The organism is Tersicoccus phoenicis (genome assembly GCF_001968835.1).
GTDB classification, from domain to species: Bacteria; Actinomycetota; Actinomycetes; order Actinomycetales; family Micrococcaceae; genus Tersicoccus; species Tersicoccus phoenicis.
Genome location: NZ_MRDE01000057.1, coordinates 1 through 49077 on the forward strand (window position 1 = coordinate 1; position 49077 = coordinate 49077).

A 49077-nucleotide genomic window follows, 5' to 3' on the forward strand; every position below is an offset into this window, starting at 1 on the left:
CCTATGAGGTCACAGACGCCCGTCCGGTCGCGTGCGTAGCGATCCCCCCGCAGTGGACCGACAAATCGCAAACAAGACAGCCGGAGCGTCGGTCAGTCGGTGAGTCAGACCCACCCGGGGGAACCACTACCTCCATCATCACTGTCAGTCGTCGAAGGGCAGATGCCGCTCGACGCCGACGACCCGGCCCGGCTCGGCGGTGCTCAGGTGCACCACGAGCACCTCCCCGGGGCTCAGATACGGGTCCGTGTCCGGCAGCTGGCACACCAGCGCACGCGGTGCGTGCGCGGCCATGGTGGCGAGGATGATCGGCAGCACCGGCCGGTGCGTGCACACCGCCATCGGCCGGGACTTCTCCAGCACCTTCTCGATCGCGGCCGCGGCACGCCGGGGCTTGAGCCGGGCGCTGGCCTCGGTCAGCGCCGGTTCGGTGCTGACCTTCACGCCGTGGGCCTTCGCGTACGGGGAGATGGTCTGGATGCATCGCAGCCAGGGGCTGGTGACGATCTTCTGCGGCCGCCAGGCGACCAGCAGGTCGGCGAGCGCGTGGGCCTGTCGACGCCCGGTGGCCGCGAGCGGACGTTGGCCCTCCGCGTGCGTCCACTTGGAGCGCGGCTTGGCCTTGGCGTGCCGGATGACGAGCACTTCCCGGGTCTGCAGGGTCCCGGCCTCGTGGGCCGCGACCAGCGCACGTAACGGTTCCCGGTCCGTGGGGTTGCTGAGTAGCCGGGCCGCCGCCGTCGGGCCGGCCCAGCGGACCCGGTCCACCTCCTTGCCGTCCCCTTCGGCGACGGTGGCGTGGTGCAGCTGGGCCGCCCAGTAGGAGACGTCCTTTCGTCCGGCCGCGACCCGGTAGGAGGCGGTGGGCAGGGCGATGCCGAGGGTGATCCGCACCCCGGCCTCCTCCCGCACCTCCCGGACGGCGGTCTGCGGAAGGGTCTCACCGGCATCCTGCTTGCCCTTGGGCCAGGACCAGTCGTCGTAACGCGGCCGGTGCACGAGCAGGACCTCCAGCTCCCCGCCCCGCAGCCGCCAGCAGAGCGCACCCGCGGCCAGGACGGTGGCGTGGGCAGCGTCAGCCACGACGCAGCCACCGCCGGCCCCGGTGCCGGTACGCGCGGGATCGCATCACGGCCGCGGTCATCGGATCGAGAGCACCCGCGGCCGAGCGCGCGACTCGAGCAGCACCGACTGGATGTCCGTCAGCGCCGTGCCGTCCTCGGCCCGGGAGTGGCGCTCCCACCCTCCGTCACTGTCCAGATGCCAGCTCGACGTGCCGTCGGCGATGTACCGGTCGAGCAGGCCGATCACGTCCCGGAGCTGCGCGGGGGACTTCAGCTGCACGAGCGTCTCGACTCGCCGGTCCAGGTTGCGGTGCATCATGTCGGCCGACCCGATGAAGACGACGGGATCGCCCCCGTTGGCGAACGCGAACACCCGCGAGTGCTCGAGGAACCGGCCGAGGATGGACCGGACGGTGATGTTCTCGCTCAGACCGGGCACCCCGGGGCGCAGGGAGCAGATGCCGCGGACGACGACGTCGACGGGAACACCCGCCTGCGAAGCCCGGTAGAGGGCGTCGATGATCGCCTCGTCCACCATGGAGTTGACCTTGATCTGGATCCGGGACGTCAGCCCGGCGTTCCGATTCGCGATCTCCTTCTCGATCCGGTCGATCAGGCCGGACCGCAAGGACCGCGGAGCGACCAGCAACCGCTTGAACGTGGAGCGGGGGGCGTACCCGGAGAGCTGGTTGAACAGCCGGGACAGATCCTCCCCGACCTGCGGGTCGGCGGTCAGCAGACCCATGTCCTCGTAGTACCGGGCCGTGGACGGGTGGTAGTTGCCGGTGCCGATGTGGCAGTAGCGGCGCAGACCGTCGCTCTCCTGCCGGACCACGAGCGAGAGCTTGCAGTGGGTCTTCAGCCCGACGATGCCGTAGACGACGTGCACCCCGGCCTGCTCGAGCTTGCGGGCCCACGAGATGTTGGCCTGCTCGTCGAACCGGGCCTTGATCTCGACCAGGGCCAGCACCTGCTTGCCCGCCTCCGCGGCGTCCACCAGGGCGTCGACGATGGGGGAGTCACCGGACGTGCGGTACAGGGTCTGCTTGATCGCCTGCACCCGCGTGTCCGCGGCCGCCTGCTCCAGGAAGGCCTGCACGCTGGTCGAGAACGAGTCGTAGGGGTGGTGCAGCAGGATGTCCCGGCGTCGCATCGAGGCGAACACGTTGGCCGCCTTCGCCGTCTCGCTCTCGTTCAGGTCCCGGTTCGTGTGCGGCACGGCCTTCGGGTAGTGCAGGTCGGACCGGTCGATCTTCGCGATCACGCCCAGGCCGCGCAGGTCCAGCAGCCCGGACAGGGCGTACACCTCGTGCTGTTCGACGCCGAGTTCCCGTTCGAGCAGCCGCCGGACGCTGGGATTGATGTCGGTGCGGACCTCCAGCCGTACCGGCGGGCCGAACCGGCGGCGCAGCAGCTCCTTCTCCAGCGCCTGCAGCAGGTTCTCGGCGTCGTCCTCCTCGACCTCGAGATCCTCGTTGCGGGTCACCCGGAATGGGTGCCGCTCGAGCACCTCCATGCCGGGGAAGAGCTCCTCGAGGTGCTCGGCGATGACGCTCTCGAGCGGGATGAACCGTGCCGTCCGCCCGGGCGTGTGTCCTGCACGAGGGCCGTCGACCGAAATCAGGCGGGGCAACTGGTCGGGTACCTTGAGCCGGGCGAACAGGTCCTTACCGGTCAGTGGGTTCCGGACGATCACGGCCAGATTCAGGGACAGCCCCGAGATGTAGGGGAACGGGTGGGCCGGGTCGACCGCCAGCGGGGTCAGGATCGGGAAGACCTTCTGGACGAAGAAGTCCGTCAGCCGGGCCTGCTCGGCATGGTTCAGCTCGTCCCACGACGTCAGGTGGATGGACTCGCGTTCCAGGGCGGGTCGGATCTGGTCGGTGAAGACGGCGGCGTGCCGGGCCATCAGCTCGTGGGCCTTCTCCGAGATCTGATCGAGCACCTCCAGCGGGCTGAGCCCGGCGGGGGAGGGCACGGCCAGACCCGCGGCGATGCGGCGTTTCAGTCCGGCGACCCGCACCATGAAGAACTCGTCGAGGTTGGACGCGAAGATCGAGAGGAAATTGACCCGCTCGAGCAGGTACAGGGTCGGGTCCTCGGCGAGTTCGAGCACCCGGGCGTTGAACGCGAGCCAGCTCAGCTCACGGTCCAGGAACCGGTCCGGCCCGACGTCACCGGACGGGTGCGGGGAGGGAGCGAAGTCGGGGATGTCGATCCGGTCCTGGGTCGCTCGCGCCGCCGCCACCTCGGAGAAGTCGAACTGCGCGCTGCTGGTCTGCGCGCTGCTGTCGAACTGCACGGCGCTGTCGACCGGCACGGCACCATCGAACTGCGCGCTGCTGTCGACCTGCGCGGTGCTGTCGACCGATGACTGCTGTTCCATGAGCTTCCTGTCGCAGGGGGGCGGATGCCGGGGCCGGTTCCAGATTACTGGCTGCCGCTGCTCGGGGGCGCCGGGGCGTACATGACGTCGACGTCGCTCCGGTCGAAACCCATCGACGTGTAGAGCCGCACAGCGGCGGTGTTGTCCGCGTCGACGTACAGGGTGACGGTCCGCACGCGGCGTCGGCGCAGGTGCTCGAGGCCGGCCGCGGTCACCACCCGGCCGAGCCCGAGGCCCTGCGCCTCGGGGTGGACCCCCACCACGTAGACCTCGCCCTCGGCGGGTTCGGCCGGGTCGATCTTCGTCCAGTGGAAACCGAGCAGCACGCCGTCGGCCGTCCGTTCGGCCAGGAACAACCCCGCCGCGTCGAACCAGTCCTGCGCCATCAGGTCCGTCAGATCCGGCAGGCTCAGGGTGCCCTGCTCGGGGTGGTGGGCGAACGCGGCGGCGTTGAGCGCGAGCAGGGCCGTCTCGTCGCCGGCACGGAAGGAGCGCAGCCGGATGCCGACGGGTGGAGCCGGCGGTGGGGTGCCCGCCGGTGCGACGGCTTCGATGGGGCCGCTCATCCGCCACAGCTCCCGCACGGCGCGGTACCCGTGCTGCGCGGCGAGCACCCGCGCCGCCGGGTGGTCCCCGTGGGACCAGGCGCGGACGTCGTCGGCCAGGAGCCCGGACAGCTCCGCCGCCGCCCGCAGCACGGCCGATCCGGCGCCACGCCGCCGCCGCGCCGGAGCGACCACCAGCTCGAGCAGGGGCGGGCCGTCGCCGTCCGCGACGACCACGGCCGCACCGGCCGGGTCGCCGGCTGCGCAATCCTGCCCGGTGGCCTCCCGGGCGAGCAGGGTGAGGACCGTGCGGCCGTCCGTGTCTCCCGCGCGCAGGGTCACCATGGTCTGATCGGAGAAGGGGGGATGGCCGTCCGCGGCCCGCGCCGTGTCGGCCAGGCGGCCCACCCTCGCCAGGTCCGCGTCGGTGGGACGGGAACGGACGATGTCGATCTGCCAGCGTGTCTTCATGGCCTCCTGCCTAGGCGATGAGTCCGCCTGCCGCAACCCGCGGCCCGGCCGCCGCAACCGCCACGCGGGGAGACCGTGGGCGCCCCGCGGGGAGACCGTCCCCCGGTTTGCACCCGCCGCCGCCCATCGGCTAGCGTCGGGTCTGGTCCCGATCCCGGACGAGGGGGATGCGCCAGTGGGGCGCCCTCGATACGTTCGACCCGTATGTCCTCCACCACGAACGCCGAAGGGCCCGACCGCGCGGTCGGGCCCTTCGGCGTTCGGCGGGCTCGGGCCGGAGCCGATGGCTCAGGTACCGGCCTGCTCCAGTGCGGCCTCGTCCGATCGGGTCGGCGCGAACCGGTAGCCCACGTTGCGCACCGTGCCGATCAGCGTCTCGTGGTCCGGGCCCAGCTTGGCGCGCAGACGCCGCACGTGCACGTCCACGGTGCGGGTACCGCCGTAGTAGTCGTAGCCCCACACCTCGTGCAACAGCTGACTCCTGGTGAAGACCCGGCCGGGGTGCTGGGCGAGGTACTTGAGCAGCTCGAACTCCTTGTAGGTCAGGTTGAGCACCTGCCCGGCGACGCGGGCCGTGTAGCTGGCCTCGTCGATGACGACGCCGCCGGCGCGGATCTCCGCACTGTCCTCCGCCTCGCCGTCCGTGCGGGCGACGGCCAACCGGAGCCGGGCCTCCACCTCGGCGGGACCCGCCGTGTCGAGCACGACGTCGTCGGCCCGCCACGTGGCTGACACGGCGGCCATGCCGCCCTCGGTCAACACCAGCACCAGCGGGGTGCTGAGCCCGGTAGCCTTGAGCAGCTGCGACAGGGCCCGGGCTCCCACCAGGTCTCGGCGAGCATCCAACAGGACCACGTCGCACGGTTCGGTCTCCAGCAGGGCGGTGGGCTCGGCCGGCAGGATGTGCACCCGGTGGTTGAGCAACTCGAGCGCCGGCAGCACGTCCACGGACGAACCCCTGCTGTTGGTGAGGAGCAGGAGGTGCGACATTCCGCCTCCGTCGGTCAGGGTCTCAGCCGTCGACCCGTCGGTCGTCGGGCGCCCGATCTCATCAGGACCGTCCCAGTATAGGCGCCGGCCCCGGTCGGCCGTCGCCGCCGGCGTCGCCGATTTGGGAGGATGGAGAGGTGAGGTTGAACATCGTCTGCGTCGCCGCCTTGGTGACCCTGCTCGGGCTGGTCGTGGCCGCCGCGCTGGGGACCGGTGCGATGACCGTGCTCGTCGGCGTGGGCGCCGTCGTCACCGGTGCCGGTTGGGTCCGGCTCCAGGGGCTCACCGCGGCGCGTGCGCACGGTGTGGTGATCGCCCTCGCCGGCATCGCCTCGGCCCTGGTCGCCCTGCGACTGCCGAGCGCGTACCTCACCTGGGCCGGGCTGATCGCCGCTCTCGGGCTGATAGCGGTGTTCCTGATCGAGCTGCTGCGCGGGACCGGTGCGGCCCGCCGGCTGGAGGCGCTCGTCGCCTCGTCGTCGGGCGTCGCCCTCACCGCCCTCGGGGCCGGCTGGATCGGTTCGCTCCGGGTGGCCACCGAGCAGCACGCCGCCCTGATCGGCGTCACCGCCGTCGCCGCGTTCGCCGCCGTGCTGATGGCCGCCGTGCCGTGGCCGGATCGGATGATCGGTCCGCTCTGCGTGCTGGTCGCCACCGCCGTCGCGCCGCTGGTCGCCCTGCTGGTGGGCGAGTCCGGCGCGGGTACTGCGGCGTTGCTGGGGGCGGTCGCGGGTCTGGTCGTGGCCACCTTCCGGCGCATGGTGCTCGCCGACGGCGGCCCGCGGACCCGGCTGGGTGCGGTGGCCGTGGGCGTCGGGCCGGTGCTCGCGGCGGGGTCGGCCTTCTACGGAGCGCAACTGCTGATCGCGAGCTGAGTCGGGCCGCCATCACCTCGGCGGTGGTGTCCACGGTGGTCATCGAGGCCGGCACGGCCGGTGCCGCGTGTACGCTGGAAACATGTCGATTGTTGCCCTCGAGATCTTCTACCTGGTGCTGCTCGCCGTTGCCAGTCTGGCCATGGCGTGGTTCGCCGGATTCGTCGTCTGGCGACTGTTCAAAGGTCAGCAGTAGTCCGAGCCGATGCCCTTCGAACTCCCGACCGACCTCACACCCGAGCTCGTCCCGCTCTCCTGGCTGGTCGGCCGTTGGGAAGGCACCGGAGTGCTGGGCTACGCGGACGAGGAGAGCCAGCAGTTCGACCAGCAGATCACGTTCACGCAGAACGGTCTGCCCTATCTGAGCTACACCGGTGAGTCCTGGCTCGTCGACGAGGACGGCCGGCGGCTGCGCCCGCTGACGCGCGAGACCGGCGTCTGGCAGCTCGACCGGCAGCAGAACGACGCGGACCCAGGTCCGGGCATGCTCCCGGCGGACATCGTCCCGGCACTGCGCACGGCCGACGACGTCGAGGAGCTGCGCAACGCGGACGGCGGCTTCGACATCGTCGCCACGCTCGTCCACCCCGGCGGGGTCAGCGAACTGTACGTCGGGCAGATCAAGGGTCCACGCATCGACCTGAGCACCGACGCCGTGATGCGCGCCCCCGGCGCCAAGGACTACCGGGCGGCCACCCGGATGTACGGACTGGTCGAGGGTGACCTGCTGTGGGCCTGGGACATCGCCGCCGCCGGCCGGCCGCTGCAGACGCACGCGTCCGGCCGACTGCACCGGGCCTGAGCCGACCCTGCCGGGTTGCCGGGGGGACGCACCGGGAATGCGGGTGCGCGCCGCCACCGTTGAGGAGAACATGAGTCCCACCAGTCCCCTGCTGAGCCGCCACGGCGCCGTTCCCGACGGGCGCGCCGACGCCGGGATCGCCGCGCACTACGGTGATCCCGCCCGCGAGCAGCGCGCCCTGGAGCGCGGCCGCGCGGTGGTGGACCAGGGCAACCGCGGCGTCGTCACCGTCTCCGGGCCGGACCGGCTCAGCTGGCTGCACACGCTGTCCTCGCAGCAGTTGACGGATCTGCCGGCCGGGGTCACCACGGAGACCCTGCTGCTCAGTGTCCAGGGGCGCATCGAGTTCGACCTGCTGGTCACCGACGACGGCGAGCGCACCTGGTTGCTCACCGACGTGGGCCAGCACGAGGACCTGGCCCGCTGGCTCGACTCCATGCGGTTCATGCTGCGCGTCGAGGTCGCCGATGTGACGGGCGATTGGGCCGCGATCGGCGCCGCCGTCGATCCCGAGGACGCTCCCGCACCTCTGCGGGAGGCCTCCGTTCGCTTCGCCGACCCCTGGCCGCGGCTCGGTCCCGGCGGCTTCGCCTACACCGTCGGCGAGGACCACCCGGCCGCCACGTGGCGCTGGTCGGTCTTCCTCGTGCCCCGCACCGATCTCGAGCGCACGGTCGACGCGCTGGGGGAGGTGGGGATCGGGCTGGCCGGCAACGGTGCCGCCGAGGCGCTGCGGATCGCGGCGTGGCGCCCCCGGTACGCCCATGACGTCGATGAGAAGACGATCCCGCACGAGCTCGATCTGCTCCGTACCGGCGTGCACCTGGCCAAGGGCTGTTACAAGGGTCAGGAGACCATCGCCCGGGTGCACAACCTCGGCCACCCGCCACGGCGACTGGTGTTCCTGCACCTGGACGGGTCGGAGCACACGCTGCCCGCCGCCGGTTCCGAGGTCCGGACCGGGGACCGGGCGGTCGGCCGGGTGACCTCCGTGGCCCAGCACGGGGAAATGGGCCCGATCGCGCTGGCGGTGATCAAACGGTCGGTCGACCCGGCGGCCGACCTCGTCGTCGTCGACGGGGAGAGCCGCTACGCCGCGGCGCAGGAGGTCATCGTCGCGCCCGACGCCGGGCAGGTGGTCGGCCGCCCGGCCGGGCTCCTGAACACCCGCCGGGGCTGACCCGACGGGGCGCGCACCGCGCCGGAGCGAGCACCGCGACGCTCGCACCGTTGACGCGCTCCCCGAACGGGCCGTCGGCGTCGGACTCAGCCGAAGAGCAGCGCCGCCTCGTCGTACCGTGACTGCGGCACGACCCGCAGGCTGCCGACGGCGTCCGCGAGCGGAACCTGGACGATATCGGTGCCGGACAGCGCGACCATGGAGCCCCAGCGCTTCTCGAGCGCCAGATCGAGCACGGCCATGCCGAACCGGGTGGCGAGGACGCGGTCGTAACTGGTCGGAGTGCCGCCGCGCTGCATGTGACCGAGGATCGTGTTACGGCTCTCGATGCCGGTGATCCGCTCGATCTCCCCGGTCACCCATTCGCCGATACCGCCCAACCGGGGTCGGCCGAACGTGTCCAGGCCCTTGTCGGAATACGCCTCCTGGTAGCCCGCGGGGATGAAGCCCTCGGCGACGACGACGAGCGGCGCGCGCCCGCGGTCGTACGCCTCCTGCACCCACTCGGCGACCTGCTCCATCCCGAGGCTCTGCTCCGGGATCAGGATGGCGTGCGCCCCCGCGGCCACGCCGGAGTGCAGGGCGATCCAGCCGGCGTGCCGGCCCATCACCTCGGCCACCATGCACCGGGAGTGGGACTCACCGGTGGTGCGCAGCCGGTCCATGGCGTCGGTGGCGATCTGCACGGCGGTGTCGAACCCGAAGGTGTAGTCCGTCGCGTTCAGGTCGTTGTCGATGGTCTTGGGCACCCCCACCACCGGGATGTTCTCGTCGGCCAGCCGGTTCGCGGCCGCGAGGGTGCCTTCGCCGCCGATCGCGACCACCGCGTCGATGCCGTTGCGCTCGAGCATGGCCGCGATCTTCGCCGGTCCGCCGCCGTCGCCCTCGTACGGATTGGTGCGGGAGGTGCCGATGATGGTGCCCCCCTGCTTGGAGATCCCGCGCACCATGGACCGCGGGATGGTGATGATGTCCTCCTGCACCACGCCGCGCCAGCCGTCCCGGAATCCGACGAACTCGTGGTCACCGGCCTCGATGCCCTTGAGCACCATGCCGCGGATCACCGCGTTCAGGCCGGGACAGTCCCCGCCGCTGGTGAGCACGCCGATCTTCATCGGCGGGGACCGAGGGAGCGGATGGCGTTGAAGAAGGAGTCCATGGGCCTCAGCCTGCCATCTTCCCCCGAGGCCCGCCAGCACAGGCCCGGGTGCGGGTCGGCGTCGTCGGCGGGCACGCGGCGATCGATCGAACCGGCCCACCGCCGGCCGGCAAGGCCATCGTCACCCGGCAAGGAGCCGCTGGATCCGACCGACGCCCTCGAGCAGGTCGGCCTCGCCCAGGGCGTAGGACAGGCGCAGGAAACCCGACGGACCGAACGCCTCGCCGGGCACCACCGCCACCTCGGCCTCCTCCAGGATCAGCGCGGCGAGCTCGGCGCTGGTGGACAGGTGACGGCCGTGGACCGGGTGCCGCAGCAGCGGCCGGACGTCCGCGTAGGCGTAGAACGCGCCGGTCGGCATCGGGCACTCGACGCCGTCGATCGCGTTCAGGCCCGCGACGATCATCCCGCGACGGCGGTCGAAGGATTCCCGCATCCGGTGCACCGCGTCCAGGGGACCGGCGACCGCCGCCAGCGCGGCGCGCTGGGAGACGTTGGCGACGTTCGACGTCGCGTGCGACTGCAGGTTGGTGGCCGCCTCGACCACGTCCGGCGCGCCGATCATCCAGCCGACCCGCCAGCCCGTCATCGCATAGGTCTTGGCCACCCCGTTGAGGACGACGACGCGGTCCCCCAGGTCGGGGGCCGCGGTGGCGATCGAGGTGAACGGCACGCCGTCGTACGTGAGGTGTTCGTAGATCTCGTCGGTGACCACCCACAGTCCCTTCGCCGCGGCCCACGCGCCGATCCGGGCGGTCTGCTCGGGGGAGTAGACCGCTCCGGTGGGGTTCGACGGAGAGACGAAGAGCAGCACCTTGGTCCGCTCGGTCAGCGCCGCCTCGAGCTGGTCCTCCGTGACCAGGTACCCCTGGTCGGGTCCGGCGAACACCTCGACGGGCACCCCGCCGGCGAGACGGATCGCCTCCGGATAGGTGGTCCAGTACGGCGTGGGCATCAGCACCTCGTCGCCCGGGTCCAACAGGGTGGCGAACGCCTCGTAGACGGCCTGCTTACCGCCGTTGGTCACCAGCACCTGGCCCGGTTCGACCGTGTATCCGGAGTCCCGCTGCGTCTTCTCGGCGATCGCGGCCTTCAACTCCGGCAACCCGCTCGCGGGGGAGTAGCGGTGGTTCCGCGGGTCCCGCGCCGCCTCCACCGCCGCCTCGACGATGTAGTCGGGTGTCGGGAAGTCCGGCTCCCCGGCGCCGAACCCGATCACGGGTCTGCCCCGTGCCTTGAGGGCCTTCGCGCGGGCGTCGACCGCGAGGGTGGCCGACTCAGCGATCGATCCGACACGGGCGGAGATGCGGGCTGGGCTCATGACATCCTTCGTTGCGGGCGGGGGCGGCCCTCAGTCTAGGCGGGCCGGCGTTGCCGTGCCCGGGTCCGCCCGAACCGACGTCGTGCGTGGGTACCCGCGCCCCGCTAGACCGACAGCTTGTTGATGCTGCTGGTCTGGGGGTGATGGACCGGGGCACCGAGATCCCGCAGCGGCACGCGGAAGGTCTCCCGGGCCCAGAACGCACCGGCGGCCGCCAGGATCGACGAGGCCGCGACGATCCAGGCGGCCGGCCCCCAGTTGGCCTTCTCGGCACCGCGCAGCGCCTCGCCCAGCAGCGGGGTGAAGCCGGCGCACAGGATGCCGATCTGCAGGCCGATGGCCACGCCGGAGTACCGAACCCGGACGTTGAACAGCTCCGGGAACCACGCCGGGTAGATCGCGTTGGACATCGCGTAGGTGCCCGCGGTGATCACCGTGCTGGTCACGAACACCAGGGCGATGTTCTGGGTCGAGATGGACCAGAAATAGATGAAGATCATCAGTCCCGAGCCGATCACCCCGGTGGTGAACATCGGCTTGCGGCCGATCCGGTCCGAGAAGTACGCCATCAACGGCTGCGTGAACATGGCCAGAGCGTTGCCCAGGACGCTGACCCACAGCATCGTGGTGGCGGGGATGCCGACCACGACCGCGTAGGCCAGGCCGAACGACTGCATGAACGTGTTCGTCACGGTCTCGAACGACATCAGCACCGTCTGGAAGAACTGCTTGGGGTGGGTCCGGAACATCTCCGCGAGCGGCAGCCGGACCAGATCCTGGTGCTGGGCCTTCTCCTCGAACACCTCGGGCTCCTCGAGCCGGCGCCGGACGACGAAAGCGACGACGACGACGACCAGGGAGAGCCAGAACGGGATCCGCCAGCCCCACGCCAACAGCTGGTCCTGCGGCATGGCCGCCACCGGCAGGAACACCAGGGAAGCGAGCACGATGCCGCCGGAGATGCCGCTCATGGTGAAGCTCGGGAAGAACCCGCGCCGGCCCACCGGCGACTCCTCCATGGTCAAGGAGGCCGCGCCCGCGGTCTCGCCACCGGCGGAAAGGCCCTGCAGCACGCGCAGCAGCACGAGCAGCACGGGGGCCAGGTAGCCGGAGGTCGGGAAGTCCGGGAGGAAGCCGATGAGGAAGGTCGCCACGCCCATCAGCAGCAGGGTCAGGACCAGGGTGTTCTTCCGGCCGATCCTGTCACCGAGATGACCGAAGACGACGGCCCCGATGGGACGGAACATGTAGGCGACGCCCAGGGTGGCGAACGCCTGGATCTGCGCGATCACCGGGTCGCCGGCCGGGAAGAAGATCTTCGAGAACACCAGCGACGCGGCCGTGGTGTAGACGAAGAAGTCGTAGTACTCGAGGGTGCCGCCGAGGAAGGCGGCGGTGGCGGCCTTCTTCGCCCGGCGCAGGCGTCGCGCCTGTTCCTGGGGGGTGACACCCTCCTCGCGGGGGGACAGGGGGCTGGTCTCGTGGGACGTCATCGGATCGCTCCATGCTCGACGGTCTGGGGCCTCGGGTGGTGTCGGCAGGTGGGTCGCCGACCCGGGAGGCAACCGATGGCCGGTGGCCGGTTCGGCGCTGGGCGTCGGGCTGGGACGCCCAACGGTGTTCGCATTATGAACAAGTGTTCGCTGTGTGATCGGCATCAGCGTACTCAGCTGTGATCCAGTGCACAAGAGTCCCGGAACGTGGCAACGTCGAGGGGTGACGCCCGCCTGGTCGACGTCGCCGGTTCGACGTCGACGCCCCGGATGCGTAGACTGTCATTTTGGTGTTCCGCCGAAGGTCGGTCGTGCCCTCAGCACGGGACGGCAGCGGCCGGGGGCATCGAAGGGTAGTGGCGCAATTGGTAGCGCAGCGGTCTCCAAAACCGCAGGTTGCAGGTTCGAGTCCTGTCTGCCCTGCGCACTGGCTGGCACAACAGCCGGCATCGCGGCGCGACGGTCGGTCGACCGCACGCGAACTCGACGAACGGCAAGTGAGGAACCGGTGACCGAAACAGCTGCCAGCAGCTCTCAGGGGCGCCCCTCGCCCGAGATGAAGCAGCGCAAGCGCAACGTGTTCGCCCGGATCGCGTTGTTCCTCCGGCAGGTCATCGCCGAGCTCCGCAAGGTGGTGACACCGACGCGCGGTCAGTGGCTGAACTACACCGCCGTGGTGCTCGTGTTCGTGGTGATCATGATGCTCATCGTGACGGGACTGGACTTCGCGTTCTTCTCGGCCGCGAAGTGGGTCTTCGTCGGCACCCCCGCGCAGTGACCCCGGGCAGGCCAGCACCCAGTCAACCGGTCGAGAAACAGGAGTACACCGTGTCCGAGCACAGGCTCGAAAACCACGACGACGACGTCGCCCCCAGCGCTGATTCGCCGTTCAGCGACGCCGCGCCGACTTCTGCACCGGTGCCCGCACCCGCCGAACCGGTGATCGACGAGGACGCGGAGAGCGCCGACGACACGGCACCGCAAGCGGCCACGCAGGACGTCGCCGACGACGCGGATCGGAGCGATGCCGCAGCGAACGATGCTGCAGCGAATGACGCCGTCGCCACCGACGAGGCGACCATCCAGCAGACCGATGCGGCCGTCGCCGCCGGTACGGACACCGCGGAGGCCGCGACCGCCGTCGAGCCCGACGTCGATGCTGAGCCGGCCGAGGATCCGCTCGTCGAGTTCACCGCGAAGCTGCGCCGTCAGGAAGGCGACTGGTTCGTCATCCACTCCTACGCGGGGTACGAGAACCGGGTGAAGGTCAACCTCGAGACCCGGATTCAGACCCTCAACATGGAGGATTTCATCTTCGAGATCCAGGTCCCCATGGAGGAGGTCGTGGAGATCAAGAACGCGCAGCGCAAGATCGTGCGGCGCGTGCGGATCCCGGGCTACGTCCTGGTTCGGATGGAACTGACCGACGAGTCGTGGGGCGCGGTCCGGCACACCCCGGGCGTCACCGGCTTCGTCGGCAACGCCCACAACCCGGTGCCGTTGCGCCTCGATGAGGTCGTCTCCATGTTGGCTCCGGCCTTCGAGGCCGAGCGCGCCGCGGAGGACGGCAAGCCGGCTCGCCCGGTGTCCGGCGGCACGGTCGTCGACTTCCAGGTCGGCGAGTCGGTGATCGTCAAGGAGGGCCCGTTCGAGACCCTGCCGGCGACGATCTCGGAGATCAAGCCGGAGTCCCAGCAACTTGTCGTGCTGGTCTCCATCTTCGAGCGTGAGACGCCCGTGACCCTCGCGTTCAACCAGGTCAGCAAGATCTGAGCAGACAGACTTCGCCGGCGTGACCCGATGCTTTGCGGGATGCGCCGGCGCCGGCCGCCGCGCCACGGCGGCCAACCTCCGCCGGGACGCTCCTGTGCCGGCGGGCACCACCATGGAAGAAGGATCTTCAATTGGCTCCCAAGAAGAAGGTCGCCGGCCTGATCAAGCTGCAGATCCAGGCGGGTGCCGCGAACCCGGCCCCGCCGATCGGTCCTGCACTCGGTCAGCACGGCGTCAACATCATGGAATTCTGCAAGGCGTACAACGCCGCGACGGAATCCCAGCGCGGCAACGTCGTCCCGGTCGAGATCACGGTGTACGAGGACCGCTCGTTCACCTTCATCACGAAGACCCCGCCGGCCGCCGAGCTGATCAAGAAGGCCGCCGGTGTCCAGAAGGGCTCGGCCACGCCGCACACCACCAAGGTCGCACGGCTGACCCAGGACCAGGTGCGCGAGATCGCTCAGACGAAGCTCGAGGACCTGAACGCGAACGACGTCGACGCCGCGGCGAAGATCATCGCGGGCACGGCCCGATCGATGGGCATCACCGTCGAGTGACGAGGAGCGCAGCGTGGGCGAGGCTGACGGAGTCAGCAGCGCCGTAGCAAGCACCGCAGTCAGTCGACAGTACGACACCGTCGAGTAGTCACTCGACCACTCCCGCCGGGTCCGCCCGGCACCGAACATCCCGTGGGAAGGGGCCGCGCGCGGCCCGTCACACCACACCTGCACAAGGAGAGAACGCAGATGGCACAGCGCAGCAAGGCATACCGGGCCGCCGCCGAGAAGATCGAGGACGGCAGGTTCTACACCCCGGCCGAGGCCGTCGCCCTGGCGAAGGAGTCGAACCCGTCGGCATCGGACGCGACCGTCGAGGTCGCGTTCCGGTTGGGCGTCGACCCCCGCAAGGCGGACCAGATGGTGCGCGGCACCGTGAACCTGCCGCACGGCACCGGTAAGGTCGCCCGCGTCGTGGTTTTCGCGACCGGTGACCGGGCCGCCGCGGCCGAGGCCGCCGGCGCCGACTTCGTCGGGTCGGACGATCTGATGGAGCGCATCCAGGGCGGCTGGACCGACTTCGACGCCGCCGTCGCCACCCCGGACCTGATGGGCAAGGTGGGTCGCCTGGGCAAGATCCTGGGCCCCCGCAACCTGATGCCGAACCCGAAGACCGGCACGGTGACCCCGGACGTGGCCAAGGCCGTGACCGACATCAAGGGCGGCAAGATCGACTTCCGGGTCGACAAGCACGCGAACCTGCATTTCATCATCGGCAAGGTGTCCTTCGACGCCACGCAGCTGGCGGAGAACTACGCCGCCGCGCTCGACGAGGTGCTCCGGCTCAAGCCGTCCGCGTCCAAGGGCCGCTACATCCAGCGCGCCACGGTGAGCACGACCTTCGGCCCGGGCATCCCGGTGGACCCGAACGTCACCCGGGTGCTTCCCGCCGCCTGAGCGGGGACCGACCGCGGTTGACCGCCCGACGGACGGGGCCGGACGAGATCATCTCGTCCGGCCCCGTTCGCGTCTGTGTGGCGTAGCGGCCGGCTGGGTATTCTGCTGAAGATGGAGAACCTTCGGCGGCTCGCCCAGGTGTGGCCGGTCGTGCGTCGGGTGTACACCGGAACGTCGGGGAGAACACGCCCGTGCTCGACATCACCGTCGCACTCGGCTTCCGGCAGGTCGGTGTGGCCGGTGCTCGGCAGAAGCGGCTGACCTGACCGGTCCCGGCCCGGTCCGGTGGCCGCACGCCACCGCCCTCGTCGCCGGGCATAACCGACCGACGGCCGACGTTGACCCTGCTCGGCGGCCGGCCCCGTCTGCGGGCCGGGCCGAACGCGCAGCGCCTTCACCTTCATGATCATGTTCCCCGGGCTTCCCGGGCCGGAAGGACCCACGTGACCACCACCCGTAGCGACCAGACGGCCGAACCGGCTCAGTCCTCCATCGCTGAGGCGACGCCACGGCGTCCGGATGCTGCGCGCCCCTCGCAGGCACCCGATGCTCCCCTGGACCCGAAGGCGTGGCCGGCCCTGTGGGCGCTCGTCATCGGCTTCTTCATGATCCTCGTGGACTCGACCATCGTGACCACCGCGATGCCGGCCATCATGCGGGGGCTCGGCGCCGACATCAACGCCGTCATCTGGGTCACGAGCGCCTACCTGCTCGCCTACGCCGTGCCCCTGCTGATCACCGGGCGGCTCGGGGACCGTTTCGGGCCGAAGAACATCTACCTGATCGGGCTCACCGTCTTCACGATCGCCTCCGCGTGGTGCGGGTTCGCCGGGGACGTGCAGATGCTGATCCTCGCCCGCGTGGCGCAGGGACTCGGGGCCGCGCTGATGACGCCGCAGACGATGTCCGTGATCACGCGCATGTTCCCCGTGGCTCGTCGTGGTGCCGCCATGGGTCTGTGGGGCGCCACCGCCGGCATCGCGACGCTCGTCGGGCCGATCGTGGGCGGGCTGCTCGTCGACTCCCTCGGCTGGGAGTGGATCTTCTTCGTCAACGTACCCGTCGGCATCGTCGGTCTGATCATGGCGTTCGTCCTGGTGCCGTCGTTACCGACCCACAGCCATCGTTTCGACTTCCTCGGCGTGGTGCTCAGCGCGGCCGGCATGTTCGCGCTGGTGTTCGGGATCCAGGAGGGCAAGACCTACGACTGGGGGACCATCGTCGGCCCGATCTCGGTGTGGGGCCTGATCATCACCGGCGTCGTCGTCCTCGCCCTCTTCGTGCTGTGGCAGCGGTACAACCGGGGAGAACCGCTGATCCCTCTCCGGCTCTTCCGTGACCGGAACTTCAGCCTCGCGAACACGGCGATCACGCTCGTCGGCGTGGCGATCACCGCGATGAACTTCCCGATCATGCTCTTCCTCCAGACCGTCCGGGGGCTCACCCCGACACAGGCAGCCCTGATGCTGGCTCCGATGGCGGTCGTTTCCGGCGTCATGGCCCCGATCGTCGGCCGCATCCTGGTCCGGGTGGATCCGCGGCGGCTGGCCGTGCCCGGGATGGCCGCGTTCGGCGTCGGGCTGCTGATCCTGGCGGCGATCATGACCCCGGGTACCCCGCTCGTGTTCCTGGTACTGGTGCCGGTCATCATGGGGCTCGGCAGTTCGTGCATGTGGGCCCCCCTGTCGATCAGCGCGACCCGCAACCTCACCCCGGACGTCGCGGGGGCCGGCTCCGGGGTCTACAACACGACGCGCCAGGTGGGGGCGGTGCTCGGCTCGGCCGCGATCGCGGTGCTGATGCAGAGCCGACTCTCCGTCGAACTGCCCCAGCTCCCCGGCGGTGCGCCCGCGGGCGAAGCCGGTGCCAGTGCCGGGGGGTTGCCGGACTTCCTGCAGGCGGGCTATGCGGCGGCGATGGGCCAGTCCCTGCTGCTGCCCGCGCTCGCCCTGCTGCTCGGCGCCGTCGTGGCGGCGTTCTTCGCGACCCCGAAAGAACTCGGTCGCCGTCGCGGCCGGCACGCCGCCTGACGACGGTGCCGGGCCACAGTCGACGCTCGCACTCCAGCCCGAACATCGGCCCGCCTATCGGGGCTGGAGTGCGCCAGCCCGAACAGCGGCCCGCCTGTCGGGGCTCGGATGCGAGGTCAGTTCCCGCGTCGCACGCCAGCCCGAACAGGGGTTCCGCCAGCCGGGCTGGCGTGCGAGCACCGACGGCGCATTTGGCCGGATCGCCGCACTCGCGTAGCATGGTCAGGTACCAAAGACCGCCGGTCGTTCGTTCCTGCCCGGGCAATCATGCCCGTGTCGGAGTGAACCCAAGGCCCCGCTCAGCGGGCGGCCTGCGCAGGTGAACGACAGCTCGACACCGACGGGATCTCCCTGTCCGTGCCCCGTGCGCCCCGTGCATCTGCGCGGGGCGTTATTGCGTTCTCACGCAGATCCGCTGCCGTGGTCGGCCGGCCCCCGATGACCGGAAGGAGAACCATGGCGCAGCCGAACAAGGTCGCCGCGGTCCAGGAGTTGACGGATCACTTCCGCAACTCCACCGTCGCCGTCCTGACGGAATACCGTGGTCTCACCGTGGCTCAGCTCAAGGCGCTGCGCCGTTCCCTCGGTGAGAACGCGGACTATGCCGTGGTGAAGAACACGCTGACCGAGATCGCGGCGAAGGAGGCGGGCATCGACGCGTTCGAGGGCCAGCTCTCCGGTCCCTCCGCGATCGCGTTCGTCACCGGAGATCCGGTGGAGGCCGCGAAGAGCCTGCGTGACTTCGCCAGGACCAACCCTCAGCTGATCGTGAAGGGTGGCTACCTCGAGGGGAAGGCACTCAGCGGCGCTGAAATCACCCGACTCGCGGATCTCGAGTCCCGCGAGATCCTGCTGGCCAAGGTCGCCGGCGCCGCGCAGGCGTCGCTGTCCCGGGCTGCTGCCCTGTTCCAGGCTCCGCTCTCCAAGGCCGTCCGCACCGCGGAGGCCTTGCGAGCGAAGCAGGAAGAGGAGAGCCAGGCCGCGTGAGCGGCCGCTGCCGGACGGCGGTGACGCCGCACCGGCAGCACAGGCAGGATCCGCTCCTGCCGGCCCGGACTCCGGGCCACGACCGAAGATCCCGCCGGATCGCTCCACCCCCGAGGGCGGCACGCGACCGGCACCAGAGACGAAGGAGCGCCACCATGGCGAAGCTGTCCACTGAAGAACTGATCGATGCGTTCAAGGAATTGACCCTCATCGAGCTCTCCGAGTTCGTCAAGGCCTTCGAGGAGACCTTCGACGTCACCGCGGCCGCCCCCGTGGCCGTGGCCGGTCCGGCCGCTGCCGGTGGCGGCGCCGAGGCCGAGGCCGAGGAGGAGAAGACCGAGTTCGACGTCGTCCTCGAGGCCGCCGGCGACAAGAAGATCCAGGTCATCAAGGAGGTGCGCGCGCTGACCTCGCTGGGTCTGAAGGAAGCCAAGGACCTGGTCGACGGTGCGCCGAAGGCGGTCCTGGAGGGCGCCAACAAGGACGCCGCCGAGAAGGCCAAGGCGCAGCTCGAGGGCGCCGGCGCCACCGTCACCCTGAAGTGACCCCGCCGATCATCTGATCGTTGGTACACGCCCGCAGGGGCATGCTGAAGAGCCCCGCTCCGGTCATCGGAGCGGGGCTCTTCTTTGGTTGCGGCTGGTCCCGCCGGCGCTCAGTCGCGGGACAGCAGCAACGCCTCGCCCTGGCCCCCGCCGCCGCACAGGGACACGGCGGCCCGGCCGGAACCACGTCGGGCCAGCTCGAGCGCGGCGTGCAGCGCGAGCCGGGCCCCGGAAGCCCCGATCGGGTGGCCCAGGGCGATGGCGCCGCCGTGGATGTTGGTGCGCTCCAGCGGGTAGTCCAGGTCGGCGAGGGACTGCACCGCGACCGCGCCGAACGCCTCGTTGATCTCGATGAAGTCCAGGTCCGCCCGCTGCCATCCCGCCCGGTCGAGCGCGTGGTCGATGGCCCGGGACGGCTGGGAGTGCAGAGAGTTGTCCGGACCGGCGACCTGCCCGGGCGCGCCGATCACGGCCAGCCACGACAGACCACGCTCCTGCGCCCACGAGCGGCGGGCGACGACGACGACGGCGGCACCGTCGGACAGCGGCGAGGAGTTGCCGGCGGTGATCGTGCCGTCCGCGGCGAACGCCGGACGCAGCCCCGCCAGGGTCTCCACCGTGGTGCCCGGCCGCACCCCCTCGTCGGCGGACACCACGACCGGGGTGCCCTTGCGCTGGGGCACCTTGACCGGCACGATCTCGTCCTCGAAGACACCGCTCTCCGCCGCCGCGGCCGCCCGCTGGTGCGAAGCCGCCGCCACGTGGTCCTGAGCGGCGCGGTCCACGCCGAGACGACCGTTGTGCGCCTCCGTGGACGCGCCCATCGAGATGTGGTCGAACGAGTCGACCAGCCCGTCCCGCGCCACCGCGTCGACGGCCTCGAACGAGCCGTAGGTCCAGCCCTTCCGCGCACCGGGCAGCAGATGCGGGGCGTTGGTCATCGACTCCTGACCGCCGGCGAGGACGACGTCCGCCTCGCCGGAGCGGATCAGCCGGGCGGCGTCGGTGATGGCGACCAGCCCGGAGAGGCACACCTTGTTCACGGTCACGGCCGGCACGTTCCAGCCGACGCCCGCGGCGATGGCGGTCTGCCGAGCGGGGTTCTGTCCGGCGCCGGCCTGGACGACCTGGCCGAGGATGACGTGGTCGATGTCGGCGGCGCTCACCCCGGACCGCTCGATCGCGGCGGACGCCGCCAGCGTCCCCAGCTCCACGGCGGTGAACCCGGCCAACCGGCCGAGGATCTTCCCCTGCGGGGTACGTGTCCCGGCCAGGATGACGACGTCGTTGTCGTGGTGTTCAGTCATGGTGGCGTTGGTCCTGTCGACGACGGTGTGTGCTCCTCAAGCCTAGTGTGATCAGCGCCTCGTGGCGCGGCCGTCGTCGTGGGGCCGTGCCGCGAGCGTCCCGCGCGATACCACAGCCCGAGCTGGACACCAAGCATTCCACCGGGTAGATTGAATCTTTGCGTATCCCCTTTTCACCTTCAGCCTTCATATAGCGGTGGGCTCGGTCGAGTGCTGCGCCGAACGCGTCGCCCGTGGACACCACGGTGACGCCGGTGAGCAGCGGCGACCCGGTCCGGACCGGACCAGCACGGGTGGGCGGCACGACAGCGAGCCGCAGGTCGCCGTCGGGGGCGCAGTTCACGCCTGAAGGTCTGTGGAAGGATCCCTCTTGGTCGCCTCGAGCACCTCTGACAACGTAACCGCTAGCGGCGAAGCACCCCGCCTCTCCTTCGCCAAGATCCACGAACCGCTGGATGTCCCCAACCTCCTGTCCCTGCAGTTGGACAGCTTCGACTGGCTCGTCGGCAACGACAACTGGCGCCGCCGGGTCGAGGAGGCCCTCGCGTCGGGGGAGAAGGGCGTACCGAACACCTCCGGGCTGGCCGACATCTTCGAGGAGATCTCCCCGATCGAGGATTTCCAGGGCACCATGTCCCTGTCCTTCTCGGAGCCGGAGTTCGCCGACCCCAAGTACACGATGGCCGAGTGCAAGGAGCGGGACGCGACCTACGCCGCGCCGCTGTACGTCAAGGCCGAGTTCATGAACAACGTCACCGGTGAGATCAAGCAGCAGACGGTGTTCATGGGCGACTTCCCGCTGATGACCGACAAGGGCACCTTCGTCATCAACGGCACCGAGCGTGTCGTCGTCTCCCAGCTGGTCCGCTCCCCGGGCGCCTACTTCGAGAAGACCGCGGACAAGACCAGTGACAAGGACATCTACACCGCGAAGATCATCCCGTCGCGCGGTGCCTGGTTCGAGCTCGAGGTCGACAAGCGGGACCAGGTCGGCGTTCGCCTGGACCGCAAGCGCAAGCAGTCCGTGACCGTGCTGCTCAAGGCGATGGGCTGGACCGAGAGCCGGATCCTCGAGGAGTTCGGCGACTTCGACTCGATCCGCGCCACCCTGGAGAAGGACGGCACGCAGACCCGCGAGGAAGCGCTGCTCGATATCTACCGCAAGCTGCGTCCGGGCGAGCCGCCGACGGTCGAGGCCGCCCAGACGCTGCTGGACAACCTCTACTTCAACCCGAAGCGGTACGACCTGGCCAAGGTCGGCCGGTACAAGATCAACCGGAAGCTCGGCGTCGAGACCGCCCTGGACGACCCCAACGCCTCCGTGCTGAACATCGACGACATCGTCGCGATGATCCGCTTCCTGGTCACGCTGCACGCGGGCAACGACACCATGCCCGGCACCCGGGACGGGGCCGAGCACGAGATCCGCGTCGAGGTCGACGACATCGACCACTTCGGCAACCGCCGCATCCGCGCGGTCGGCGAACTGATCGAGAACCAGCTCCGCACCGGCCTGTCCCGGATGGAGCGGGTCGTCCGCGAGCGGATGACCACACAGGACGTCGAGGCGATCACGCCGCAGACCCTGATCAACATCCGCCCGGTCTCGGCCGCCATCAAGGAGTTCTTCGGAACCTCCCAGCTGAGCCAGTTCATGGATCAGAACAACCCGCTCGCGGGTCTGACCCACAAGCGGCGCCTCTCCGCGCTCGGCCCCGGCGGTCTGTCCCGCGACCGGGCCGGCATGGAGGTCCGTGACGTGCACCCGTCGCACTACGGCCGCATGTGCCCGATCGAGACCCCGGAAGGCCCGAACATCGGCCTGATCGGTTCGCTCGCCTCCTACGGTCGGATCAACTCGTTCGGCTTCATCGAGACCCCGTACCGCCGGGTCACCGAGGGCCAGGTCACCGACGAGGTGCACTACCTGACCGCCGACGACGAGATCGAGGTCGTCATCGCGCAGGCCAACGCGCCGCTGACCGATGACGGGCACTTCGCCGAGGAGACCGTGCTGGTCCGCCAGCGCGGTGGTGGTGGCGAACCGGTGCTGATCCCCGCCGGCGAGGTGGACTACATGGACGTCTCGCCGCGGCAGATGGTGTCCGTGGCGACCGCCCTGATCCCGTTCCTCGAGCACGACGACGCGAACCGCGCGCTGATGGGCGCGAACATGCAGCGTCAGGCCGTGCCGCTGCTCCGGTCCGAGGCCCCGCTCGTGGGCACCGGCATGGAGAAGCACGCCGCGGTCGACGCCGGTGACGTGGTCGTCGCGGCGAAGGCGGGCGTGGTCTCCGAGGTGTCGGCGGACCTGGTCACCGTGCTCGAGGACGAGGGCACCCAGACCAACTACCCGATCATGAAGTTCTCCCGGTCCAACCAGGGCAACTCCTACAACCAGCGGGTCGTGGTGGCCGAGGGCGACCGGGTCGAGGTCGGTGGGGTCATCGCCGACGGCCCCGCCACGGACGGTGGCGAGCTCGCGCTGGGCAAGAACCTGCTCGTCGCGTTCATGTCCTGGGAGGGCCTGAACTACGAGGACGCGATCATCCTGTCCCAGCGGATGGTCTCCGACGACGTGCTCTCCTCGATCCACATCGAGGAGCACGAGATCGACGCCCGCGACACCAAGCTCGGCGCCGAGGAGATCACCCGGGACATCCCGAACGTCTCGGAGGAGATCCTCGCCGCCCTCGACGAGCGCGGCATCATCCACATCGGTGCCGAGGTCGAGGCCGGTGACATCCTGGTCGGCAAGGTCACCCCGAAGGGCGAGACCGAGCTGACGCCGGAGGAGCGGCTGCTGCGGGCGATCTTCGGCGAGAAGTCCCGCGAGGTGCGGGACACGTCCCTGAAGGTGCCCCACGGCGAGTCCGGCACCGTGATCGGCGTGCGGGTTTTCGATCGCGACGAGGACGACGAGCTGCCCCCGGGCGTGAACCAGCTGGTCCGCGTGTACGTGGCCCAGAAGCGCAAGATCACCGACGGTGACAAGCTCGCCGGCCGGCACGGCAACAAGGGCGTCATCTCCAAGATCCTCCCGATCGAGGACATGCCGTTCCTGGCCGACGGGACCCCGGTCGATGTGATCCTGAACCCGCTGGGCGTGCCCGGCCGGATGAACATCGGGCAGGTCCTGGAGATCCACCTGGGCTGGGCCGCGAAGCAGGGCTGGAAGATCGACGGCGACCCCGAGTGGGCGGCGAACCTGCCGCAGCTGCCGCGCGAGTCCGGCCCGACGAACGTCGCGACCCCGGTGTTCGACGGCGCCACGGAGGACGAGATCCAGGGTCTGCTGGACTCGACCAGCCCGACCCGCGACGGGGACCGGCTGATCGAGCGCTCCGGCAAGGCCCGGCTGTTCGACGGCCGCTCCGGCGAGCCGTTCCCGGACCCGATCTCCGTGGGTTACATGTACATCCTCAAGCTCCACCACCTGGTGGACGACAAGATCCACGCCCGGTCCACCGGCCCCTACTCCATGATCACCCAGCAGCCGCTGGGCGGTAAGGCGCAGTTCGGTGGGCAGCGCTTCGGTGAGATGGAGGTGTGGGCCCTGGAGGCGTACGGCGCGGCCTACACGCTGCAGGAGCTGCTGACCATCAAGTCGGACGACATCCACGGCCGCGTCAAGGTGTACGAGGCGATCGTCAAGGGCGAGAACATCCCGGAGCCCGGCGTGCCGGAGTCGTTCAAGGTCCTGATCAAGGAGATGCAGTCGCTGTGCCTGAACGTGGAGGTCCTGTCCACGGACGGCACCGCCATCGAGATGCGTGACTCGGACGAGGAAGTCTTCCGGGCCGCCGAGGAACTGGGTATCGACCTCTCGCGGGCCGAGCCCAGCTCCGTCGAGGAGGTCTGACCCGCTCCGCCGCGGGTGCCCGCACCGGGCACCCGCGGCGGAACCGGCAGCACCCCACCCGGTAAGACTTCAGACATTTGTCAACCAAGAGAGACAAGGACCAGATGTCCAGCGAAACCTCCTTCGGGCACATGCGTATCGGCCTCGCCACCGCGGAAGAAATCCGCGCGTGGTCCTACGGTGAGGTCAAGAAGCCCGAGACCATCAACTACCGCACCCTCAAGCCCGAGAAGGACGGCCTCTTCTGCGAGAAGATCTTCGGCCCCTCCCGGGACTGGGAGTGCTACTGCGGCAAGTACAAGCGCGTCCGCTTCAAGGGCATCATCTGTGAACGCTGCGGCGTCGAGGTGACCCGGGCGAAGGTGCGGCGTGAGCGGATGGGCCACATCGAGCTGGCCGCCCCGGTCACCCACATCTGGTACTTCAAGGGCGTCCCGTCGCGCCTGGGGTACCTGCTGGACCTGGCGCCGAAGGACCTGGAGAAGGTCATCTACTTCGCCGCCTACATGATCACCAGCGTCGACGAGGAGGGTCGGCACGCCGACCTGCCGAACCTGCAGGCCGAGCACGACCTGGAGAAGAAGCAGCTCGTCGACACCCGCGACTCCGACATCGCCGCGATCGCCCGTGACCTCGAGGGCGAGCTGGAACGGCTCGAGGGCGAGGGGGCGAAGGCCGCCGACAAGAAGAAGGCCCGCGACTCCGCGGACCGGCAGATGGCCAGCGTGCGCAAGCGTGCCGACGCCGACATCGACCGGCTCGAGCAGGTCTGGGACCGGTTCAAGAACCTCAAGGTCTCCGATCTCGAGGGCGACGAGTCGCTGTACCGGCAGATGGTCGACAAGTTCGGCCTCTACTTCGAGGGCTCGATGGGCGCCGAGGCGATCAAGCAGCGCCTGCTCGACTTCGACATGGAGGGCGAGGCCGAGGCCCTGCGCGACACCATCAAGAACGGCAAGGGGCAGCGCAAGACGCGTGCCCTGAAGCGGCTCAAGGTGGTCAACGCGTTCCTGACCACGACGAACTCCCCGCTGGGCATGGTGCTGGACGCGGTCCCGGTGATCCCGCCGGAGCTGCGCCCGATGGTTCAGCTGGACGGCGGCCGGTTCGCCACGTCCGATCTGAACGACCTGTACCGCCGGGTGATCAACCGGAACAACCGGCTCAAGCGCCTGCTCGATCTGGGTGCCCCGGAGATCATCGTCAACAACGAGAAGCGGATGCTGCAGGAGGCCGTCGACTCGCTGTTCGACAACGGCCGCCGTGGCCGTCCGGTCACCGGCCCGGGCAACCGGCCGCTGAAGTCGCTCTCCGACATGCTCAAGGGCAAACAGGGCCGCTTCCGGCAGAACCTGCTCGGCAAGCGCGTGGACTACTCGGGCCGTTCGGTCATCGTCGTCGGCCCGCAGCTGAAGCTGCACCAGTGCGGTCTGCCCAAGCAGATGGCGTTGGAGCTGTTCAAGCCGTTCGTGATGAAGCGCCTGGTGGACCTGAACCACGCGCAGAACATCAAGAGCGCCAAGCGGATGGTGGAGCGCTACCGGCCGCAGGTGTGGGACGTCCTCGAGGAGATCATCACCGAACATCCGGTGCTGCTCAACCGCGCACCCACCCTGCACCGCCTCGGGATCCAGGCGTTCGAACCGCAGTTGGTCGAGGGCAAGGCCATCCAGCTGCACCCGCTGGTGTGCGGCGCGTTCAACGCCGACTTCGACGGGGACCAGATGGCGGTGCACCTGCCGCTGAGCCCCGAGTCGCAGGCCGAGGCGCGGATCCTGATGCTGTCCTCGAACAACATCCTCAAGCCGTCCGACGGTCGCCCGGTGACCCTGCCCTCGCAGGACATGATCATCGGTCTGCACCACCTGACCACCAAGCGGGTCGGCTCCACCGGTGAGGGCCGCGTGTTCTCCACCCCCGCCGAGGCGATCATGGCGCACGACGCCGGCCAACTGCACCTGAACTCCCAGGTCACCATCCGGCTGGACGACTTCGTGCCGGGCGCCGACTGGGAGGCCCCGGAGGGCTGGGAGCCGGGTCAGCCGGCGATGGTGAAGACCTCGCTCGGCCAGGTCCTGTTCAACCAGACCCTGCCCGCGGACTACCCGTGGGTCGAGGCCGTGGCGGACAAGGGTCGGCTGTCGACCATCGTCAACGACCTCGCGGAGCGCTACCCGAAGGTGGTCGTCGCGCAGACCCTGGACAACCTCAAGGACGCCGGCTTCTACTGGGCCACCAGGTCCGGGGTGACCGTGGCGATCTCCGATGTCGCCGCGCCGCCGGAGAAGCCCGCCATCATGGAGGGCTACGAGGCGCAGGCCGCGAAGATCCAGGCGCAGTACGAGAAGGGTCTGGTCGACGACGACGAGCGTCGCCAGGAACTGATCGACCTGTGGAACCGGGCGACCAACGAGATCGCCGACGTGATGCGGAAGAACCTCACCGCGTCGAACACGATCAACCGCATGGTCTCCTCCGGTGCCCGCGGCAACTGGATGCAGGTCCGGCAGATCGCCGGTATCCGTGGTCTGGTGGCCAACCCGAAGGGTGAGATCATCCCGCGGCCGATCAAGTCCTCCTACCGGGAGGGCCTGTCCGTGCTCGAGTACTTCATCGCCACCCACGGCGCCCGGAAGGGCCTCGCGGACACCGCGCTGAGGACGGCGAACTCGGGATACCTGACCCGTCGCCTGGTCGACGTCTCGCAGGACGTCATCGTCCGCGAGCAGGACTGCGGCACGGACCGGGGCCTGGTGCTGCCGATCGCCACGGCCGACGCCAACGGCGAGCTGACCATGCACGAGCAGGTCGAGAACAGCGTCTACGCCCGCACCCTGGCCACCGACGTGACCAGCGCGGACGGCACGGTGCTGGCCGAGGCCGGCTCCGACGTCGGGGACGTGCTGATCGCGGCGCTGTTCGAGGCGGGGGTCACCGAGGTCAAGGTCCGCTCCGTGCTCACCTGCGAGTCGGCTGTCGGCACCTGCGCCCGGTGCTACGGCCGTTCGCTGGCCACCGGCAAGGTCGTCGACATCGGCGAGGCGGTCGGGATCATCGCCGCCCAGTCGATCGGCGAGCCCGGCACCCAGCTGACCATGCGGACCTTCCACACCGGTGGTGTCGCGTCCGCGGAGGACATCACGCAGGGTCTGCCCCGCATCCAGGAGCTGTTCGAGGCGCGCACCCCGAAGGGTGTTGCCCCGATCTCCGACAGTGCAGGCCGGGTCACGCTGGAGGAGACCGAGCGGTCGCTGCGCATCGTCGTCACCCCGGACGACGGCAGCGAGGAGATCGCCTACCCGGTGCTGCGCCGGGCGCGTCTGCTGGTTGCCGACGGCGACCACGTCGAGGTCGGTCAGCAGTTGGTCTCGGGTGCCGTCGACCCGAAGCAGGTGCTGCGCATCATGGGCCCCCGCGAGGCGCAGAAGTTCCTCGTCGACGAGGTCCAGGGCGTGTACCGCAGCCAGGGTGTCGGCATCCACGACAAGCATGTGGAGGTCATCGTCCGGCAGATGCTGCGCCGGGTCACGGTCATCGAGTCCGGCGACACGGACCTTCTGCCCGGTGAGCTCGCCGAGCGGAGCCGGTACGAGCAGGCCAGCCGGAAGGCCGTCGCCGAGGGTCTGGCCCCGGCACAGGGCCGCCCGGAGTTGATGGGTATCACCAAGGCGTCGCTGGCGACCGAGTCGTGGCTGTCCGCCGCCTCCTTCCAGGAGACCACCCGGGTGCTGACCCAGGCGGCGATGGAGGGGCGGAGCGACCCGCTGCTCGGTCTGAAGGAGAACGTCATCATCGGCAAGCTGATCCCGGCCGGGACCGGGCTGCCGGTGTACAACGACGTCTCCGTGGAGCCGACGGAGGAGGCGAAGGCCAACCTGTACACCGGCCCGAGCGCCTTCGGCGACTTCGACTACGCGGGCCTGGACGGCGCCGTGTCGCCGGAGTTCCACGCGATCTCCCTCGACGACTACGACATGGGCAGCGACTTCCGCTGAGTGTGGTGAGCATGGCCGGCTGATCAGCTGGTGACACGAAGACCCCGTTCCGGTTGGAGCGGGGTCTTCGTCGTTTGCCGTGTTCCTCCTTTCTGGCTGGGTGGGGTGCGGCGGGCACGTCGAGTTGATCTGGAGGCTGGGCCGGGGACGGGCGAGCGCGCGGACGCTTGAACGGTGAGCTCGCCGGTTCGTGGCGAGTTCGCGTGTCGTCTCCCCGTGGTTCGGGACGAACCGGCGAACTCACGCCTGGGGCCGGGGCGCGGCGGGGCGGGTGGTGTCGGTGGGAGGATGGCCTATGGCCAATTCGCCCTCGGGGGAGTCGATGATCGAACGGATCATCCGGATTCTCGGGGCCTTCTCCTCCGAGCGGCCGGCGTTGAGTGTGGCCGCTCTCGCCGCCCGGGCCGGCATCCCGCCGGCGACCACGCACCGGATCGTGCGGGCGCTGACCGACCAGCGGATGCTCGAGAAGGACGGCGCCGGCCGGGTCCGGCTCGGGATCCGGCTGTGGGAGCTGGCCAGCCGCGGCTCCTCCGTGACCACCCTCCGGCAGGCCGCCCTGCCGTTCCTCGAGGACGTGCAGTCCGTCGTCCGGCAGCACACCCAGTTGACCATCCTGCAGGACGGCGGCGACGTGCTCTTCGTCGAGCGGCTCTCGTGGCACGGGTCCATCGCCAACGCCGCCCGCGTCGCCGGCCGGCTGCCCGCCGCGATCTCCTCGTCCGGTCTGGCCCTGCTCGCCTTCGGTGACCGGGCGCGGACCGAGCACTACCTGCGCCACGGCTATGACCCGGACGCGCCCTGGGCGCGGATGAGCGTGGCGGAGCTGCGCCGGCAGCTCGCCCACGTGCGGCGCGAGGGCTACGCCCTGCTGGACAGCCACGTGGTCGACACCACCTCGGGCGTCGCCGTGCCGGTGCTCGGCGCCGACGGGCAGGCGGTCGCCGCGCTCGGCGTCGTCGTCCCCGCCGGGCAGGAACGCGTCGGCACCACCGTGCCGGTCCTGCAGACGTCCGCCCGCGGCATCGCCCGCCGCGCCACCGAACTCGGCCTCTCATTCAATGAGAACACGGGGGACGCCGGCCGCGGCACCGGCTGAGACTGTGAGGGCGCCCACAGCCCGCGGGCGCACCGGGCCGGGTCCCGGAGGTGGTGACGTCGAAGGAGGCGGCAGTGGCGCAACGGCGCGTGGTCGCAACGCAGGTCGGGATCGTGGGGGCGGGCCCCGCCGGGCTGATGCTCTCGCACCTGCTGGCCCGGTCCGGCGTGGATTCCGTCGTGGTCGAGGCCCGTACCCGGCCCGCGATCGAGACCACCATCCGCGCCGGCATCCTGGAACACGGCAGCGTGCGGATGCTGCTGGACAACGACGTCAGCGACCGGGTGCTGCGCGAGGGGTACGAACACGAGGGGATCGAGCTCCGCTTCAACGGGGAGGGCCACCGCATCGACTTCCGGGCGCTGGTCGGCGAGTCCGTCTGGCTCTACCCGCAGACCGACGTGTTCATGGACCTGGCCGCGGCGCGTGAACGCGACGGCGGGGACGTCCGGTACGGCGTCACCGACAGCCGGGTGGTGGACGTGGTCGACGCCCCGGCCATCGAGTTCACCGACGCGGAGGGCGTCGACTGGCGGGTCGAGTGCGAGTATCTCGCCGGCACCGACGGCTCCCGCAGCATCTGCCGCCGCGAGGTGCCCGAGACCGCCCGCCGCTCCTACTTCCGCGAGTACCCGTTCGCCTGGTTCGGCATCCTCTGCGAGGCGCCGCCGAGCGCCCCGGAGCTGATCTACGCCAACTCCCCGCACGGCTTCGCGCTGATCAGCCAGCGCACCGAGACGGTGCAGCGGATGTACTTCCAGTGCGAGAAGGACACCGACCCGGCGCAGTGGTCCGAGGAGCAGATCTGGGCCGAGCTGGGCCGCCGCGTCGAGGGCAACGGGTTCGAGTTGAGGCGCGGTCCCGTCTTCGAGAAGACCGTGCTGCCGTTCCGCAGCTTCGTCTGCGAGCCGCTGCGGCACGGCCGCCTGCTGCTCGCGGGCGATGCCGGACACACCGTGCCGCCCACGGGCGCCAAGGGGCTCAACCTCGCCCTGGCCGACGTCGCCGTCCTCCACGCCGCTCTTGCCGGGTACTTCGCGACGGGGTCCACGACGGGCATCGACGCCTACAGCGACACCGCGCTGACCCGGGTGTGGAAAGCCCAGCACTTCTCCTATTGGATGACGTCGATGCTGCACGAAAGCCCCGAGGCGAACGCCTTCGACCGGAAGCGGCAGCTCGGGGAACTCACCTCCGTCGTCACCTCGCGGGCTGGTTCGACGTGGCTCGCCGAGGCCTACACCGGGTGGCCGCACCGGTGATCCGCGCCACCGCGCACGGTCTGTCGTTCGCTGTACGAACATGCGGCCGAGATACGAACACTGCTACTGTTGCCGGTGTCACCCCGTTCCGGCGCTCTGGAGGCACGGTGAGCACACGCGCGACGTCCCCCCTGCTGGGACTGGTCGGTGACGGCGTCACCCCCTCACTCACCCCGCCCCTGCACGAGGCGGAGGCCCGCCACCACGGGCTCACGCTGCTGTACCGGCCGATCGACCTCGCCGTCCTGGGCATCCCCGCCGGCGAGATCGGCACCGTCCTGCGCTGGGCCCACGCGCTCGGCTTCAACGGGCTGAACGTCACCCACCCCTGCAAGCAGCTCGTCCTGACGCACCTGGACGAGGTGGATCGGGACGCGGCGCGGCTCGAGGCGGTCAACACGATCACCATCGACGACGACGGCCACACCGTCGGCCACAACACCGACCATTCCGGGTTCCGTCGCGGTTTCGAGGACGGCCTGCCGGGCGCCGCCGTCGACCGCGTCGTCCAGCTCGGTGCGGGGGGAGCGGGCTCGGCGGTCGCCTACGCGCTGCTGACGCTCGGCGCGCAGCAGCTGACGGTGGTCGACGTGGACCGAGCGCGGGCGGAGACCCGGGCGGCCGGACTGGAGCGACTGTTCCCCGATCGGACGGTGGCCGCGGGCACTGCGGACGAGTTGCCCGGGCTGCTCGCCGGTGCGGACGGGCTGGTCAACTGCACGCCGGTCGGGATGGCCGCCCACCCCGGCCTGCCCCTGGACGTCGAGCTGCTGAACGACCGGCTCTGGGTCAGCGACATCGTCTACCGGCCGCTGGCGACCGCGCTGCTGACCACCGCCGCCGAGCGTGGGTGCCGCACCCTCAGCGGGGCCGGGATGGCCGTCGGGCAGGCGGTCGACGCCTTCGCCGTCTTCACCGGGCGGACCGCCGACGCTGCGCGGATGCACGAGGTGTTCGCGTCCCTCGTCGACGCCGAGCGGGTCGTTGGCTGATGCGCACCGCCATCGCCACCGTGTGCCTGAGCGGGACCCTCGAGGACAAGCTGGATGCCTGCGCCGCCGCCGGCTTCGACGGGGTCGAGATCTTCGAGAACGACCTGATCGCCTCGCCCTCCCGGCCCGAGGACGTCGCCGCCCGGTGCGCCGACCTCGGCCTGTCCATCGACCTCTACCAGCCCTTCCGCGACGCCGACCTCGTCACCGACGACCGGTTCGCCGACACGCTGCGGAGAGCCGGGCACAAGTTCGCCCTGATGGAGCGTCTCGGCGCCCGGCTGCTGCTGGTCTGCTCCAACGTCGCCACGGCCACCATCGACGACGACGACCTCGCCGCCGAGCAGCTCAGCGCGCTCGGCGACGCGGCCACCGGTCACGGCATCCGGCTCGCCTACGAGGCGCTCGCCTGGGGCCGCTACGTGAACGACTACCGGCGGGCCCACCGGATCGTCGAGCTCGCTGGCCACCCCGCGGTCGGCACCTGCCTGGACAGCTTCCACATCCTCTCCCGCGGGCACGACCCGGCCGCCATCGCCGGTTTCGACCCGGAGAGGATCTTCTTCCTCCAGCTCGCCGACGCGCCGGCGCTCGGCATGGACGTGCTGTCCTGGAGCCGGCACCACCGGGTGTTCCCGGGCGAGGGCGACCTGCCCGTCGTCGCCCTGTTCGACGCCGTCGTCGCCTCCGGCTACGCCGGTCCGGTCTCGCTGGAGATCTTCAACGACGTGTTCCGCCAGAGTGAGACGCGGCGGACCGCCGTCGCCGGTCTGCGCTCGCTGATCGCCCTCGCCGACACCACGGCCGGACACCGCGCCGCGGCCACCCGGACACCGGGCGCCGGCGACGTCCGGCCCGACCGGGTGGGTCTGACCGCGCTGCCCGCCGTCACCCCGCCCACCGCGCTCGGATTCGCCGAGGTCAAGACCTCCGGAAACGACCACCTCGAACGCGTCCTGCGCCAACTCGGCTTCGGCTACGTCGGCACACACCAGAGCAAACCCGTGACGCTCTGGCAGCAGGGCGACGCGAGGATCGTGATCAACGCGCAGGACGCCGCCAGCGCGGATCCGCTGATCTCCGCGCTCGGTGTCGACGTCCGTCGCCCGATCGACGCGGCCGACCGCGCCCACCGGCTGCTCGCCGAGGCCGTGCCGCGCACCCAGCGCGTCGACGAGGAGGCGCTGACGGCGGTGCGCGCGCCGGACGGGACGGAGATCTTCTTCTGCCAGTCGGGCACCGCACCCGCGTGGGCGGCCGAGTTCCACCACGACGGGCGGTCCGAGGGCGAGCACCCGGGCCTCGGCATCCGCCGCATCGACCACGTCAACCTCGTCCAGCCCTGGCAGCACATCGACGAGGCGCGGCTGTTCTACCCGAGCGCGTTGGGCCTGACCCGCTGGCCCACGCTCGACGTCGCCGGCCCCACCGGCCTGGTCCAGTCGCAGGTGATGTCCAGCGACGACGCGTCCGTCCGGGTGGTGCTCAACGTCAATCCGCGCGTCGGCGGCGACGCACCGAGTGCGAGCCGTCCCGAGCACATCGCCCTGGCCTGCGACGACATCGTGCTGGCCGCGCGCGCCGCGTGCGCCGCCGGGATCGTCCTGCTGCCCATCCCGCAGAACTACTACGACGACCTGCAGGCCCGGTTCGGGCTCGACGAGAAGACCGTGGCGCAGCTGCGGGAGCTGAACGTGTGCTACGACCGGGACGAACACGGGGAGTTCCTGCACTTCTACACGGAGACGATCGGCGAGCTGTATCTGGAGGTGCTCGAACGGCGCGGTGACTACCGCGGCTTCGGCGCGGCCGACGCCCCGGTCCGCATGGCCGCCCAGTTCGCGCTCTCCCGCGCTCCGGCAGCGGCCACCTGACCCGTTCCATCCCCGCCACGGCGGGCGCCCCTCCTGGGCTCCCGTCCCGATCCGACCGGAGGACCCATGGCCTCAGCTGATCCCGAGACGTTCGACCACGTCACCCTGCTCTCCTCCGACGACGCTGCCGACACGCAGGACGCCGTCAGCGGGGAGATCACGACCCTGGGGGAGGAGTACCGCCGCGGCGATACGGAAGAGACCCAGCCCCGCATCGACTTCCCGCCCTACCGCAGCTCGATCCTGCGGCACCCGACCAAGGACCTGCACCATGCGGACCCGGAGACCATCGAGCTCTGGGCGCCGGCCTTCGGGCACCAGGACGTGCACCCCTTGGAGGCGGACCTGACCATCCAGCACCACGGCGACCCGGTCGGGGAGCGGATGATCGTCACGGGCCGCGTCGTCGACGGCGACGGGCGTCCGGTGCGCCACCAGCTCGTGGAGATCTGGCAGGCCAATTCGGCCGGCCGCTACATCCACAAGCGTGACCAGCACCCGGCGCCCATCGACCCCAACTTCACCGGGGTGGGCCGGTGCCTGACCGACGGCGACGGCACCTACCGGTTCACCACCGTCAAACCCGGACCGTACCCGTGGAAGAACCACCACAACGCCTGGCGTCCCGCCCACATCCACTTCTCCCTGTTCGGCACGGACTTCACCCAGCGGATGATCACCCAGATGTACTTCCCCGGAGACCCCCTGTTCGACCTCGATCCCATCTACCAGTCCATCGTCGACCCGCGGGCCCGACAGCGGCTGGTGGCCACCTACGACCACGGCATCACCGAGCATGAGTGGTGCACCGGCTACCGGTGGGACATCGTGCTCTCCGGGAGCAACCGCACCTGGACGGAGGAGGACGAGCAGGCATGAACGACGCTCCGCAGGAGATGACGACGCCGGCGGCGACCGCGGCGACGAGCGCCATGACCACCGGGCGGCTGGTTCCCACGCCCGGGCAGACCATCGGCCCGTTCTACGGCTACGCCCTGCCGTACGAGCGCGGCGACCAGCTGGCGGGCCCGCACCACCCGCGCGCTGTCCGGCTGCACGGCACCGTGTACGACGGAGCCGGCGACCCGATCCCCGACGCGTTGCTGGAGATCTGGCAGGCCGACGAGGACGGAACCGTACCCCGGGCGCCCGGTTCGCTGCGGCGTGACGGCTGGACCTTCACCGGTTTCGGCCGGGCCGCCGTCGACAACGCCGGCGACTACACGTTCACCACGGTCAACCCCGGCCCCACCGAGGAGGGTGCCGCGCCGTTCATCGCCGTCACCCTGTTCGCCCGCGGCCTGCTCAACCGGCTCTTCACCCGGATCTACCTGCCCGAGAACAGCGTCGCCCTCGAGTCGGACCCGCTGCTGGCCTCGATACCAGCGGACCGGCGCCCGACCCTGATCGCCGAGCGGGAGCCCGACGGCGGGCTGCGCTTCGACATCCGGCTGCAGGGTGATGGCGAAACGGTGTTCCTCGCCTTCCCGGGCATCGACCGGTGAGTGAGTCGCTGCTCTTCGCCCCCGGCACGGCGGTGACCGCCGACGCAGCCGGAGACGCCGCGTTCGCCCAGGCGATGCTCGACGTCGAGGCGGCCTGGGTTCGCGCCCAGGCCGACCTCGGACTCGCTCCCGCCTACGCGGCCGACACGGTCGCCGCCGCTGCCACCGTCGGGAACCTCGACCTGACCGCGCTCGCCCGGGACGCGGAGCTGGGGGCCAACGCCCTGATCCCGCTGCTGGGCCAGCTCCGCCATGCCGTCAGCGCCGCCGACCCGAGCGCGGTCCGTTGGGTACACCGGGGCCTGACCAGCCAGGACGTCATCGACACGGCCTTGGTGCTCCTGATCCGGCGCGCCGCCGGCAACACGCTCGCCGACGCGGAGGCGGTGGCCGCGCATCTGCGCGACCTCGCCGTCGAGCACCGCGACACCGCGATGGTCGGCCGTACCCTCACCCAGCACGCCGTGCCGTACACGTTCGGGCTGAAGACCGCGACCTGGCTGCAGGGCGTCGACACCGCGATCAGTGTGCTGCACGAGCGGACCGGCCGGCTGCCCGTGCAGTGCGGGGGCGCCAGTGGCACCCTGGCCGCGGTCGGCACCCTCGTCGTCGGCACCGGCGTCACCCCGCTCGAACTGGCCGGGCGATTCGCCGCTCGGCTCGGGCTGCGCCCCGCGGCCCCGTGGCACACCGCCCGGCTGCCCCTCGTCCAGGCGGCCGAGGGATTCGCCCTGCTCTCGGACGCGCTGGGCAAACTCGCCACCGACGTCGTCCTGCTCAGCCGACCCGAGATCGCCGAACTCTCCGAACCGACCGCCCCCGGCCGCGGCGGCTCCTCCGCGATGCCACAGAAACGCAACCCCGTGCTCTCCGTGCTGATCCGCCGCACCGCCCTGACCGTCCCGCAGCTGATCGCGCAGCTGCACCTGGCGGCGGCACTGGCCGACGACGAACGCCCCGACGGCGCCTGGCACAGCGAGTGGCCCGCGCTGGCCGCCCTGCTGCGACTGGTCCCGGCCGCAGCGGCGTCCGCGGCCGAGCTGACCGGCGGGTTGATCGTGCACGCGGACCGGATGCTGGCCACGCTCGAGGGCGCCTCGCCCGGGGTGCTCAGCGAGCGGATCACCGCCGTCGCCGCCCCCCTGCTGGCCGACGACGCCGACGTGACCCGGGGAAAGGACCGGATCACGGCGATGATCGCCGAGGCCGGCAGGGAGGCAGCGTCCGGCCCCGCACCTGCGTCCGCCCCCGCACCCGCGTCCGGCCCCTTACCTGCGTCCGCCCCCGCACCCGCGTCCGGCCCCGTACCTGCGTCCGCCCCCGCACGGCGGGCAGCGACCGCGCGGCTGCGCGCTGACCTGCGTGCCGCGATCCCCCCGGAGGCCCTGACCGACCCCGCCCTGGACCACCTGCTCGACTCCACCCGCTACCTGGGCTCCGCGGGCGACCTCGTCGACGGCATCGTCGCGGACAGCGCTGCGGCAGCACAGCGCCGCACCGCCGCCGACCCCCCCACCACGCCCGGGAGCCGCACCCCCGGAGAGGAGCACCCGTGACCGTTCCGCGGCTGACCGCCGTCGATTTCCGCCGACCCGCCGAGGCGGGCCGCACCCGCCCCCTCGTGCTGCTCGGTCCCTCCCTCGGCACCGCCGCCCAGCCGTTGTGGCAGCGCACCGCCGACCGGCTGGCCGACGACCTCGATCTGATCGCCTGGGACCTGCCCGGGCACGGCACCTCCGCCCCGCACGTCGAGCCGCTCAGCATGGCCGACCTGGCTGCGGCGGTCCTGGACCTGGTGGACCGGACGCTGCCCGGCGCCGACAGCCACGGACCGGTGGGCTACGCCGGGGTCTCCGTCGGTGGGGCGGCCGGGCTGCAGCTGCTGCTGGACGCGCCCCACCGCTTCCACGCGGCCGCCATCCTCTGCTCCGGCGCGAGGATCGGCGACCCCACTGCCTGGCGCGAGCGGGCCGCGACGGTGCGGGCCGCCGGGACGCCGGTCATGGTCACCGGTTCGGCGCAGCGCTGGTTCGGGCCCGGTTTCCTGGCCCGGGAGGCGCCCACCGCGACCGCTCTGCTCAGCTCGCTGCAGCACGCCGACCGGTTCAGCTACGCGCGGGTGTGCGAGGCGCTGGCGGCGTTCGACGTGCGGGACCGGCTCGGGGAGATCACCACGCCGGTGCTCGCCGTGGCCGGCGCGGCCGACCAGGTGGCTCCCATCGGTCTGGCCCGGGAGGTCGCCGAGCGCGTCCGGGACGGCCGCGCCGTCGAGCTTCCCGGCGTCGCCCACCTGGCTCCCGCGGAGGATCCCGGCGCCACCGCGGCGCTGCTGCGGGACCTCTTCCTCACCCCGGCGGTCCCGTCCGGCAACCCCGGCGTCGCCGGAGCCGCCCAGAACGCGACAGGAGACGACGATGACTGAACCCGACCCGGCAGCCGCCGAGACGACCCAACGGCAGGTCTACGACGCCGGCATGGCGGTGCGTCGCGAGGTGCTCGGCGACGCGCACGTGGACCGCGCGAACGCACGGGTCGACGACTTCACCGCCGACTTCCAGGACATGATCACCCGGTTCGCGTGGGGCACCATCTGGACCCGCCCGGGCCTGGACCGACGCAGCCGATCGATGATCACCCTCACGGCCATGATCGCGGGCGGCCACACGGAGGAACTCGCGATGCACGTCCGGGCGGCCCTGACCAACGGGCTGACCCGCGACGAGATCAAGGAGGTGCTGCTGCAGAGCGCCGTCTACTGCAGTGTGCCGTCCGCCAACTCGGCGTTCGCCACGGCCCAGCGGGTCTTCGCCGACCTCGACCGCGCCGACCTCGACCGCGCCGACCTCGACCGCGCCGACCTCGACCGCGCCGACCTTGACCGGCAGCGGCCCTCCCCCTAGGGTGTTCATATAACGCACATCCGTTCGTATCACGAACGATTCCGGTTCGGCAGAACGGAGCCCCATGTCCCAGGCCTACGTCTACGACGCCGTGCGCACGCCGTTCGGCCGCTTCGCCGGCGCGCTGGCCCCGGTCCGGCCGGACGATCTCGCCGCCGTCGTCGTCGGCGCCCTGCTCGACCGCACCCCGGGGCTGGACGGCGCGATGGTCGAGGAGGTGATCCTCGGTAACGCCAACGGCGCCGGCGAGGAGAACCGGAACGTGGCCCGGATGGCGGTGCTGCTCGCGGGTCTGCCCGTCTCCGTGCCCGGCACCACGGTCAACCGGCTGTGCGGCTCCAGCCTGGACGCGGCGATGATCGGCTCCCGGCAGATCGAGACCGGTGACGCCGACCTGGTCCTGACCGGCGGCGTCGAGTCGATGAGCCGCGCCCCCTGGGTGCTGCCCAAGACCGAGAAGCCCTACCCGGCCGGTGACCTCGGCCTGGCCTCGACCACCCTCGGCTGGCGCCTGGTCAACCCGAACATGCCGCCGGAGTGGACGGTCTCCCTCGGGGAGGCCAACGAACAGTTGTGCGAGAAGCACGACATCAGCCGCGCGCGACAGGACGAGTTCGCCCACCGGTCCCACCAGCTCGCCGACGCCGCGTGGTCCCAAGGCTTCTACGAGGCCCTGACCGTGCGGGTGCCCGGCACCGATCTCGCCCGCGACGAGTCGATCCGGGCCGGCAGCACCCTGGAGCAGCTCGGCGGTCTGCGTACCGTGTTCCGTCCCGACGGCACCATCACCGCCGGCAACGCCTCCCCGCTGAACGACGGCGCGTCCGCGGTGCTGCTCGGCAGCGAGGCCGCCGGCGAGCGGATCGGGGCCCGGCCCCGTGCCCGGATCATCGGTCGCGCTGCGCACGCCCTGGACCCCCGCGACTTCGGCTTCGCCCCGGTCGAGGCCGCCGACCGGGCACTCGCCCGCGCCGGACTCGACTGGTCACAGATCGGCGCGGTCGAACTCAACGAGGCCTTCGCCGTCCAGTCGCTCGCCTGTGTGCAGGCGTGGGGGATCGACGAGGACATCGTCAACGCCCGCGGCGGCGCCATCGCCATCGGCCACCCGCTCGGCGCGTCAGGGGGCCGCATCCTCGGCACCCTGGTCGCCCGGCTGGAGGAGACCGGGCAGCGCTACGGTGTCGCCGCCATCTGCATCGGCGTCGGCCAGGGACTCGCCGTCGTCCTCGAGAACGTCACCGCATGAGCATGGCCGGGACCGAGAACCGAGAACAGGAGCCCACGACGTGCTGACCATCGCAGCCGACCCGGACGAGGCCGTCGCCCCGATCAAGGACGGCGACACCGTGCTGATCGGCGGCTTCGGCACGGCCGGCCAGCCCATGGAGTTGATCGACGCCGTCCGCCGCACCGGGGTGAAGGACCTGACCGTGGTGAACAACAACGCCGGCAACGGCGAGCAGGGCCTGGCCGCGTTGCTCGCCGCCGGGCAGGTGCGCAAGATCATCTGTTCCTTCCCGCGGCAGTCCGACTCGCAGATCTTCGACGGCCTGTACCGGGCGGGGAAGATCGAGCTGGAGCTGGTCCCGCAGGGCAACCTCGCCGAGCGGATCCGCGCCGCCGGCGCTGGCATCGGCGCGTTCTTCACCCCGACCGGCGCGGGTACCCCGCTGGCCGAGGGCAAGGAGACCCGGGAGATCAACGGTCGGCTGCAGGTGCTCGAGTACCCGATCGCCGGGGACATCGCCCTGGTCAAGGCCCTCACCGCGGACCAGCGGGGCAACCTGGTGTACCGGAAGACCGCCCGGAACTTCGGACCGATCATGGCCGCCGCCGCGACGACGTCCGTCGTACAGGTCAGCGACCTGGTCGAGATCGGGCAGCTCGACCCCGAGGTGATCGTGACCCCGGGCATCTACGTCGACCGGGTGGTCCGTGTCGGCCACGCCGTGGCCGCCGGCACGGAGGCGCCCAGCACAGGGGAGGGGCAGTGATGACCCGGAACGGTATCGACAGCGAGGCGGGCACGAGCGGCGAGCCGCTGACCCGGGACCGGATGGCCGCGATCGTCGCGGCCGACATCCCGCACGGCGCGTACGTCAACCTCGGCATCGGACAGCCGACCAGGGTCGCCGATCATCTCGGCCACGACTCGGGAGTGTTCCTGCACACCGAGAACGGGATGCTCGGGATGGGCCCGGCCGCCACGGGCGACGACGTCGACCCCGACCTGATCAACGCCGGCAAGATCCCGGTCACCGAACTGCCGGGCGCCTCCTACTTCCACCACGCCGACTCCTTCGCCATGATGCGCGGCGGGCACCTCGACGTGTGCGTCCTCGGCGCCTTCCAGGTCTCCGTGACCGGGGACCTGGCCAACTGGCACACCGGGGCCCCGGACGCCATCCCGGCCGTCGGCGGCGCCATGGACCTGGCGCCCGGCGCCCGCGACGTGTTCGTCATGATGAACCTGCTCACCCGGGATGGCGCGAGCAAACTGGTCCGGACCTGCACCTATCCGCTCACCGGGGTGGGCTGCGTCAGCCGGGTCTACACCGAGTACGCGGTGTTCCTGATCACCGGTGCCGGAGTGCGGGTCCGGCAGACCTTCGGTGCGAGCTTCGCGGACGTGCAGCGGATGGTCGGTCTCGATCTGCTCGACGGGACGGCCCGGTGATGAGCGCCGACCGGGACGACGTCCCGCCGATGCCGCCCGGAGACCAGTTCGTCCAGTCGCTGGCCCGCGGGCTCGAGGTGATCCGTGCCTTCGACGCGCAGCACCACGAACTCTCCCTCTCCGACGTCGCCCGCCGTACCGGCCTGACCCGGGCCACAGCCCGCCGGTTCCTGCTCACCCTGGTCGGGCTCGGCTACGTCCGCACCGACGGGCGGCTGTTCCGGTTGACGCCCCAGATACTCCGGCTCGGTCACGCCTATCTCTCGTCCATGGGACTGACCGACATCGCCCAGCCGCACCTGGAGGCGCTGTCCGCACAGCTGGGGGAGTCGACGTCCGCCTCCGTGCTCGACGGCGCGGAGATCGTCTACGTCGCGCGCGTCGCCACCCGCCGGCTGATGATGGTCGGGATCAGCGTGGGTACCCGCTTCCCGGCGTACGCGACGTCGATGGGCCGTGTCCTGCTCGCCGCCCAGCCGCCGACCGCGCTGCCGGAGATCCTCGACCAGCTGAACCCGACCGCCTTGACCGCGCGCACCCTCACCGACCGGGCCGCCCTGCTGCGCGAGATCGACCGGGTTCGCCGCCAGGGCTACGCCGTCGTCGACCAGGAACTGGAGATGGGCCTGCGGTCCGTCGCCGCACCGGTTCGCGGGGCGTCCGGTGACGTGGTGGCGGCCGTCAACGTCTCCATGTCCGCGTTGCGCACGCCGGCCCCGACCCCGGGTGGCCCCCTGCTGGAAGGACTGCTCGGCGCCGCCGCCGCCATCTCCGCCGATCTGCGCACCGCCGGTCGCGGCGCGGAGCCGGCCGCGCCGTGACCGGTGCCACAATGGAATCATGACGGACCCGGAACTGCGCGGCGCCGAACTGCGCGGCCCGGCCGTCACCCTGGTGGGACGGACCCGGGAGCTGGCGCGACTGCGGCGGCTGGTCGAGGACGCCCGGCGATCCCGGGCCGGCGCCGCTGTGCTGTCCGGCGCGCCCGGGGTGGGCAAGACCGCTCTGCTGGAGCAGATCGGCGCCATCTGCCCGGACTTCCGCGTCCTGTGGGTGCGCGGCTCGCCGCGGTTCTCCGGTGTGCCGCTGGCCGCCCTGTCGGTGCTGCTCGAGCCGCTGACCGGGTACCTGGACCGACTGAGCGCGCCGCGCCGCGCCGTGGTGGAGGGCGCCCTCGCCCTGGGTCCCCCCGTGACGGGGGAGATCGCCCTCGCGACCGGGGTCGCGGATCTGATGCGGATCGCCGCCCGCGACCGGCCCCTGCTCCTGCTGCTCGACGACGCCCAGCACCTGGACGACGGCAGCGTCGCCGTCCTCGGTTTCCTCAGCACCCAGCTGCAGAACGACCAGGTCGCCGCCTTCGCTGCCGTCCCGGACCATGTCCGCCTCGACACCGAGTACGAGCGGATCCGGGTCGAGGGACTGGCGGTCGACGACGCGCGCGCCATGCTCGCGCAACACGGACTCACCCTGGGCCACGACATCCTCACCGAACTGGTGCGCGCGACGGCCGGTAACCCGCTCGCCATCCTCGAATCGGCGCGGTCCCCGGAGATCACCGACTTCGTGCTCAGCGACCACGCCCGCGTGCCCAGCGCCGCCAGCGCCCGGCTGGTCCGGGCCTACTCGCACCAACTCACCGCACTGTCCGCGGTCGAGCGCCGCGCGGCGGTGCTGATCGCCTGCGAGCAGCGGCTCACCCTGGAGATGCTCGCCGGAGCGTTGACCGGCGAGGACGACGCCCCCGTGGATCCGATCGGGGCGGACACCGGTCTCGCCCGCGCCACCGTCGACTCCCTGGTGGCCCGCGATGTGGCGCGGACCAGCGGCCAGGCCGTCGACGTCCGCCACCCGTTGATCCGTCAGGCCGTGCTCGCCATGGTCGGGGCGGACGAGTTGCGACACGCACACGCGGCCCTGGCCCGCGCGCTGACCGCACAGGGCTGGCCGGACGCCGCCCTGTGGCAACGGGTCGCCGCCTCCGCCGGGCCCGACGACGAGATCAGCGCGGCGCTGGCGGAGCACGCCGAGGAATGCGTCCGCCGCCAGGACCGGGCCCGAGCGAGCCGCTCGTTCGAGCAGGCGGCCGAGTTGAGCACCGATCGCCGGACCCGCGCCGGACTGCTGCTGCGTGCGGCCGTCAACGCGACCCATGTGTCCACCCGGGTCGGCGATCTGCTGGAGGAGGCGATGCGGGAGGCGGACACCGTCGCCCTGCGCGAGGAGATCGCGCTCTACCGGGCGCTGATCCATTCGTGGGACGGTCAGGAGCCGCCCCGCCCCGGTCCCGTGCCGGACACCCTGGCACCCCTGCACGCCGCGGTGCGGGCGCAGCTGATGATGGTCGAGCTGCGCGTCGACGAGGCACCGGGGGCGATGTCCCGACTCGGCGCGCTGACTCCCGCTCTCGCCACGCACCCGGTGGCGGCCCTGGTGCCGGTGGCGCGCGGGATGCTGGGCTACCTGACCGGCGAGTTGACCGCCGACGATCTGGACCGGGTGCGCCGCTCCGTGGCCGCCCACGAGGACGTCCAGTACAGCCTGGCCGCGGCCCTGCTGCTCCTGTTCGTGCACGACCTCGCGGGTGCGCGCAGCGCCCTGGCGCACGCCCGGGGGACCGCCGAGCGGACCGGAGGCCTCGCGGCGTTGCCCTGGCTGACCGCCGGTGAGGCCTGGATCAGCGTGGAGAGCGGAGACCTGGCGGGCGGTCTGCGCCGTGCCGGCGAGGCGGTCCGGATTTCGCCCGTCTACTCCGGTCGGCTCAGCCTCGCCCTCGCCGCCACGGTGGCGGCACGGGCGATGGTGTACAGCGGCACCCCGTACGACGTCGCCGTCGACTCCCTCCCCCCGGAGTCGCCCGCGCTGATGCGCGTCCTGCTCGGCCAGCTCCGGGCCGCCGACCTGGTCAGCCGGGGCCGGGCCGCCGACGCGGTCAAGATCCTCGACCCCCTGCACCGCGCGGTGCGCGGGCTCGGCCTGTCCGGCCCCCTGCCGCTGAGCGTGGCCACCGACCTCGCCGAGGCCCAGCTCCGCGCCGGCCGGGTGTTGTCCGCCCAGCGTCTGGCCCGCGCGGTGCGCACCGCCCTGGGGGAGGCTGACCCGTACCCGCTGGCTGCCGTGCTGCGGGCCCGCTGCACGGTGATCGCCTGCGCCCCGGACGAGGTGAACGACGTGGCCGCCGCCGTACTGGACCACGGACCGGGGGAGGGCAACGCCTGGCTGCAGGCCCTCCTCACCCTGCTCGTCGCGACCCGCGCGGCCGCGGGCGGCCTGCGGTCCCCGGCGATCGCCGAGACGGTACGCCGGCACGCGGCCCTGGCCGCCGACACGTTCGAACTGCTGCAGTCCCCCCGCTGGCGGGAACTCGCGGCCGCCCTGCGGGACCGCGCCGCCGACGCCGCGGGCACCGCGGACCCGCGGGACCGGTTCGGGCTGACCGTCCGGGAACGGCAGATCGCCCAACAGGTGCTCACCGGCGCCACGACGGCCACCGTGGCGCAGCGCCTGCACCTGAGCGAGAAGACGGTGGAGGGCAACCTGACCAGGATCTACCGCAAGGCCCAGGTGCACTCGCGCACGGAACTGATGGCCCGGCTGCAGAGGGGCACCGGGCAGAACACCGGGCGGGACTGAGCCGGGATCGGTCTGCTAGACTCGAACTCGTTGTCAAGTGGCAGTGGATTCGTTCCGGTTACACGCGTCTTGTGTACGAATGCCATCGTTCTCCCCTGCCCGCAAGCTTTGACTCGGCCTGCGCCGCGGGAGTACTCTTGACAGTCGGTGTCTGCACCATTCCCACCACGACCCGGGTCCGAAGCCCCGCGCTTCCCCGTCGAGATGCATGGACGTCAGGCAGACAGAAGTGATCCACCGGTCCTGATCCCGAGATTAAACGGAGAACATGTAGTGCCTACGATCCAGCAGCTGGTCCGCAAGGGCCGCTCACCCAAGGTCGCCAAGACCAAGGCGCCCGCCCTGAAGGGCAACCCGATGAAGCGCGGCGTGTGCACCCGGGTGTACACCACCACCCCGAAGAAGCCGAACTCGGCGCTGCGGAAGGTGGCTCGCGTCAAGCTCAACGGCGGCGTCGAGGTCACCGCGTACATCCCGGGCGTGGGGCACAACCTGCAGGAGCACTCCATCGTGCTGGTGCGCGGCGGCCGGGTCAAGGACCTCCCGGGCGTGCGCTACAAGATTGTCCGTGGTGCCCTGGACACCCAGGGTGTGAAGAACCGTCAGCAGGCCCGCAGCCGGTACGGCGCGAAGAAGGAGAAGAAGTAATGCCTCGCAAGGGCCCGGCCCCGAAGCGGCCGCTCGTCAACGACCCGATCTACAGCTCGCCGCTGGTCACCCAGCTGATCAACAAGGTGCTGGTCGACGGCAAGAAGTCCACCGCCGAGCGCATCGTCTACGGCGCCCTCGGCGGCGCGCAGACGAAGTCCGGCCAGGACCCCGTCGCCACGCTGAAGAAGGCCATGGACAACGTCCGGCCGACCCTCGAGGTCAAGTCCCGCCGCGTCGGTGGGGCGACCTACCAGGTGCCGGTCGAGGTCAAGGCCGGCCGCGCGACCGCCCTGGCCCTGCGCTGGCTCGTGGGCTACGCCAAGGCGCGCCGGGAGAAGACGATGACCGAGCGTCTGCAGAACGAGATCCTCGACGCCTCGAACGGCCTCGGTGCCGCGGTCAAGCGCCGCGAGGACACCCACAAGATGGCCGAGTCCAACAAGGCCTTCGCGCACTACCGCTGGTAGGCACCGGCATCTCGCCGGGTCCGGTCCGGACCCGGCGAACCTGAAGTCAAGCCGCAACGAAAGGCAATCACGTGGCAGCACAGGACGTGCTCACCGACCTCACCAAGGTTCGCAACATCGGCATCATGGCGCACATCGATGCCGGTAAGACCACCACCACGGAGCGCATCCTGTTCTACACGGGTGTGAACCACAAGATCGGCGAGACCCACGACGGCGCCTCGACGACCGACTGGATGGAGCAGGAGAAGGAACGCGGCATCACCATCACCTCCGCCGCGGTGACCTGCTTCTGGGACAACAACCAGATCAACATCATCGACACGCCCGGCCACGTGGATTTCACCGTCGAGGTGGAGCGGTCCCTGCGCGTGCTCGACGGCGCCGTCGCGGTGTTCGACGGCAAGGAAGGCGTGGAGCCCCAGTCGGAGACCGTGTGGCGCCAGGCGGACAAGTACGACGTTCCGCGCATCTGCTTCGTCAACAAGATGGACAAGCTCGGCGCGGACTTCTACTTCACCGTCGACACCATCGTCAACCGACTGGGCGCGAAGCCGCTGGTCATGCAGCTGCCCATCGGCGCCGAGAACGACTTCGTCGGCGTCGTCGACCTGCTGTCCATGAAGGCCTTCGTCTGGCCGGGCGACGCCAAGGGCGACGTGACCATGGGAGCGCACTACGAGACCCAGGAGATCCCGGCCGACCTGCGCGAGCGGGCCGAGCAGTACCGCGCGGACCTGGTCGAGACGGTCGCCGAGGCCTCGGACGAGTTGATGGAGAAGTATCTCGAGGGTGAGGAGATCACCGTCGAGGAACTCAAGGCCGGCATCCGGACCCTGACCGTGAACTCGAAGGTCTACCCGGTGCTGTGCGGCTCGGCGTTCAAGAACCGTGGCGTGCAGCCCATGCTGGACGCGGTGATCGACTACCTGCCGTCCCCGATCGACGTGCCGCCGATGATCGGCCACGACCCGAAGAACGAGGAGATCGAACTCTCCCGCAAGCCCTCCCGCGATGAGCCGTTCTCGGCCCTCGCGTTCAAGGTCGCCTCGCACCCGTTCTTCGGCCAGCTGACCTTCGTCCGGGTGTACTCGGGCAAGGTGGCCGCCGGCTCCCAGGTGCTCAACTCGACGAAGGGCAAGAAGGAACGCATCGGGAAGCTGTTCCAGATGCACGCCAACAAGGAGAACCCGGTCGACGAGGTCTACGCCGGGCACATCTACGCGGTGATCGGCCTGAAGGACACCACGACGGGTGACACCTTGTGCGACCCGGCGCAGCCGATCGTGCTCGAGTCGATGTCGTTCCCGGAGCCGGTGATCTTCGTCGCGATCGAGCCGAAGACCAAGGGTGACCAGGAGAAGTTGTCCACGGCCATCCAGAAGCTCTCGGCCGAGGACCCGACGTTCACCGTCTCCCTCAACGAGGAGACCGGCCAGACCGAGATCGGCGGCATGGGCGAACTCCACCTGGACATCCTGGTGGACCGCATGCGCCGCGAGTTCAAGGTCGAGGCCAACGTCGGCAAGCCTCAGGTCGCCTACCGCGAGACCATCAAGCGCGCGGTCGAGAAGGTGGACTACACGCACAAGAAGCAGACCGGCGGCTCCGGCCAGTTCGCGAAGGTGCAGGTCAGCTTCGCGCCGCTGGACACCTCCGAGGGCACGTTCTACGAGTTCGAGAACAAGGTCACCGGCGGTCGCATCCCGCGGGAGTACATCCCCTCGGTGGACGCGGGCATCCAGGACGCCATGCAGTTCGGTGTGCTGGCGGGTTACCCGTTGGTGGGCGTGAAGGCGACCTTGCTCGACGGCGCCTACCACGACGTGGACTCCTCGGAGATGGCGTTCAAGATCGCCGGCTCCATGGTGTTCAAGGAAGGCGCCAAGCGCGCCAATCCGGTGCTGCTCGAACCGCTGATGGCGGTCGAGGTGCGCACGCCGGAGGAGTACATGGGCGACGTCATCGGCGACCTGAACTCGCGGCGCGGCCAGATCCAGTCGATGGAGGACGCCAGCGGCGTGAAGGTGGTGCGTGCCAACGTGCCGCTGTCCGAGATGTTCGGCTACATCGGTGACCTGCGCTCCCGCACCCAGGGCCGGGCGGTGTACTCGATGCAGTTCGAGCGCTACTCGGAGGTCCCGAAGGGCGTGGCCGACGAGATCATCCAGAAGACCCGCGGCGAGTAATCCGCCCGCGGACAACGATTTCCCCCATCATCAAACCCCCAGTAGACTTGGTCGGGTTTCAGTAGCGGCGCCTGCGCCAGCTGGAAGCGACTTCTCTACACCACTAACGTTCTAGGAGGAACCCCGTGGCGAAGGCAAAGTTCGAGCGGACTAAGCCGCACGTCAACATCGGTACCATCGGTCACGTCGACCACGGTAAGACCACGTTGACCGCTGCCATCTCGAAGGTGCTTGCCGACAAGTACCCGGACCTGAACGAGCAGCGTGACTTCTCGTCCATCGACTCTGCTCCCGAAGAGAAGCAGCGCGGCATCACCATCAACATCTCCCACGTGGAGTACCAGACCGACAAGCGGCACTACGCACACGTGGACGCCCCGGGTCACGCCGACTACATCAAGAACATGATCACCGGTGCGGCCCAGATGGACGGTGCGATCCTCGTGGTCGCGGCGACCGACGGCCCGATGGCGCAGACCCGCGAGCACGTGCTCCTGGCCCGCCAGGTCGGCGTGCCGGCGCTGCTGGTGGCGTTGAACAAGTCCGACATGGTCGACGACGAAGAACTGCTCGACCTGGTCGAGATGGAGGTGCGCGAGCTGCTCACCTCCCAGGAGTTCGACGGCGACAACGCACCCGTCATCCGCACCTCGGGTCTGAAGGCGCTCGAGGGCGACCCGGAGTGGGTCAAGTCCGTCGAGGACCTGATGGAGGCCGTGGACACCTACATCCCGGACCCGGTCCGCGACAAGGACAAGCCGTTCCTGATGCCGATCGAGGACGTCTTCACCATCACCGGTCGCGGCACCGTGGTGACCGGTCGCGCCGAGCGCGGCACCCTCGCCCTGAACTCCGAGGTGGAGATCGTCGGAATCCGTCCGGTCCAGAAGACCACGGTCACCGGCATCGAGATGTTCCACAAGCAGCTCGACGAGGCGTGGGCCGGCGAGAACTGCGGTCTGCTGCTGCGTGGCCTCAAGCGTGACGACGTCGAGCGTGGCCAGGTCGTGGTGAAGCCGGGTTCGATCACCCCGCACACCAACTTCGAGGCGAACGTCTACATCCTGTCCAAGGACGAGGGTGGACGGCACAACCCGTTCTACTCGAACTACCGTCCGCAGTTCTACTTCCGGACCACCGACGTCACCGGTGTCATCACGCTGCCCGAGGGCACCGAGATGGTCATGCCGGGCGACAACACCGAGATGACGGTCGAGCTGATCCAGCCGATCGCCATGGAGGAGGGCCTCGGCTTCGCCATCCGTGAGGGTGGTCGCACCGTCGGCTCGGGTCGCGTCACCAAGATCGTCAAGTGATCCCCTCCGTCCGGTCGTTGCTCTGACGAACGACCGGACGGGACCGACGGAGGGCCCCGGCGAACGCCGGGGCCCTCCGTCGCGTTCCGGGGTGAGCGGGGTCTCACCCCGACGAGCGAGGTGCCTCACTGAGAAGTGAGCGCGAGAGCTGACCTGGTGCCTCACGCATGGTGAGCGCGAGGCTTGGGGTCATCTGGTTGTCTGGAGTCGACGGATCGACGGTTCCAAGGATGCCATGTCGAGGTGCCGGCTGGCGGTCATGGCCTC

At 70.5% G+C, this 49077-nt stretch carries 39 protein-coding genes and 1 tRNA gene; 32 read left to right on the forward strand and 8 right to left on the reverse strand.

All coding sequences use genetic code 11. The features are described 5' to 3' along the window. Positions 1-144 precede the first annotated feature (144 nt). From BKD30_RS08505 to BKD30_RS08520, 4 genes are all read right to left on the reverse strand, one after another. The gene (locus tag BKD30_RS08505) at positions 145-1083 is read right to left on the reverse strand and encodes an NUDIX hydrolase (protein ID WP_076703977.1); all 939 of its coding nucleotides are present in this window, start codon (positions 1081-1083) and stop codon (positions 145-147) included. A gap of 57 nt (positions 1084-1140) precedes the next feature. Further along, positions 1141-3450 (reverse strand): RNA degradosome polyphosphate kinase, encoded by a 2310-nt coding sequence (locus BKD30_RS08510; RefSeq protein ID WP_083956165.1) that lies wholly within the window; start codon positions 3448-3450, stop codon positions 1141-1143. Between the two features lie 44 nt (positions 3451-3494). Continuing rightward, complete coding sequence (gene mshD, locus BKD30_RS08515) at positions 3495-4466, reverse strand: mycothiol synthase (protein ID WP_076703979.1); 972 nt, start codon at positions 4464-4466, stop codon at positions 3495-3497. A gap of 288 nt (positions 4467-4754) precedes the next feature. Beyond that, on the reverse strand, positions 4755-5456 hold the full coding sequence (locus tag BKD30_RS08520) for a winged helix-turn-helix transcriptional regulator (RefSeq protein WP_076703980.1): 702 nt from the start codon (positions 5454-5456) through the stop codon (positions 4755-4757). A 137-nt stretch (positions 5457-5593) separates the two neighbouring features. On the opposite strand from BKD30_RS08520, the gene BKD30_RS08525 reads away from it, so the two are divergent. From BKD30_RS08525 to ygfZ, 3 genes are all read left to right on the forward strand, one after another. Continuing rightward, complete coding sequence (locus BKD30_RS08525) at positions 5594-6331, forward strand: hypothetical protein (RefSeq protein WP_083956166.1); 738 nt, start codon at positions 5594-5596, stop codon at positions 6329-6331. A gap of 205 nt (positions 6332-6536) precedes the next feature. Beyond that, positions 6537-7133, forward strand: coding sequence for an FABP family protein (locus BKD30_RS08530; RefSeq protein ID WP_076703982.1), 597 nt, complete (start codon positions 6537-6539; stop codon positions 7131-7133). A gap of 70 nt (positions 7134-7203) precedes the next feature. After that, positions 7204-8313 carry a CAF17-like 4Fe-4S cluster assembly/insertion protein YgfZ gene (ygfZ, locus tag BKD30_RS08535; protein WP_076704025.1) on the forward strand — a complete coding sequence of 370 codons (1110 nt, stop codon included), beginning with the start codon at positions 7204-7206 and terminating at the stop codon, positions 8311-8313. An 86-nt stretch (positions 8314-8399) separates the two neighbouring features. Here ygfZ and BKD30_RS08540 read toward each other — a convergent pair whose 3' ends face one another. The 3 genes from BKD30_RS08540 to BKD30_RS08550 all read right to left on the reverse strand — a co-directional run bounded on the left by BKD30_RS08540 (position 8400) and on the right by BKD30_RS08550 (position 12286). Beyond that, complete coding sequence (locus BKD30_RS08540; protein ID WP_076703983.1) at positions 8400-9428, reverse strand: 6-phosphofructokinase; 1029 nt, start codon at positions 9426-9428, stop codon at positions 8400-8402. Between the two features lie 165 nt (positions 9429-9593). Then, on the reverse strand, positions 9594-10793 hold the full coding sequence (locus BKD30_RS08545) for a pyridoxal phosphate-dependent aminotransferase (protein WP_076703985.1): 1200 nt from the start codon (positions 10791-10793) through the stop codon (positions 9594-9596). Positions 10794-10897: 104 nt separating this feature from the next. Beyond that, positions 10898-12286 (reverse strand): MFS transporter, encoded by a 1389-nt coding sequence (locus BKD30_RS08550; RefSeq protein ID WP_076703986.1) that lies wholly within the window; start codon positions 12284-12286, stop codon positions 10898-10900. Between the two features lie 350 nt (positions 12287-12636). Here BKD30_RS08550 and BKD30_RS08555 point away from each other — a divergent pair. From BKD30_RS08555 to rplL, 9 genes are all read left to right on the forward strand, one after another. Then, a tRNA-Trp gene (locus tag BKD30_RS08555) sits at positions 12637-12709 on the forward strand. A 133-nt stretch (positions 12710-12842) separates the two neighbouring features. Then, complete coding sequence (gene secE / locus BKD30_RS08560) at positions 12843-13064, forward strand: preprotein translocase subunit SecE (protein WP_218189285.1); 222 nt, start codon at positions 12843-12845, stop codon at positions 13062-13064. A 50-nt stretch (positions 13065-13114) separates the two neighbouring features. Further along, complete coding sequence (nusG, locus tag BKD30_RS08565; RefSeq protein WP_083956170.1) at positions 13115-14059, forward strand: transcription termination/antitermination protein NusG; 945 nt, start codon at positions 13115-13117, stop codon at positions 14057-14059. Positions 14060-14190: 131 nt separating this feature from the next. After that, entirely contained in the window at positions 14191-14619 is a 429-nt protein-coding gene (gene rplK, locus BKD30_RS08570; protein WP_076703989.1) for a 50S ribosomal protein L11, read from the forward strand. 189 nt (positions 14620-14808) lie between these two features. Then, a complete protein-coding gene (gene rplA, locus BKD30_RS08575) occupies positions 14809-15516 on the forward strand; it encodes a 50S ribosomal protein L1 (protein WP_076703991.1) in 708 nt (235 codons plus the stop codon). A gap of 140 nt (positions 15517-15656) precedes the next feature. After that, positions 15657-15782 (forward strand): hypothetical protein, encoded by a 126-nt coding sequence (locus BKD30_RS16870; protein ID WP_268874375.1) that lies wholly within the window; start codon positions 15657-15659, stop codon positions 15780-15782. A gap of 339 nt (positions 15783-16121) precedes the next feature. After that, on the forward strand, positions 16122-17546 hold the full coding sequence (locus BKD30_RS08580) for a DHA2 family efflux MFS transporter permease subunit (RefSeq protein WP_076704028.1): 1425 nt from the start codon (positions 16122-16124) through the stop codon (positions 17544-17546). A gap of 456 nt (positions 17547-18002) precedes the next feature. Then, positions 18003-18533, forward strand: coding sequence for a 50S ribosomal protein L10 (gene rplJ / locus BKD30_RS08585; RefSeq protein ID WP_076703992.1), 531 nt, complete (start codon positions 18003-18005; stop codon positions 18531-18533). Positions 18534-18688: 155 nt separating this feature from the next. After that, complete coding sequence (gene rplL, locus BKD30_RS08590) at positions 18689-19078, forward strand: 50S ribosomal protein L7/L12 (protein WP_076703994.1); 390 nt, start codon at positions 18689-18691, stop codon at positions 19076-19078. Between the two features lie 110 nt (positions 19079-19188). Here the strand turns inward: rplL and BKD30_RS08595 are convergent, their stop codons facing one another. Next, positions 19189-20385 (reverse strand): acetyl-CoA C-acetyltransferase, encoded by a 1197-nt coding sequence (locus BKD30_RS08595; RefSeq protein ID WP_076703995.1) that lies wholly within the window; start codon positions 20383-20385, stop codon positions 19189-19191. 370 nt (positions 20386-20755) lie between these two features. Here BKD30_RS08595 and rpoB point away from each other — a divergent pair, with 370 nt between their 5' ends. The 20 genes from rpoB (at position 20756) to tuf (ending at position 48810) form a co-directional block, all read left to right on the forward strand. Continuing rightward, positions 20756-24247 carry a DNA-directed RNA polymerase subunit beta gene (gene rpoB, locus BKD30_RS08600; RefSeq protein ID WP_076703997.1) on the forward strand — a complete coding sequence of 1164 codons (3492 nt, stop codon included), beginning with the start codon at positions 20756-20758 and terminating at the stop codon, positions 24245-24247. A gap of 104 nt (positions 24248-24351) precedes the next feature. Then, on the forward strand, positions 24352-28242 hold the full coding sequence (locus BKD30_RS08605) for a DNA-directed RNA polymerase subunit beta' (RefSeq protein ID WP_076703998.1): 3891 nt from the start codon (positions 24352-24354) through the stop codon (positions 28240-28242). Between the two features lie 295 nt (positions 28243-28537). Further along, positions 28538-29341 carry an IclR family transcriptional regulator gene (locus BKD30_RS08610; protein WP_076704000.1) on the forward strand — a complete coding sequence of 268 codons (804 nt, stop codon included), beginning with the start codon at positions 28538-28540 and terminating at the stop codon, positions 29339-29341. Between the two features lie 74 nt (positions 29342-29415). Then, a complete protein-coding gene (locus BKD30_RS08615) occupies positions 29416-30603 on the forward strand; it encodes a 4-hydroxybenzoate 3-monooxygenase (RefSeq protein ID WP_076704001.1) in 1188 nt (395 codons plus the stop codon). Positions 30604-30710: 107 nt separating this feature from the next. Beyond that, entirely contained in the window at positions 30711-31595 is an 885-nt protein-coding gene (locus BKD30_RS08620) for a shikimate dehydrogenase (protein WP_076704003.1), read from the forward strand. After that, positions 31595-33469, forward strand: a complete 1875-nt coding sequence (locus tag BKD30_RS08625) for a sugar phosphate isomerase/epimerase and 4-hydroxyphenylpyruvate domain-containing protein (RefSeq protein ID WP_076704004.1) — start codon at positions 31595-31597, stop codon at positions 33467-33469. The genes BKD30_RS08620 and BKD30_RS08625 overlap by 1 nt, the downstream gene beginning before the upstream one ends. A 66-nt stretch (positions 33470-33535) precedes the next feature. Beyond that, positions 33536-34348: a protocatechuate 3,4-dioxygenase subunit beta gene (gene pcaH / locus BKD30_RS08630; protein WP_076704006.1), complete on the forward strand. Its 813-nt coding sequence runs from the start codon at positions 33536-33538 to the stop codon at positions 34346-34348. A gap of 53 nt (positions 34349-34401) precedes the next feature. Next, entirely contained in the window at positions 34402-34974 is a 573-nt protein-coding gene (gene pcaG / locus BKD30_RS08635) for a protocatechuate 3,4-dioxygenase subunit alpha (protein WP_076704030.1), read from the forward strand. Then, positions 34971-36530 carry a lyase family protein gene (locus BKD30_RS08640; RefSeq protein WP_076704007.1) on the forward strand — a complete coding sequence of 520 codons (1560 nt, stop codon included), beginning with the start codon at positions 34971-34973 and terminating at the stop codon, positions 36528-36530. Before pcaG ends, BKD30_RS08640 begins: the two co-directional genes overlap by 4 nt. Beyond that, positions 36527-37396 (forward strand): alpha/beta fold hydrolase, encoded by an 870-nt coding sequence (locus BKD30_RS08645; protein WP_076704009.1) that lies wholly within the window; start codon positions 36527-36529, stop codon positions 37394-37396. Before BKD30_RS08640 ends, BKD30_RS08645 begins: the two co-directional genes overlap by 4 nt. Further along, complete coding sequence (gene pcaC, locus BKD30_RS08650; RefSeq protein ID WP_076704010.1) at positions 37389-37874, forward strand: 4-carboxymuconolactone decarboxylase; 486 nt, start codon at positions 37389-37391, stop codon at positions 37872-37874. Before BKD30_RS08645 ends, pcaC begins: the two co-directional genes overlap by 8 nt. A gap of 64 nt (positions 37875-37938) precedes the next feature. Then, positions 37939-39123, forward strand: coding sequence for a thiolase family protein (locus tag BKD30_RS08655; RefSeq protein WP_076704012.1), 1185 nt, complete (start codon positions 37939-37941; stop codon positions 39121-39123). 40 nt (positions 39124-39163) lie between these two features. Then, positions 39164-39871, forward strand: coding sequence for a 3-oxoacid CoA-transferase subunit A (locus tag BKD30_RS08660; protein WP_076704013.1), 708 nt, complete (start codon positions 39164-39166; stop codon positions 39869-39871). Further along, positions 39871-40554 carry a 3-oxoacid CoA-transferase subunit B gene (locus tag BKD30_RS08665; protein WP_076704015.1) on the forward strand — a complete coding sequence of 228 codons (684 nt, stop codon included), beginning with the start codon at positions 39871-39873 and terminating at the stop codon, positions 40552-40554. Before BKD30_RS08660 ends, BKD30_RS08665 begins: the two co-directional genes overlap by 1 nt. Beyond that, positions 40554-41375: an IclR family transcriptional regulator domain-containing protein gene (locus BKD30_RS08670; RefSeq protein WP_076704032.1), complete on the forward strand. Its 822-nt coding sequence runs from the start codon at positions 40554-40556 to the stop codon at positions 41373-41375. Before BKD30_RS08665 ends, BKD30_RS08670 begins: the two co-directional genes overlap by 1 nt. A gap of 19 nt (positions 41376-41394) precedes the next feature. After that, positions 41395-44187, forward strand: a complete 2793-nt coding sequence (locus BKD30_RS08675; protein WP_076704016.1) for a LuxR family transcriptional regulator — start codon at positions 41395-41397, stop codon at positions 44185-44187. A gap of 273 nt (positions 44188-44460) precedes the next feature. After that, the gene (rpsL, locus tag BKD30_RS08680) at positions 44461-44835 is read left to right on the forward strand and encodes a 30S ribosomal protein S12 (RefSeq protein WP_076704018.1); all 375 of its coding nucleotides are present in this window, start codon (positions 44461-44463) and stop codon (positions 44833-44835) included. Next, positions 44835-45305 (forward strand): 30S ribosomal protein S7, encoded by a 471-nt coding sequence (gene rpsG / locus BKD30_RS08685; RefSeq protein ID WP_076693827.1) that lies wholly within the window; start codon positions 44835-44837, stop codon positions 45303-45305. The genes rpsL and rpsG overlap by 1 nt, the downstream gene beginning before the upstream one ends. Before the next feature lie 71 nt (positions 45306-45376). Then, positions 45377-47494 carry an elongation factor G gene (gene fusA / locus BKD30_RS08690; protein WP_076704019.1) on the forward strand — a complete coding sequence of 706 codons (2118 nt, stop codon included), beginning with the start codon at positions 45377-45379 and terminating at the stop codon, positions 47492-47494. Between the two features lie 125 nt (positions 47495-47619). Further along, positions 47620-48810 (forward strand): elongation factor Tu, encoded by a 1191-nt coding sequence (tuf, locus tag BKD30_RS08695; RefSeq protein WP_076704021.1) that lies wholly within the window; start codon positions 47620-47622, stop codon positions 48808-48810. Positions 48811-49077: the final 267 nt, after the last annotated feature.

Bases quoted from the DNA above. Each gene is read 5' to 3' on its own strand.
- BKD30_RS08510 (WP_083956165.1), bottom strand. From the start codon at position 3,450: ATGGAACAGCAGTCATCGGTCGACAGCACCGCGCAGGTCGACAGCAGC.
- mshD (WP_076703979.1), bottom strand. From the start codon at position 4,466: ATGAAGACACGCTGGCAGATCGACATCGTCCGTTCCCGTCCCACCGAC.
- BKD30_RS08520 (WP_076703980.1), bottom strand. From the start codon at position 5,456: ATGTCGCACCTCCTGCTCCTCACCAACAGCAGGGGTTCGTCCGTGGAC.
- BKD30_RS08530 (WP_076703982.1), top strand. From the start codon at position 6,537: ATGCCCTTCGAACTCCCGACCGACCTCACACCCGAGCTCGTCCCGCTC.
- ygfZ (WP_076704025.1), top strand. From the start codon at position 7,204: ATGAGTCCCACCAGTCCCCTGCTGAGCCGCCACGGCGCCGTTCCCGAC.
- BKD30_RS08540 (WP_076703983.1), bottom strand. From the start codon at position 9,428: ATGAAGATCGGCGTGCTCACCAGCGGCGGGGACTGTCCCGGCCTGAAC.
- BKD30_RS08545 (WP_076703985.1), bottom strand. From the start codon at position 10,793: ATGAGCCCAGCCCGCATCTCCGCCCGTGTCGGATCGATCGCTGAGTCG.
- BKD30_RS08550 (WP_076703986.1), bottom strand. From the start codon at position 12,286: ATGACGTCCCACGAGACCAGCCCCCTGTCCCCCCGCGAGGAGGGTGTC.
- secE (WP_218189285.1), top strand. From the start codon at position 12,843: ATGAAGCAGCGCAAGCGCAACGTGTTCGCCCGGATCGCGTTGTTCCTC.
- rplA (WP_076703991.1), top strand. From the start codon at position 14,809: ATGGCACAGCGCAGCAAGGCATACCGGGCCGCCGCCGAGAAGATCGAG.
- BKD30_RS08580 (WP_076704028.1), top strand. From the start codon at position 16,122: ATGATCCTCGTGGACTCGACCATCGTGACCACCGCGATGCCGGCCATC.
- rplJ (WP_076703992.1), top strand. From the start codon at position 18,003: ATGGCGCAGCCGAACAAGGTCGCCGCGGTCCAGGAGTTGACGGATCAC.
- rplL (WP_076703994.1), top strand. From the start codon at position 18,689: ATGGCGAAGCTGTCCACTGAAGAACTGATCGATGCGTTCAAGGAATTG.
- BKD30_RS08595 (WP_076703995.1), bottom strand. From the start codon at position 20,385: ATGACTGAACACCACGACAACGACGTCGTCATCCTGGCCGGGACACGT.
- BKD30_RS08605 (WP_076703998.1), top strand. From the start codon at position 24,352: ATGTCCAGCGAAACCTCCTTCGGGCACATGCGTATCGGCCTCGCCACC.
- BKD30_RS08610 (WP_076704000.1), top strand. From the start codon at position 28,538: ATGGCCAATTCGCCCTCGGGGGAGTCGATGATCGAACGGATCATCCGG.
- BKD30_RS08625 (WP_076704004.1), top strand. From the start codon at position 31,595: ATGCGCACCGCCATCGCCACCGTGTGCCTGAGCGGGACCCTCGAGGAC.
- pcaH (WP_076704006.1), top strand. From the start codon at position 33,536: ATGGCCTCAGCTGATCCCGAGACGTTCGACCACGTCACCCTGCTCTCC.
- pcaG (WP_076704030.1), top strand. From the start codon at position 34,402: ATGACCACCGGGCGGCTGGTTCCCACGCCCGGGCAGACCATCGGCCCG.
- pcaC (WP_076704010.1), top strand. From the start codon at position 37,389: ATGACTGAACCCGACCCGGCAGCCGCCGAGACGACCCAACGGCAGGTC.
- BKD30_RS08655 (WP_076704012.1), top strand. From the start codon at position 37,939: ATGTCCCAGGCCTACGTCTACGACGCCGTGCGCACGCCGTTCGGCCGC.
- BKD30_RS08665 (WP_076704015.1), top strand. From the start codon at position 39,871: ATGACCCGGAACGGTATCGACAGCGAGGCGGGCACGAGCGGCGAGCCG.
- BKD30_RS08670 (WP_076704032.1), top strand. From the start codon at position 40,554: ATGAGCGCCGACCGGGACGACGTCCCGCCGATGCCGCCCGGAGACCAG.
- BKD30_RS08675 (WP_076704016.1), top strand. From the start codon at position 41,395: ATGACGGACCCGGAACTGCGCGGCGCCGAACTGCGCGGCCCGGCCGTC.
- rpsG (WP_076693827.1), top strand. From the start codon at position 44,835: ATGCCTCGCAAGGGCCCGGCCCCGAAGCGGCCGCTCGTCAACGACCCG.